The sequence below is a fragment of the Desulfovibrio sp. genome, assembly GCF_041907885.1.
Lineage (GTDB): Bacteria > Desulfobacterota > Desulfovibrionia > Desulfovibrionales > Desulfovibrionaceae > Desulfovibrio.
Genome location: NZ_JAYRGM010000006.1, coordinates 1 through 57,671 on the forward strand (window position 1 = coordinate 1; position 57,671 = coordinate 57,671).

Here is a 57,671-nt window from a genome sequence, read left to right on the forward strand (position 1 = left end):
CCCCTCATTCTCATGCACCAAGTGCCTGGGGCGCGGCAAAAAAGGCATGGATCCCGCCACCCTGCGTATGGTTATGGAAAGCGGCGAGCTGCCGCGCACTCCGGCGGGCGAATCCCTGACCGAAGTGGGCAGGCTGATACCCAAGCGGTTGTTCAATATCTGCGTTCCCGATGAAAAGGTCGAAGCTGTGGTTAAGGCCATCATAGAGGCCAACAGCACCGGCCACCCCGGCGATGGAAAGATCTTTGTGATGCCGGTGGAAGAATCCTATGTGGTTCGCACGGGCGAGCGCGCTGACGCATAAGGAAGGTATTGTATGAGTATTGACGCCAACGCAGTAGTGCTTGAGCGCTACAACGCCAAGGTCTTCAAGAACCGCAAGGAGCACATGCTCAAGGTCAATCCTGCGGAAGACCAGATTATTATCGCCAACACGCGTGCCATTCCCGGCATCATGACCAACCGGGGCTGCTGTTACGCTGGCTGCAAGGGCGTTGTGCTCGGTCCCATCAAGGACATGGTTACGATCACCCACGGCCCTGTTGGCTGCGGCTTTTACAGCTGGGGCACGCGCCGCAACAAGGCCAAGGCCGAAGGTGATGCCCCCAACTACATCCAGTACTGCTTTACCACAGACATGCAGGAGCCCGATATCGTCTTTGGCGGCACAAAAAAGCTCAAGAAGGCCATCGACGAAATCATGGAGCTCATGCATCCCAAGACCATCATGATCGCCGCCACCTGCCCTGTGGGCCTGATTGGTGACGACATCCAGGCCGTGGCCGCAGAAGCTGAAAAGGAATACGGCATCCGCTGCGTGGCATACAGCTGCGAAGGTTACAAGGGTGTAAGCCAGTCGGCTGGTCACCACATTGCCAACAACGGCCTTATGAAGCGCGTTATTGGCACGGGCGATTACGAACCCGCCACCAAGTATTCGATCAACATTCTTGGCGAATACAACATCGGCGGCGACGGCTGGGAACAGGAACGCATTCTCAAAAAGATCGGCTACGAAGTGGTTTCGGTTTTCACCGGCGACGGAGAAGTGGAACGCATAGCGAGCTCGCACAAGGCCAATCTCAACCTCGTGCAGTGCCACCGCTCCATCAACTACATCGCTGAAATGATGAAGACCAAGTACGGCGTGGACTGGCTGAAGGTCAACTTTATCGGCCTTGAAGGAACAGTTCAGAGCCTGCGCGACATGGCAGCCTACTTTGGCGACCCCGAGCTTGCGCAGCGCACCGAACAGGTTATCGCCGAAGAACTGGCCGAGGTGCAGGATCAGATGGCGGCCTACAAGGCCCGCCTCAACGGTAAAACCGCAGCCCTCTTTGTGGGCGGCAGCCGCTCGCACCACTACCAGGGCCTGCTGCAAGACCTGGGCATCAAGACTGTGCTGGCCGGTTACGAATTTGGCCACCGCGACGACTATGAAGGCCGGGATATCATTCCCAACATCAAGGACGACGCGGACAGCAAGAACATTGAACACATCACCGTGGAAAAGGACGAAAAGAAGTATCACGCCTACCTTACCCAGGAACAGTACGACAAGCTGGCCGCAGAGATTCCGCTTGAAAAGTACGATGGCATGATACGCGACATGGACGAGGGAACCTACGTGGTTGACGACCTCAACATGTACGAAGCTGAAAAATTTATGGAAATCCTCAAGCCCGACATGTTTTTCTCTGGCATCAAGGACAAGTACGCGTTGCAGAAGGCCGGAACCCTCTCCCGGCAGCTGCACAGCTACGATTACAGCGGGCCTTACGCGGGTTTCAAGGGTGCAACGCAGTTCGGTTACGACCTCTGCATGGGTTATTTTACCCCCGCGTGGCACATGGTAACCCCGCCCTGGAAGAACCGCGCCACCCTGCAAGGAACTGTGGGAGAATAGTATGCTTGACCTCACCCCAAAGACACATGTGAACAGATCGGGCGTTCTTATCAACCCGTGCAAGACCTGTCAGCCTGTGGGCGCCCTGTTTGCCGCCCTGGGTGTGCGCAACTGCATGCCTTACAGCCACGGATCGCAGGGTTGTGCTTCTTACCACCGCACCTACCTTACGCGCCACTTCAAGGAACCGGCCATCGGTGTCACCAGTTCCTTTACCGAAGGCGCATGCGTGTTCGGCGGCGGCCCCAACATCCGCCAGGGCGTCAAGACGGCCTTTGAAGTCTACAACCCGGACATCATTGCCGTACACACAACCTGTCTTTCCGAAACCATCGGCGATGACCTCAAGACCTACATCGACGACATGGAAATTCCGGACGACAAGATCGTAGTTCACTGCAACACGCCGAGCTACGTGGGCTCGCACGTGACGGGTTTTGCCAACATGATGGCCGGTTTCATCAGCTACCTTGCCGCCAAGGGCAAGGCCACAGAAACCGTGGCGGTGTTCCCCGGCTTTGTGAACCCCGGCGACATCCGCGAGTACAAGCATCTTGTGAACCTGATGAAGCTCAAGTCCATCATGTTCCCCGATTGCAGCAATGTCATGGATGCCCCCATGACCGGCGAATACAAGATGTACCCCGATGGCGGCACAACCATTGATGAAATCCGCGCACTCGGTACATGCCGCAAGGTTCTGGCGCTTGGCCGCCTTACCAGCGCAGAACCCGCCGCCCAGCTCAAGCGCAAGTGCGGTGTGGAATCTGACCTGTTGCCCCTGCCCATTGGCCTGGCCGATACCGATGCCTTTATCATGGCCATGGCAAACCTTAACGGCGGCGATGTTGACCCGCTTATCGACGAAGAACGTGGCCGTCTGCTCGACCTCATGCTCGATGCAAACCCGTACTTCTACGGCAAAAAAGTTGCCGTGTACGGCGACCCCGACACAGTGCTTGGCTTGACCCGCTTCTGCCTCGAACTGGGCATGATTCCCAAGTATGTGCTCACGGGTACGCCCGGCGAAACCTTCGTCAAGCTGGCCAAGGCCATGTTCAAGGAATACGGCAAGGAAGAAGAATGCAAGGCCTTTGCGGCCAAGGATCTCTTTGACCTGCACCAGTTCATCAAGGAAGAGCCCGTTGATCTGCTGCTCGGCAACTCGCACGGCAAGCAGATCGCCAAGGCCGAAAACATTCCGCTGGTGCGCGCTGGCTTCCCGATTCTTGACCGCTACGGACACGGCTCGCTGCCCATAGTTGGCTACCGTGGTGCATTCCAGCTGGCCACCAAGATCGCTGACACGCTGATGGAAGAGTTTGACCGCAACTGCGCCGACGAAGACATGGATCTGATCATGTAAGACGGCTCAAAGCCGCGACAGGGGCCGGGGGGAACACTCCCCCCGCCCTTCCAAGGGGGTTCCCATGGCTATGGAAATACTTGAAGAACGCCGTACGTCCATCAAGGAAAAGGGAAACAAGGGCGGGGGCTGCTGTAGCGGCGACGGCCTGCGTTGCGATACGGCCAGCGTGGCCGGTTCCGTGAGCCAGCGGGCCTGCGTGTACTGCGGTGCGCGCGTGGTGTTAAACCCCATTACCGATGCCTTTCATATCGTTCACGGGCCCATCGGCTGCGCCAGCTACACCTGGGACATCCGTGGCAGCCTCACCAGCGGCTCAGAAATGTTCCGCAACAGTTTTTCCACCGATTTGCAGGAAAAAGACATTGTCTTTGGCGGTGCAGAAAAGCTCACCCGCGCCATTGACGAGGCCGTGGCAAACTATTCGCCCAAGCTCATCTTTGTGTACGCCACCTGCATTGTGGGCGTGATCGGCGACGATGTGGAAGCCGTGTGCCGCAATGCCGAAAAGAAGCATGGCATCCGCGTTATCGCGGTCAAGGCTCCCGGTTTTTCCGGCACCAAGTCCACGGGCTACCGCATGGCCTGCAACGCCCTTGTGCAGCTTATGGAGCCGCACAAGGATCAGGCCAAGATCAAGGGCGTCAACATTCTGGGCGACTACAACCTTGCGGGCGAAATGTGGATTATCCGCAACTATCTGCGCGAAATGGGCATTCCCATTGTTGCCACCCTTACGGGCGACGCCGCCTACGAAACGCTCATCAAGGCCCCGGCAGCCCAGCTCAACATTGTGCAGTGCGCTGGTTCCATGATGTATCTGGCCCACCGCATGGAAGACGAAATGGGCGTTCCGTGGATGCGCGCCAGCTTCTTTGGGGTGGAGGACACCTCCACAGCCCTGCGCCAGGTGGCCGAACGCCTCAACGACGACTACGCCAAACGCAAGGCCGAGGCCCTTATTGCCGAGCGCGGCGCAAGAGCCAACGCGTTTCTTGAACAGTACAAGCCGCACTTTGTGGGCAAAAAGGCCGCCATCTTTGTGGGCGGCGGTTTCAAGGCCATATCGCTCATCCGTCAGTTTAACGAAATGGGCATAGAAACCGTGGTGGTGGGAACCCAGACCGGCAAGCCCGAAGATTATGAAATCATTTCAAGCCTCGTGAATCCCGGCACGGTCATTCTTGACGATGCCAACCCCGCAGAGCTTGAAACCTTCATGAAGCAGAAAGGCGCGGATATTCTGGTGGGCGGCGTCAAGGAACGCCCCCTGGCCTACAAGCTGGGCATTGCCTTTTGCGACCACAACCACGAGCGCAAGCACGCCCTGGGCGGTTTTGAAGGCGTGGAAAACTTCACCCGCGAGGTGAACCTTTCGATCAACAGCCCCGTATGGCAGTTTACGCGCAGCAACGCCTCATTTGCCGAGGCAACGCAGGCGCAGGCCAACCTGGTGCGCCAAGCACTGGCCGCAAGAGCAGCACATTTCTAGCACAGCGTAATCGGCTTGCACACAGTTTGCCCGCCGCTGCGGCCACAGGCCGCCTGGAACATAAGGAGAAGACAATGAGCGCCAATCTTGTCAACCTGAATACAAATCCCTGCAAGATGTGCATGCCCATGGGTTCAGTAAGCGCCTTTTACGGCATCAGCAAGAGCATGAGCATTCTGCACGGTTCGCAGGGATGCAGCACCTATATTCGGCGGCACATGGCAACCCACTACAATGAGCCGGTAGATATCGCCTCGTCTTCGCTTACGGAAGAAGGCACGGTATTCGGCGGAACAAAAAATCTGCTCAAGGGCTTGGAAAACCTCATCAAGCTGTACAACCCTGAGGTGATCGCCGTTTCCACCACCTGCCTTGCCGAAACAATCGGCGAGGATGTGCCCGCCATCATCAAGCAGTTCAAGGACGAACACCCGGAAGTGACGGCCACCATCATTCCCGTTTCTTCGCCCGGCTACGGCGGCTCGCAGTACGAAGGATTTTTCCGTGCGCTGCACGCCATTGTGCGCCACGTGCCCATGGATTCCGCGCCCAACAATGTGGTCAACATCATCACCGGCCACCTCTCGGCGGCGGATACCAGAGCGCTCAAGGCGCTGCTGGACGGCTGCGGCCTTGAATATGTGCTGCTGCCCGATCTTTCGCAAAACCTTGATGGCGGGCACGAAGACAACTACAATCGTTTGCCCCAGTACGGCACAACGCTGGCCCGCATCGGCCTTATGGCTGGCGCGCGCATGACACTTGAACTCGCGCCCTTCTGCCCCGAAGAATATTCGCCCGGTGCGTATCTGCGCGATACCTATGGCGTGCCCCTGTTGCGCATGAATCTGCCCGTGGGCCTGCGCGATACCGATGCCTTTGTGGCCACGCTTGAGGCCCTTGGCGGGCAGATACCCGCCACCGTGCGCGAAGAACGCGCCCGCTACCTCGATGCCATGATCGACGCGCACAAGTACAATGCCCAGTGCCGCGTTGCCGTCTACGGCGAACCCGACATGGTGTTGGCCCTTGTGCGCGCCTCGTGCGAAAACGGGGCAGTACCCGTTGTGGCCGCCACCGGCAGCCGCTGTGCCAGTTTTGAAAAAACCCTTGCGCCCGATATGGCCCAGGCTACGGAAACACAGTTCAGCGGCGATTTTGACATTCTGAATTTTGCCGACTTTGCCGCCATTGAAAACGCCCTGCTTGCGCGCAAGGCCAACCTCATGCTTGGCAATTCAGACGGTCGCCGCATTGAAGAACGCCACCATGTTCCGCTGCTGCGTTACGGCTTTCCCATCCACGACAGAGTTGGCGGCCAGCGCACGCGCCTGCTGTTCTATGACGGCTCGCTCAGCCTTATGGAAGCAACGGCCAATGCCATGTTGCAGTTTACCGAAGGCAGCTTCCGCGAGGAGCTTCTCAACAAATACTTCAAGGATGATGCCGCCATGGAAGCCAAAGCCTCCCGCATAGAAGTTGTCGCCCCGGCCAGCGAACCGCTTGTGCCTGTAACGGCCTCCACCGCCGCGCTTGCCGAACTGGCCGCTGGCAGCCCCGCCGCTGTCAATGCAGAGCGCACCAAGTCCCATCCCTGTTTCTCCTGTGGGGCCTGTGCCACCTCGGCCCGGTTGCATCTGCCCATTGCGCCCAAGTGCAACCTGAGCTGCAACTACTGCCTGCGCAAGTACGACTGCGTCAACGAAAGCCGCCCCGGTGTCACCACAGCCGTGCTCACGCCCGCCCAGGCTTTTGACCACTTTATGAAAGTTAAGCACGACATGCCCAATCTTACGGTTGTGGGCATTGCCGGCCCAGGCGACACGCTGGCCAATCCGGAGGAAACATTCCGCACGCTCGAAATGATCCGCAAGGAAGATCCCAACATCACCTTCTGCATGTCCACCAACGGCCTTGCCCTGCCGGAGCATGTGGAAGACATGAAGCGCGTGGGCGTAAGCCACGCCACCGTGACCATCAATGCCGTTGATCCCGCCATTGGTGCGCAGATCTACAAGTTTGCCATGTACAGGGGCAAGAAATACACGGGCGAAACCGCAGCCGCCCTGCTGCTTGCCAACCAGATGGCGGGCCTGCGCGCCCTCACCCAGGCGGGCATAGTGTGCAAGGTCAATACGGTGCTGCTCAAGGGCATCAACGACGGGCACATTCCGCAGGTGGTGGAAACAGCGCGCGAGCTTGGCGCGGTGATGACCAACATCATGCAGCTTATCCCGGTCAAGGGCAGCGTATTTGAAAACATGCCCCTGGTGAGCAACAAGGAGCTTATGGACATGCGCCGCAGCTGCGAGCCCACGCTCAAGCAGATGTACCACTGCAAGCAGTGCCGCGCCGATGCCGTGGGCCTGCTGGGCGACGACAAGTCCATTGATTACCGCCCTGCTGCCGCCAAGGCCCCCGCAGCGGAAGAAGCCAAGCCCCCTGTGGCCCGCAAGATACGCATTGCCGTGGCCTCCAAGACCGGCATGACCGTTGACCAGCACTTTGGCCAGGCAGAACAGTTCTATATCTACGAGAGCGACGGCGCTGCCGCCAGCTATGTAGAAACGCGCAGTGTTTCCAAATACTGCAACGGCATGGACGACTGCGGCGAAAAGGCCGGACGCATGGCGGGCATTCTGGCCGCTGTGGACGACTGCAAGGGCGTGCTTGCCCTGCGCATAGGCGAAAGCCCGCTCAAGAAGCTTGAGACCAAGGGAATACGCGTGTTTACCCTGTATGAAAATGTGGACAAGGCCGTGAATGACGCCGCCAAGGCGCTCTGCGGATAATTCCGGCCCATTCCACCGGCCTGACCGGAGGCAAACCGGTCAGGCCGGGGTACACGCCATTTTTGCCAAGAGGTTATCTCCATGCCTCAACTGGTGGACAGAACGCTCTGCCTGCTCTACCGGGTGCTGCCAGCCACGCACTCGCAAGAGCAAAGGCAGACCGCAGACGCTTTTGCGCTCTGGGCCGGGGAATGGATCGACCTCATGCACCACATGGGATTTGTGGTCGAAATTCCCCCAGACCTGCAATTTGCAGCAGCCAGCGCCAAGGCCCGCCGCACGGGCAAACGTTCGGCCCCTTACGGGCCGTGGTCGCGCCTGAGCGGCTGCTGTGACGCGCTTTATACCTTTGAAACCGAGCTCTGGCCCAGCTTTGCCGCCATAAAGGACACCGTGGAATTCAGCCCCGGCGACCACGCAGGCTGCGCCACGGCCCTGGCCGTATTGTGGCTGCTCAAGGGCGGCCCCCGTGTGGCGGGCTGCATTGGCGGCTCTGCCCTGCACGGCCCCGATGCCGGGCCCGCGCTGGAAGAAGTGGCCTTAAGCCTGTACGCCCAGGGGGTTGATACCGGCCTCGCCAACCTGGACAAAATGCCGCAAGTCACGGCCCTGCTTGCAGAGGCCGGTTTTGACATATCCCACCACAAGGCAGTGCTGGGCGCAGATATCTTTGCTGTGGAATCCGGCATCCATGTGGATGGTATTGTCAAAAAGCCTTTTCTTTACGAGCCTTACCCGCCAGCTACCGTGGGGCTTGAGCGCCAGATTGTGGTGGGTAAACACTCGGGGCGCGTTTCGCTGCGCATCAAGGCCCGCCAGCTTGGTTTGAACTTGCCGCGCGCGGCAGAAGAACATATGCTTGAAAGGGTTCAGCAGCTTGCCGAGCGGCAGCAGTGCAGCCTGACTGACGCCCAGTTTCTCGACCTGTGTCACACATGCCATCCCCCCGAATCCTTGTCTTCTGCCCGAACGGACTGTTGCGGTCTTTCGGGTGCAACGGTTTCTGCGGAGGTGGACCATGCCTGAGATCATTATTGTAGACACAACCCTGCGCGACGGCGAGCAGGCTCCCGGCTTTGCCTTTGCTCCTGCCCTTAAAATACGTCTGGCGTCCATGATGGACGAGGCTGGCGTAGACCAGATTGAAGCGGGCGTTCCCGCCATGGGCGAAAACGAAAAAGCCACCATCCGCTCCATCCGGGAGGCCTGCGCCAACGCCCGCGTATCCACCTGGAACCGCCTGCGCGAAAGCGACGTGCGCCACTCCTTTGACTGCTCTCCCCACATCATCCATCTGTGCTGCCCTGTTTCTGACCGCCAGATCAAGGACAAGCTCAAAACCACCCGCGCCGAGGTGCTTGCCTCGCTGGCAAAGTGCGCGGTGCTTGCCGCCAGCCGGGGTGCGGAAGTTACCGTGGGTTTTGAAGATGCCTCTCACGCCTCGCCAGACCAGCTGCGTGAAGCGGCAAAGGCGGCACGCCAGTGCGGCGTGGTGCGCGTGCGCCTCAGTGATACCGTGGGCTGCTACACGCCCGACAAGGTGTGGCGGGCCGTGCGCATGCTGCGCGAAACGGGCGTGGATGTGGAAATCCACGCGCACAACGACTTTGGCATGGCTGTGGCAAACTCGCTTATGGCCGTGAACGCCGGGGCACGCTACGTCAACACCACCCTTTGGGGCATTGGCGAAAGGGCGGGCAACTGCGGGCTGGCTACCTTTACAGCGGCAGCGGCGCGGCTTGGCAACACTTCGTGCGCGGTAGATTCCCGCAAGGCCCTTGAACTGGAACGCCTTGCTGCCACCCTGTTGCCGCAAAAATCCATGAACGGCTGGGGAAAACATCTGGGATACGGCTATGGCACGCGCCCGTTCGGGCTGTAGAGGCGCAATATTGTTCTGCCCTCTGCCACCGGCTAACACCATATAAGTACACTCCCTCAAACGGGCCTGTCTTTTTTGGCGGGGAACAAGATTCATCTTGTACCATGCGCCCGGACACCGCCCCCCGCTTTACGGAGATCGCCATGAAGTGTGACTGCATTGCAGTGCTGGAAAATACAGAAAATTCCATTACCACCATGGATAGCTGTACGCATCTTTCTGTCTGGCAGCGCGACTGGAGCACGGATAAAGCCTGGCGTGCCTGCGATGCTGTGCCCTTTTCGCTTGAGGGCTGTGATACCCTGCCCCAGATGCGCGAACGCCTGCGCCAGCTTGCCAATCTGCTGCCAGAGCAGGCAGCTATTGCTGGTGTCAGTATTTCTGGGCTCGCCTATAACGAACTGAGCCGTATGGGTTTTTGCCTGTGCGAACTGGACGCCTTTTCGCCCGACGTTCTCGATGCCCTTGCCAGCGAAATTCTGGCTTCGGCCCAGGGCGAAGTTCAGGTTTCCACCGCGCCCACGCCCACGGACACGCCCGGCGTATACACCATCAATCTCATGGAGGTGCAGGCCGCGCACCCGGATATCACATCAAAAAAAGCCCTGCGGCCCTTTTTGGCATCCACACCCTTTGTGGAGCTGGAACTCATTTGCGGGCACATGCCCCCCTGGCTTGAGGAGCACATACGCCAGCACCACCTGACCTGCGCCCGCACCCGGCAGGATGACGGAACCGTGCGCGCCCGCATTTCGCACGCACTCTGTGGCGAAACCGCGCCCAACGGACTTTAGGAGACATTATGAGTACCGCCCTGCAATTTGAAACCGTGCTGACCCCCTACGGCCCTGTAAGCGGAGCGCATGTGCTCACGCGCTGGCCAGACGGCGCCCCGCAGGATTGCCGCCTGCTGGAAGAAAACCGTGTTGCCACGCCGCAGGGCTTGCTGGTTCCGCTTTACGACCCGGAAGACGTGCGCCGCAGCAGCGGCAAAAGCTTTAGCCTGTACCCCAACGGCATGTGGCGCGCCCTTGAGCTGCAAAGCCAGACCACGGTGAGCACCCCCCTTGGCGACATGCCCGCCGAATGGCTGGCCTGGCACGAAAACGGTTCGATCAAGCGCATCTTGCTGCGCAAGGGCAAGCTTACCGGCTACTGGACAGAACAGGACGAGCGCAAGCTTGCCACAGAACACAGCCTTTCCCTGCACGGGCAGAACGTATGCGCCAAAATTCAGGGCTTGCGTTTCTATCCGTCTGGCGTGCTTGAAAGTGTCACCTTCTGGCCCGGCGAAACAATACGCCTCGTCACCCCCCTTGGCCCCATGCCGGTGCGCTACGGCTGCGCTTTTTACGAAAACGGCAGCCTGCGCAGCTGCGAACCTGCGCGCCCCGTGCATGTGCCCACACTGCTGGGCGAACTGGCGGCCTACGATTCCACGGCCTCGGCCATCTGCGGCGATATTAATTCACTGTGTTTTCATGAAAATGGCACGGTCGCTGGCCTGGTCACCGCCGCATGCACCCTGCGCTGGCAGGCAGACGGCCAACAAAAAAGTATTGCGCCGCGCATGGAAAAAGATCAGCTCACCATGCTGCGCACGGTGGTTGTGCCCCTGCGGCTGACATTCTTGCCCGACGGTGTGGTGCAGATGGACGACGGCCAGCAGGTGCTGCTGGTTCCGGCAGGCAAAATATCTGTTGGCCCCTTTGTGGCCCTGCCCGACATGCGCGCAGACAGCTGACAGGCACGCAGTTTAAACAAAAAAAATCATTGTACACAGTTACATGCAGACAGGGCAGGCCCGGAGCAAACATGCACCGGGCCTGCCCTGCACTGTGGCCCGCACACTACGCCTTGCGCTGCACTGGCCCGCAGTGCTAGATTGCCGCAGGAGGCTGCATGGAAGTTCCTTTGCTTTATGAAATAGTCATTATTTTTCTGCTTTCGATCTTTGTCACCATCGTCTGTAACAAGATCAAACTGCCCGCCACGGTGGGTTTTTTGCTCACAGGCGTTTTGTGTGGCCCATCTATGCTCGGTATTGTCAAAGACATGCGGGCCATTGACCACATTGCAGAGCTTGGCGTGGCCATGCTGCTGTTTACCATTGGCATGGAGCTTTCTGGCGAAGCCCTCAACCGGTTGAAAAGGCCGGTTTTTTTGGGCGGCAGCCTTCAGATAGGCCTTACGGTCATGGCTGTGGCGGGCATTGCCATGCTGCTGAGCCACGGCACGTTTCAGCAGGGTATTTTTTGGGGCTGCCTTGTGGCGCTCTCTTCCTCGGCCATTGTGCTGCGCATCTTGCAGGAGCGAGGAGCCACCAGCACGCCCACAGGCCGCCTTTCGCTGGCCATTCTGGTTTTTCAGGATATCATGGTTGCGCCCATGCTGCTGTGCGTGCCCCTGCTGGCAGGCACGCTTGAGCTTTCGCTTGAGGGCGCGGTGTTTTCCACCCTGCGCGTGGTGGCTGTGCTGGGCGCAGTGCTGCTGTTTGCCCGCTTTGGCCTCGACAGGCTCATGGAAGCCGTGGTGCGCACCCGCACCAGAGAAATTTTGCTGCTCTCCACCCTTGGCCTGTGCCTCGGCATGGCCATGCTCACCAACTATCTGGGGCTTTCCCTTTCGCTTGGGGCCTTTATGGCTGGCCTCATGCTGGCCCGCTCGCAGTACAGCATGAGCGTTATTTCGGGCATTCTGCCCTACCGCGACGTGTTCATGAGCCTGTTCTTCATTTCTGTGGGCATGCTGCTGAACCTGGAGTATTTTTCGCAACATGTCGTGAGCATTGTCGTCATAACGGCGCTGTTCATTGTCATCAAAACACTGCTCACCCTGCCTGCGGTGCTGGTGCAGGGCTACCCCCTGCGTGCGGCCATCATCACCTCGCTTTCGCTGGCCCAGGTAGGCGAATTTGCCTTTGTGCTGGCGGCATCCGGCCTGAGCGCCAAGCTTTTTGACATGAACGCCTACCAGACCTTTCTTGCTGTAAGCGTACTCACCATGATGCTGACGCCCTGCCTCATGGCCATTGCGCCCCGGCTTGCCGACATGGTTGCGGGTAAGCGCAACGAGCACAAGCTTGCCACCGCTGAAAACCACGAGGGCGCCTGCGCCATGGAAGACCACCTGATCATCGTGGGCTTTGGCATCAGCGGCAAACATCTGGCCCACGTGGCCCGCGAATCGGGGCTTTGCTACACCATTCTTGAAATGAACCCCGAAACAGTCACCCGCTACCGCCACAAGGAACCCATCTCGCACGGCGACGCCTCGCAGCCGGTTGTGCTTGAGCACCTGGGCGTCACCAAGGCACGCGTGATGGCCATTGTCATTTCAGACCCTTCCGCCGTGCGCGCCATTGTTATCGAGGCCCGCCGTTTCAACCCGCATCTGCACATCATTGCCCGCACCCGCTTTGTGAGCGAGGTTGCCCCCCTGCGTCAGCTTGGCGCAGATGAGGTGATCGCCGAGGAATTTGAAACCTCCATAGAGGTTTTCAGCCGCGTGCTCACGCGCTATCTGGTTCCCCGGCAGGATATAGATTCGTATGCGGCCCGCATCCGGCAAGAAAACTACCGCATGATCCGCCGCATGAGTGCTGCGGTGAACTCGCTCGATTCCATGGTCAGCCGTCTGCCCGACATGGGCGTGCAGGCCATGCGGCTTGCGGCGGCTTCGCCCCTGTGCGGCATAAGCCTGGCCCAAAGCCAGATGCGCCGCAAATACGGGGTGACGGTTATTGCCATCCTGCGCCATGGCGCAACCCAGGCATCGCCGGAACCCAACGACCTGTTTGAAGCCGACGACGTAGTGTATCTGTTTGGCAAAACAGACAAACTGCTGGCCATAGCGCCGCTTTTTTCCGGCCCCTTGCGTGAATCAGGCAAGGAGACGAGCCCCCCGCCCAAGGCCGCCTAGCTCAAGGGGGGGGCACCGGGCATCAGTTTCTAGCAAGAGGAACGGGGAAAAGATTTCGCCAAAGCAAGGCCGGGAACTTGCGCATTTTGCCATTGCCGTCTATTAGAAATGTTTACAGATATAACCACGGGAGCAACCCACTGGGCTGCCCGCTGACAAGCCGCCCCCCCTGGCGGCATGGATGTACTATGCTTGACGACAGACTGATGCGCGCCGTGCTGGGCGAATCACGCAGCATCGCCATTATCGGTGCCAAGGACAAACCCGGCCAGGCCGTAGACAGGGTTGGCCGCTATCTGCTTGAGCAGGGATACCGCGTTGTTCCTGTACACCCGGTGCGCAAGACCGTGTGGGGTTTGCCCGCATTTGCCACCATTGCAGAGCTGCCCGAACCCGTGGATATTATCAATCTGTTTCGCGCGCCAGAATACTGCCCCGGCCATGCGCAAGAAGTTCTGGACCTTGGCTGGAAGCCCAAGGTCTTCTGGATGCAGCTTGGCATCCGTTCGCCAGAAGCGCGCCAGGCCCTGGCAGAAACCGGCATAACCGTGGTTGAAGATTCCTGTATCATGGTGGAACACGCGCGTTTGCTGCGCCCTTCGCTCACTTCTCAAGGCCAAGGATTATAGCCCATGACCGCCGTTAACGGAGAATCAGTTTTCAACTGCCGCATGTGCGGCCACTGCTGCGAAGGCAGGGGCGGCATTGTTGTCAGCCCCACCGACCTGACAAGGCTGGCCGCCCACATGCAGCTGGCCCCCGAACTGGTGGCAGACCAGTACTGCGAACGCATTGGCGGCAAGCTTAAAATCCGCTGTGGCGAAGACGGTTACTGCGTATTTTTTCATCAGGGCAGCGGCTGTGGCGTGCATGAGGGCAAGCCCTCCATCTGCCGGGCGTGGCCTTTTTTTCGCGGCAATATCGAAGACGCTGCAAGCCTTGCCATGGCCAAGGAATTTTGCCCCGGCATCGAACCCGATGCCAAGCATGCGCAGTTTGCGCGTGAAGGAAGGGAATATCTGCAAGAAAATGGTCTTCTTGCTTCCGACCCTTCCTGCGAAGCAAACGCGCTTATCCTTAAATAAGCCATGAGACGCCGCCCCCGCCAAATCTCGCTCAAGGAATGTTACGACATTCTCAAGCTGAAAAAAAACGCCGACACGGCAGACCTAAAAAGGGCCTACCGGCGGCGGGCTTTTGAGCTGCACCCCGACCTCAACCCCGGCAATCCCGATGCCAGCAGCGAGTTTCAGCTGCTCAACGAGGCCTACGTGGCGCTTTCGGCCGTGCTTAAGCACGAGGATACCGTGCGCGCCTCAACCGAGAGCAGCAGGGCCGAGCAGGAAGAAGCCAGGGCGCGCGCGACACGGGCTGAAGCCGCCGAGGAACAAGAACGGCAAGCCTCTGCCCGGGCAGAAAAAGAAACCCGGCAAAACGCCGGTGCAGAATCTGAAAAATCAAGACAGCAGACAACCGCAGGCCCATCAGGCACACAGGGAGCGTCTGGCTCAGGCCCCGCTGGCCCCGCTGGCGCCTCTGCAACCGCTGGCAGCACCGGCACGGGACAAACCGCCGGAGCTTCAGCCTGGGCAAGCCAGGGCAGCAGGCAGGAACAGGAGCAGACCAAAGCAAAAGGGGCAAACGGGGCAAACGCCAGTCAGCAGAATACCCAGAGCGGCTATTCCGAGCACGATGTGCTGCGCGATCTGCTTACCGACCCCTTTGCCCGCCGCGTTTTCGAAGACATTTACAGTGAGCTGAATCGCCAGCACCAGGCAGAAACGCCCCCGCCCCGACAGGAAGAACCCGCGCCAGAGCAACCCAAGGCAAAGCCTGCCGCCGCTGAAAAACGCAACGTAAAACTGCACCAGAGCAACCTTGCCTGGGGTACGCCCAAGTGGAACAAAGACCACAGCAAGGGCGTTACCGGCATGGTCAAGGGCTGGCTGCGCCGACAGATTGATGAGGAACAGAGTCTCGTCCTGCCCTCGGCAAACCTTGCGCCGGGCAGGCGCATACGTCTGCAAATTCGGCAGGCGCTTTCTGGTGAGCTTAAAACGGTAGAGATAACCTTGCCCCCCGACTTTGCCGTGGGCAAACCCATTCGGCTGCGCGGTCTGGGCAAGCGTGTGGGCCCCTGGCAGGGCGACCTTTACCTCACCCTTACCAACGAATAGCCGCTTTGTTCTGCGCCCCTGGTTGCCGCCCAGCAATCGCAGGCAGTCATTTTCATCCCCCAGAAAATACAAAAGGAGGCCCCGACGGAGCCTCCTTTTTTCATTCAATATCTCGCTGCCTGCCAGCATTGCCCTGGTGCGCCAGGGCCACGCGCAAGCCATGGGCCGGGCTTATTCGCTTTCCACATGAAAGCCAAAATCCCCTTCTTCTTCGCCGTCCACAACATAGCGCAGGCGCTCCTGCACGCTGTTGTCATCGTTGAAGGTCAGCACCACGGGCTTGCGGCTGTACAGGTCTTGCGGGCCGTTCACGTATTCGAATGCGCTGATGATAACTTCGTCACCGCGCTGGCAGGCGCGTGCCGCCGCGCCGTTGAGTATGCAGCAGCGCGATCCCGGTTCACCATAAATCACATAGGTCGAAATGCGCTTACCGTTGCTTTTGTTCCAGATATAGACAAATTCCAGCGGGTAAATGCCAGCCTCACGGCATTGTTCGGGATCCAGGGTAACTGAACCGTGATAATTCAGTTCACACCCGGTAACACGTATGCAGTGCAGCTTGGCGCGCAGTATTTGCAGCATAAAGCTCTCTCTTGCGCGGTTGTCGCGCCGAAAAAAAAAGGTCGCCAAAGCGACCGGAAAATACGCCGAATCCAGATGTATCACAGCACTGGCTGTTCAGGAGACCTGTTTGGCGGCAGGCAAAAAACCCACACCAAACACAAACCCTGTGGCGTCCACCACCGGCCCTGGGGGCAGCAAATCCGGCGTGGTCGCAACACTCCGGGCTACCAAGGCGTTGTGAACCTAAATATATGACGAAATAAAATCAATAGGCCTTGATGTACTCATCCATATTTTCCGCAGAACAATTGCGGCTTACCCAAAAAGCAGATGCCCACACCATCAGTGCTGTAGCCTGCGTATCATCAAGGCTTTTGATCTTGGCTTCAAGGCTCGATTTGCTGGCTCCATGCCGCATATGCACGCCGTTAATATCGCACGCATCGGTAACACGCAGCAAAAGGTACGAAAGACGCGTGTGGTCGGGCATAAGCTTCATATCCTTGTGGGCTTCCACAATGGTTTTAAGCTCTGCCGCACTAAAGATGTGCTTGATACCCGTAATGGCCCGAAAAAACGTATCCACCGCCCAGGGGAGGATAAATTCCGCCCCGGCGCTTTTTGTGCGAAAATAGTCTTTGAGCCAGCGTTCCTGATCGTCGTTAATGCGTGCTGCAACCTGCGGCATGATGCCCCCGATGATGCGTGCGGCCTGGCACTGGTTAGCCAAACATCGTGTTACGCCATCTTTTCTTTTTGCGCTACACTACCTGACTGCGAATTTCAAGATAAAATCTAGACTTTTTTGCAGAAATATTATCTACGGTTATGAGGCACTGCATAAATGGCATGCCAGTAGTTCAGCCTTATTTGCCCTGCCAGCAAAGCGGGACATCCCCAGCGCTTGCAGAATACTGGCATTCCAAGTATCAATAGCACGCTACCATAAGGAGTTTACATGCCTCTAGCCAACCAGGCGGAGCAATCTTGCCAACACAATACCAGCATTTGCAAAAAAAATGAAATGCCGGGCGGGGCCATTCGCTCTGCCCTGCTACGCATGCACGCTGCAACCGTGCTGTTTGGTATTTCTGGCATTTTCGGCAAGCTGTGCCAATGCTCTGCCATTGACCTTGTGTGCGGCCGAGCCCTGATTGCCGTGGCGGCTCTGGGTTGCATTTGCCTTGTGCAGCACAACCCGCCGTGGAAAAACGTTACAACCCGCGACCTTGCAGGCCTGGCTGTCAGCGGTGTGCTGCTGACAGCGCACTTTGTAACATTTTTTATGGGCATAAAACTTGGCGGCGTGGCTGTGGGCACGCTTGGGTTTGCATGCTTTCCCGCTTTTACCGCAATTTTTGAAGCCATCGCCTACCGCGAGCGGCCAAGTTCGCGTGAATTGCAGTGCATCGCAATGGTCAGCATTGGGCTTGTATGCCTTACACCGTCATTTTCACTCACCAATACTGCAACGCACGGTCTTTTGTGGGGCATATGCTCTGCCGGTGTATACGGGCTTGTGGCCATAGCCAACAGGCATTTTGCCGGCGGCATGTCGGGCATGCACACCTGCTGGTGGCAAAATCTGGTTATCATTTTTTGCCTCTTGCCCTTTGCGGCCTTTGACCTTGTTGACCTTGCACCGCTCGACTGGTTGTGGATCGCCTGCCTTGGCCTTTTATGCACGGCCCTGGCCTACAGCCTGTATGTGAGCAGCCTCACTGTGCTTAAGGCCCGGCAGGCCGCCATTATCATCACCCTTGAGCCCGTTTACGCAATACTTGTTGCGTGGCTGCTGTTTGCCGACACCCCAGGCATGGGCGTTGTACTGGGCGGGGCGCTTATTCTTGGGGCCGTTGGCAGGTTGAGCGGCAGATAACCCCGTTGGCAGACTGCACTACAGAGATTTAAAAGTAATCATTTGAATATTTGATGTGAAATTTGATTTTTAATAATTTTTTACTTCAAATAATATAACGTACCTATTGGATTTGACGATTATATACTTTATGGAAACGATATAATTTGTTTTTCTTTCATGTTTATCTGCCGGTATGTTAATTTTTTTAACATAGATTAACAAACCCGAAACCAGCCTGGCAGCCCACGTTCACTGGAGGAAATTATGCCACGCCTATCTTTTAAAAGCGTAAACTCAGCACTTGCTGCAATTATAAGCATAGTTCTGCTTACGGGCGTCTCTATTCTTGTCATTTACGTTGGTAAATCTTCGTACAATATTGTCAACGAAACATCTGTTGACGGTATGAAGATCATTAACAGAGGTCTTATTGCCAACGTAAATGACCTTATTGATGCCAATATGAGCATGGTCAAGGTTCCCGCCCAGAGCGGCCAGGCAAGAAAAGCTGTTGAGGGCGACAGCGCAGAAATGGACGCCCTCATCAAAGCCCTTGTTAAAGAATACAAGGGCATCAACTCCATATTTGTTTTAAACAGCCAGGGGATTGCCGTATCGGGCGCATCCAGCCAGGGTGAGTCATTTATTGGCAACAATTATGGAGACCGGGCCTATTTTAAGCCAATCATGCAGGGCAATGATGTTATTGATCCCAATATCATTGTTGCAAAAACAACCAAAAAAGAAATCCTCGTCATTGGTACCCCTGTTTTGGGAGAAAATGGCAAGCCAGTGGGTGCGCTGTGCGTTACCATCAACTGGCTTGAGTATATTAAAAGCCATGTTCTCAACATCAGTTTTGCAGAACACGGCTATGCCTTTATCATTGATGCAAAGGGGCGCTTTATTGCCCATCCCAACCCAGATTTGCATATGAGTGACGCAAGCACGACAGAATTTGTGCCCAAAGCGCTCAAAATGAAGCACGGTTCTTTTGATTACGAATTTCAGGGCAGAAAAAAGGTACTTGTGTTCAATACCGTTGAAAGAACCGGCTGGCTTGTCTGCACATCTGCCTTTGAGGACGACCTTGCGCGCGATGCCGTCGTACAACGCAACATTCTTATTGCCGTTGCCTGCGGTATTTTGATTGTACTGCTTGGCAGCATCATATTTATGGTGCGCCGGGTTATTACCAATCCTCTCAAAAATATCATGGATTACAGCGCACAGATTGCCCATGGCAATTTTCAGGCCGCGCTTACAGGCAATTTCAGCTTTGAGCTGGCAGAGCTTGCGGGCAACTTTAAAGAAACCACCGCAGTGCTAAAAAACCGCCTGGGCTTTGCCGACGGAGTATTGCAGGGCATTACATTCCCGTCTTTGGTAGTTGATACTGATGTGCGCATTACCTATGTGAATGAGGCTATGCTCAAACTGGTTGGCTGCACTCGGCTGGCCAAAAATTGCATCGGCATGTCAGCCGCAGAATTTTTCTACGGCGACCCTGACAGACGCACTATCTGCCACAAGTGCCTTGCCGAGGGAACCAATGCGCACGGAATTGAAACACAACTGGCTTTTTCTGATGGCGTTCAAAGGTTCTTGCGCATCGATGCCTCGCTCATTCGTGATCTGGACGGAAACATTGTTGGTGCCATGACCCTGGTGTTTGACCTCACAGAGATCAAAAAGCAGCAGGTTACCATTGAGCAACAGCGCGACTCTGTTGCCAAAATCGCGCAGAACGCCAACGAAATCGCCGACCGCCTTTCCACCGCCACTGAGGAACTTTCCACCCAGGTGGAGCAGGCCAGCCGTGGGGCCGACCAGCAGACGCAACGCGTTTCTGAAACTGCCACAGCCATGGAACAGATGAACGTGTCTGTGCTTGAGGTGGCGCGCAACGCTGGCGGCGCTTCAGACACCACAACCAATGCCAAGAGCAAGGCCGAGCACGGCGCAGATGTGGTCAACAAGGTTGTGCAGGGCATCAACCAGTTGCACACCCAGGCACTGGCGCTCAAAAGCGGCATGGCATCACTGGGCGATCAGGCCCAGAGCATTGGCCAGATCATGACCGTTATTTCAGACATTGCAGACCAGACCAATCTGCTGGCCCTGAACGCCGCCATTGAAGCGGCCCGCGCTGGCGAAGCCGGGCGTGGCTTTGCCGTTGTGGCCGACGAAGTACGCAAGCTGGCAGAAAAAACCATGCAGGCAACCCGCGAAGTGGGCTCTGCCATTCAGGGCATTCAGAACGGCACGGCGCAGAATATTGATCAGGTCAACAATACGGTGAGCACCATCGAGCAGACCACCGAACTTGCAGGCACGTCTGGGGCGGCGCTTTCCGAAATTGTGGTTCTGGTGGATCAGGCTGCGGATCAGGCGCATTCCATCGCCGCCGCAGCCGAAGAACAGTCGGCCACCAGTGACGAGATCAACCGCTCCATCGAGCAGATCAACACCATCAGTTCAGAAACATCATCTGCCATGTCGCAATCTGCGGCAGCTGTTACAGAACTGGCAAAACAGGCGCAGGAGCTCAAAAAACTCATCGCCCAGATGGTTTCGTAGTTTTACCCGGCGCATGGCGCGGGTGTGGCTGCCAGCCCGCCCTGCCTGCGTAATCAGAATAGCAAAGCCCCGGTGCGGTTGCCGCTCCGGGGCTTTTATGTGCAATGTACGCAGGGTGCAGAGCTGCAAAGCCTGCGGTTCAGCCGCTAAATGTCCTTGATCACGTCCTGCATGCTGTAGAGCTTGCCGGGCTTCTGCCCTGCCATCCAGCCCGCCGCGCGGATGGCGCCGCGCGCAAAATTTTCGCGCGAATGGGCCTGGTGGGTCACTTCGATACGTTCCCCTGGCCCCATAAAGTACACGGTATGCACGCCCACCACATCGCCGCCGCGAATTGCCTGAATGCCAATTTCTTTCTTGGGACGCGCGCCAATGATGCCATCGCGGGCAGAGCAGCGCACATCGTTGAGCTTCCAGTCGCGGGCTTCTGCAAGGCATTCGCCAAGGGTCAGGGCCGTGCCGCTGGGGCTGTCCTTTTTGCGGTTGTGGTGCAGCTCGACCATTTCAATATCATAATCCTCGCCAAGTGCCCTGGTGAGCTGGGGCAGAATGTTGAGCAGCACGTTTACGCCAATGCTCATGTTCGAGGCCCAGAAAATGGGGGCCTTGGCGGCAAGGGTGCGCAGTTCGTCCTTTTCCTCATCGGTAAAACCAGTGGTTCCGATCACAAGGGCGTTGCCGGTCTGGGCCACGGCCCTGGCCGATTGCAGGCTGACCGACGGGGCCGTAAAATCAATGACCACCGCGCCAGGAACCTTGGGCAGCAGGGCCGCAAGACTGTCGGAAACCGGGCAGGCTGCACCCGCAAGAGCGGCAATGCGCTCCGGGCTGTCCACCAGCCCCGCGAGGGTGAACTGCGGGTCGGCTTCCACAAGCCCGCTGATGGTCTTGCCCATGCGCCCGCTGGCCCCAACCACGATAATTGAAGTGCTCATAGCTTCTCCGTTTCCGTCATTCCGGCTTGATGCCGGATTCACGCAACAGGTTTGTAAATTCCGTTTCGTCCAGCACAGTTACGCCAAGGTCGCGTGCCTTATCAAGCTTGCTGCCCGCCTTTTCACCCGCCACCAGGTAGTTGAGCTTTTTGCTCACCGACCCCAGCGGAATGGCCCCGGCGGCCTCTGCCCACTTTTGCGCCGTGCCGCGCGGCACGCTGAGCGTGCCCGTAAAAAGAATGGTTTTACCCGCCAGCGGCCCCTCGGCAAGAGGTTGCGCCCCTTGCCCGGCATCTACTCCTGTGGGCCACGGGCCATTTTCCTTGAGCCGCGCCAGCTGCTCGCGGTTGGCAGGGCTGTCAAAAAAATTACGAATGGATGAGGCCACCTCCGGCCCCACATCGGGCAGGGTCAGCAGGCTCTCCACCGTGGCGTTTTCTAGCTCGTCCAGATCGGCAAACCGCGCGGCCAGGGTGCGGGCCGTCTGCTCGCCCACATGGCGGATGCCAAGGGCGCTGATGAGCCTTTGCAGCGTTGCGGTATGGCGGGCGTTTTCCAGCGCGTCCACAAACTTTTGGGCCAGCACCTCGCCCATGCGTTCAAAGCCCAGCAGTTCCTGCACGCTGAGGCTGAACAGGTCGGCTGGCGACTGCACGCGCCCGCTGGTCACAAGCTGCTCTATCCACTTTTGCCCCACGCCCTGAATATCAAGACCGGCCTTTGAAACAAAGTGGGTAATGGAGCGCAGCCGAATGGCCGGACAAGCCAGATTTTCGCAGCGCCAGGCGGCCTCGCCTTCCTCACGGTACACGGGCTGCCCACAGGCCGGACAGGTGCGGGGAAACTGGTACGGCTCCGCACCCGCAGGACGTTTGTCCAGCACCGGGCCGACCACCTCGGGTATGACGTCGCCCGCGCGCTGCACAATCACGGTATCGCCCACACGCACGTCGCGCGCGCGGATTTCGTCCTCGTTGTGCAGGGTTGCGCGTGATACCATCACCCCGCCCACGGCCACCGGAGCAAGCATGGCCACGGGCGTGAGCGCACCCGTGCGCCCCACCTGAATTTCTATGCCTTCAAGCAGGGTTTGCGCCTGCATGGCCGGAAACTTGAAAGCCACGGCAAAGCGCGGCGCACGCGCCGTAAAGCCCAGCGCTTCCTGCGCTTCAAGGTTGTCCTGCTTGGCCACAGCGCCGTCAATTTCCATGGCAAAATCTGGCCTGCTCTCGCGCACCCAGTTTACGTATTCTTCCACATCCTGGGGTGTTGCGCACAGCGTGCCGTTTGGCGGCGTGAGAAAGCCGTAGTCCTTCAGCTGGGCCATGAGCTCGGAATGCAGGCGGCAGGGCTGGGCCGGGGCCCACTGCGCATCACCCAGGCTGTAGGCCAGAAAACGCAGCGGGCGCGATTCCGTAACCGAAATATCGAGCTGACGCAGGGTCCCGGCGGCGGCATTGCGCGGATTGGCAAAAGTTTTTTGCCCCAGCGATTCCTGCCGCGCGTTGAGAGCGTCAAAATCCTTTTTGTACATCACCACTTCGCCGCGCACCTCAAGCCGCGCGGGAAAAGGCCCCTCGCCTCTGAGCCGCAGCGGTACGGTGCGGATGGTGCGCACGGCCTCGGTGACAACTTCGCCCACCTCGCCGTCGCCACGGGTGAGAGCTTCCTGCAACACGCCATTTATATAGATGATTTCCAGCGCCAGCCCGTCCATTTTGGGATCACACCAAAAGGCCTGCGGCAGGGGGCCGTTGAGCTCCACATCCCACGCACGGCGCATGCGATCCACAAAATCGCGCCACTCTTCGACAGAAAACACGTTGTCCAGACCGTACATCTGGCGGGTGTGGGCTTTTTTGGCAAGGCCGTCCAGCAGCTTGCCGCCCACACGCAAGGTGGGCGAATGGGCAGAACGCAGCTCTGGCCAGCGGTCTTCCAGCGCGGCCAGTTCGTGAAACAGCGCGTCGAACTGGTCGTCCGAAATTTCCGGCGCGTCCAGCGAATGGTACAGATAGTTGTGTCGCTCCAGCTCGGCGGCCAGCCAGCGGGCGCGGGTGCGCTCCTCACTGCTGGGGCCGCCAGTGGGCGCGGTGGCAAAGAGGCTGTTCTGCTCCTGCCTGCCGTGACGAGAATTCTGTGACATGAAAAAACCTTTTTGATGGTCAGCCGCCTTGCGCTCTGCCGGGCGCTCAGACTTGCCCCTGGCAGTAAAAGACGGCTCTGATCACCGGGGCACGTGCCCCGGTCTATTCGGGCATGGCAATAAGCCTGGCCCGTAAAACGCGGATACGGTCGCGCAGCTCGGCGGCCTGTTCAAATTCCAGATCGCGCGCAGCCTGCCGCATCTCTTTTTCAAGCTTGGCAACGAGCACGGCGGTATCCTCGGCTGTGAGCGGCACGGCATCGGCCTCGCGCTGTTTGCCCTTGCCCTTGCCGCGCCCGCGTCCGCCGCCATCCTCCACATACAGGCTATCAAGTGGGGATTCAAGCGATTTGCGGGTACTGGTGGGCGTGATGCCGTGCTCTGTGTTGTAGGCCGACTGTTTGGCGCGGCGGCGCTCGGTTTCGCCCATGGCGGCACGCATGGAGTCGGTAATCTTGTCGGCATACAGAATCACCTTGCCCTGCGCATTACGGGCGGCGCGCCCAAATGTCTGAATAAGCGAGCCTGTGGAGCGCAAAAAGCCCTCCTTGTCGGCATCCAGAATACAGACCAGCGACACTTCGGGAATATCCAGCCCCTCACGCAGCAGGTTGATGCCCACCAGCACGTCAAATTCTCCCAGCCGCAGGGCGCGGATAATCTGCATGCGCTCAAGTGTGTCGATGTCCGAATGCAGATAGCGCGCCCGCACACCCATGTTGCAGCAGTATTCGGTGAGGTCTTCGGCCATGCGCTTGGTAAGGGTGGTGACAAGCACCCTCTCGCCCAGCGTCACCTTGCCCCGGCACTCGCCGAGCAGATTTTCCATCTGCCCCTTGGTGGGCCGCACCTCCACCACCGGATCCACAAGGCCCGTGGGCCGGATAATCTGCTCTGCCACAATGCCCTGGGCCTGGTCCAGCTCGTACTTGCCGGGCGTGGCCGACACGTAAACCACCTGATTGAGCAGATTTGTGAACTCGTTGAACTGGAGGGGGCGGTTATCCAGCGCCGAGGGCAGACGAAAACCATAATCCACAAGAGTCTGCTTGCGCGAACGGTCGCCTTTGTACATGCCGCCCACCTGCGGAATGGTAATGTGCGATTCGTCCACAAAAAGCAGAAAATCTTCGGGAAAGTAGTTGAGCAGGCACGAGGGCGGCTCGCCCGGTTTGCGGCCATCGAGATGCCGGGTGTAGTTTTCGATACCGTTGCAGTAGCCCAGTTCTTCAATCATTTCAAGGTCAAGCTGTGTACGCTGCTCCAGGCGCTGGGCCTCCACAAGCTGGCCGTGCTCCTTGAAATACACAAGCCGCGCCGTCAGTTCATCGCGAATATCACTGGCCGCGCGCTTGAGGTTATCCTGCGCCGAAACAAAGTGGCTTGCGGGGTACAGCACGGTTTTGCTCACATCGGCCAGCACCTCGCCAGTGAGGGGGTCGATCTCGCGCATGAGGTCGATATCATCGCCAAAAAATTCCAGCCGCAGTGCCCGCTCGTGGTGGTAGGCGGGAATAATTTCAAGCGCATCGCCCCGCACGCGAAACGTGCCACGGTGAAAGTCGTAGTCATTGCGCTCGTAGTGTACTTCCACCAGCCGGGTGATGAGCTTGTCCATGGGAAAATGCTGCCCCACCTCAACGGGAATAACCATCTTGGCGTAGTATTCTGGCGAGCCAAGGCCGTAGATGCACGAAACCGAGGCCACAATGATAACGTCGCGCCGGGTCAGCAGGGCGTGGGTGGCGGCATGGCGCAGCTTGTCGATGTTGTCGTTGATGGACGAATCTTTTTCAATATAGGTGTCAGAGGCGGGAACATAGGCCTCTGGCTGATAATAATCGTAATAGCTGACAAAATATTCTACAGCATTGCGCGGAAACAGCGCGCGAAACTCGCCGTACAGCTGGGCGGCAAGGGTTTTATTGGGCGCAAGCACCAATGCCGGGCGATTACAGCGGGCAATGACATTGGCCATGCTGAATGTTTTGCCAGAACCGGTAACGCCCAGCAAAACCTGCGAGGGAACCCCGGCCTGAATATTGTCCACAAGGGCGTTAATGGCCGTGGGCTGGTCGCCCGTGGGGGTGTACGCCGTTTCAAGGCTGAAAGGGATGACCTGATTATCTTCCATAATATTGCGTTTTGGAGTAAGAGGACAGGATTACATCAATAACGAACGGGAATTGCCATGGAAAAAATCTTCGTACCTTCTCAGATAGATCTGCCCATCGACCGCGTTTTCATTGTGGCCGCCACCCTCAGCACCTTCAAGGGCTGCCGCCACGTGGACGTGCAGATTTTCCGCCCCGGTGCCACCGATGACGAGCTGGATGCCATAAAGGGTCTTGGCCTTGTGGCTCCTGTTGATCCTTCTGTTCCGGCAGAAGTGTTGCAGGGCGCTACCGAAGAAGCCGCTCTGCGCTGCGTGCTTGAATCCTTTACCGCCGAAGAAAGCCACGAGCTGGTTGAATACCTTGAAAAACGCTATGCCGACCAGATTGAAAAAATCACGGTCTGCCCGCTCGATCTGCCCGTGCCCTTTGGCGTTGCGCCGCTGGCCGGTATTGGCGAAGGCAAAACAACGGGCTTTATCCGCTTTGATGCGGTGCGCGACTACCCGCTGTCATTCGCGGCCCACGGTTTTTACGATCTGGCCAGCCAAAAGCCTTCTGACGGGGAATAGCTGTACACAAGCCCCCAGGGCAACCACGGAAACAGCCCCCCGGCCCCATCCATTTCAGGCGTTGCGCTCCCAGGCGCAGCGCCTGTTTGCGTTTGCGGGGCAAGGGCCCGCGCAAGCTCGGCCTGAAACTCGGCGCGCGGCAGCATAAGCCCGCCCATGCGCATAATGTGCGGCGTTTCCTGCTGACAATCAAGCAGGGTTGCCCCGCGCTGGCGCAACAGTGCCACCAGCCCGGCCAGCGCCGCACGCGAAGCCTCTGCCATGGTGTGGAACATGGACTCGCCAAAAAAAGCCCGCCCAAGCGCCACGCCATACAGCCCGCCCACAAGCTCGCCATCGTGCCAGGCCTCGATGGAATGGGCGTACCCCAGGGCGTGCAAATCTTCGTAGGCGCGCATCATATCGTCGATAATCCAGGTTCCGCCCTCCTTGTCGCGCGGAGCGGCGCAAGCGCGGATAACACGGCCGAAAGCGGCGTTGTGAGTCAGCTCAAAGGGGTGAAGACGCAGCTTGCGGGCACTGCGCGCAGGCAGGCGAAAGCCCTCAAGCGGCATGACGCACCGGGGATCGGGCGACCACCAGAGTATGGGCACACCCTGCGAATACCAGGGAAAAATTCCACGGCTGTAGGCTGCGATCAGGCGTTCTGGCCGCAGATCGCCGCCCATGCACAGCAAACCGTCGTCACGGGCTGATTCTGGCGGCGGAAATTGAGAGGCAAGTGCCGTAAATGCCCCGATCATGGCTCCCTTTGCCGACAGAGCAGCATTTGGAGATGTGCTGAAAGCAGTGGATAACAACAGAAACAACCGCAACGCAAACGGGCCGGAACCGCCGCACAGGGCTACGGTTCCGGCCCGCCTTGCAGCGGTTTATCAGGCGTCTACTGGCACGGGCTTGCGGCTTTTGGGCGCGCTGGCCGCGTGCTCCAGAACCAGCTGTTCGTCCTTGAGGCCCAGCCTCGCTGTGCCGCCCTTTTTGAGCGCGCCAAACAGCAGCTCATGGGCCAGCCGGTCTTCCAGCTCGGTGCGCAGCAGGCGGCGCAGGGGGCGCGCGCCCATGGCGGGGTCAAAGCCCTTGCGGGCCAGCCACTTGCGGGCGCTATCTGCCAGCGAGAGCGTGACACCACGGTGTTCAAGGCTGGTGCGGATTTCGGCCACAAACTTGTCCACAATGCGCAGCATCATGGGCTCGGTAAGGCTGCCAAAGGGAACCAGGGCATCGAGCCGGTTGCGGAATTCGGGACTGAAGGTATTTTCTACCGCCTTAAGGCCCTTGTGTGCCGCATCCTGCGGGGCCGTGCCGCCAAAACCCATGGCGGGCCGCGACATTTCAAATGCCCCGGCATTGGAGGTCATGATAAGGATAACGTGCGAAAAGTCCGTTTTGCGGCCCGTGTTGTCCGTCAGCGTGGCGTAATCCATCACCTGAAGCAGCACGTTGAAAACATCCGGGTGGGCCTTTTCCACTTCGTCGAGCAGCACCACAGAATACGGGGCCTTGCGCACCGCCTCGGTCATGAGCCCGCCCTGATCAAAGCCCACATAGCCAGGAGGCGCACCGATAAGCCGCGAAACAGAGTGCTTTTCCATGTATTCGCTCATGTCGTAGCGCAAAAATTCCACGCCCATGAGCTTGGCCAGGCTGCGGGCCACCTCTGTCTTGCCCACGCCCGTGGGCCCGTAGAACAGGAAGGCCCCTGCCGGGCGCTGCTCCTGCCCAAGACCGGCGCGGGCGCGCAAAATGGCGCGCACGGTCAGTTCTATGGCTTTATCCTGCCCAAACACAAGGCTCTTGAGGTCTTTCTCAAGTGTTGCCAGCTTGTTGCGTTCCTTGCCCGAAACAGTGCGCACAGGTATGCCCGCCATGCGGGCCACAATGCGTTCCACATCGGGCACGCCCACAAGGGGGGCGTCCTTGGCGCTCTTTTTGCCCGTTTTTGCAGCGGGCGTTACACCACGGCCCAGCCGCACGGCAGCGCCGGTTTCGTCCAGCACGTCAATGGCCTTGTCGGGCAGCAGGCGGTCGCGCACGTGGCGCGAAGTGAGGTCAACCATGGCCTTGAGAGCCGCAGGGCTGTAGCGCACGCGGTGGTATTCCGCATAGCGCGGCTCAAGCCCTTCAAGAATGCCCAGGCATTCCTCTGCCGTGGGTTCGGTGAGGTCGATGCGCTGAAACCGGCGGGCCAGCGCCCGGTCTTTTTCAAAATGGTTGCGGTATTCCTCGTAGGTGGTGGAACCGATGCAGCGGATTTCGCCATTGGCAAGCACGGGCTTGAGCAGATTTGAGGCGTCAAGCGAGCCGCCAGAGGTGGAACCAGCGCCCACGATGGTGTGGATTTCGTCAATAAACAGGATGCAGTCGGGCTGTTCCTTGAGCTTTTGCACCACGGCCTTGAGGCGGCCCTCAAAGTCGCCCCGGTAACGCGTGCCTGCCAGCAAAAGGCCCATATCAAGCGCATAAAGTTTTGTTTTGGCAAACATGTCGGGGATGTTGCCTTCCACAATGCGCAGTGCAAGGCCCTCGGCCAACGCGGTTTTGCCAACGCCGGGGTCGCCCACAAACAGCGGGTTGTTTTTGCGGCGGCGGCACAGCACCTCTACGGCGCGGTCAAGTTCAGCCACGCGCCCCACCAGGGGATCAATCTTGCCCTCGCGGGCGCGGGCCGTAAGCTCTACCGTGTACTGGGCCAGCGGGTCGGCCTTGGCCTCGCCGTTTTCTCCAGCCTCTGCCCCGGCTTCCACCCCGCGCGAGCCTGCGCCTTCATCAAAACCGTGCGAAATGAAGGTGAGCACATCAAGGCGTTCAATGCCCTGCTTGCGCAGATAAAAATGCGCGTAGCTTTCTTCCTCATCCATAATGGAAATGAGCAGATCGCCAAGCTCTACGGCATCTCGCCCGGCAGAACGGATATGCGCAAGGGCGCGTTCAAGCACGCGCTGCACGCTGTCTGTCTGCGCGACCTCGTGTTTTTCTGCCAGCGAGACAGGTTCCAGTTCCTTGTTGAAAAATTCCTCAAGCTGCTCGCGCAGCACAGGCACGCTTGCCCCGCTGCCCTCAAGAATGATGCGCCCCTTCATGCTGTTGGTCAGCGCAAAGAGCACATGCTCCACAGTCAACAGATCATGCCGTCGCCGGTGGGCTTCCATGAGGGCGTCCCGAATGACCAACTGAACATTTTTACTCAACATAGGCTTATCTCAATGGATTTTTTCCATGGTGCATTTAAGGGGATACCCAGCCGCCCGGGCCGTATTGTGAACGCGCCGAACCTTGGCTTCGGCTATTTCAAGGGTATACTCGCCGCACTGGCCAACTCCGCGCTGGTGTACCGCCAGCATGATGGCCGTGGCTTCTTCGGCTGTTTTGTGGAAGATTCCGCACAATATCGAAACCACAAACTCCATGCTTGTGTAGTCGTCGTTGTGCAGCAGAACCCGGTAGCGATCCGGCTCTTTAAGTTTCTTTTCCACAATTACGCGGCTTTCGCCGCCAGTTTGATTGTCAGGAATAAAAGACATTTATGGCTCCCAAGACGTTTCAGCTCTGCCGCGTTGAAGCCGGATTGGCGGCGGGCCGATCCGTCAGGCCAAGCTCCCTGCGCCAGCGCTCACTTTGCGCTTCGCCAAACACAAAGGAAAGCTGCGCGGGCTTGTGATTTTGCCGCAGCCATTCCTGGTGCAGCTCATGATAACTTTTGGTGCTTATTTCGGCATTGTCAAGGTTCAGACGCCGTTCGACCGATTCTATATCCTGCGCGCGGCCTTCAAGTTCCACCACTTCGGCAAAGGGCAGTATGTCCAGCTCCACTTCCACGGTATCCATATGCCAGGGCTCGCGAATTTTTTCGTACCGTGCCGCCACACGATAGCCCAGGCCCTCAAGAATACTGTGCATAACAGCGCCGTCGGCCACTTCTGTTTCGCGCTCTTCGCGCATCTTGAAGCCACCATTGTGTGTGGCGGGCAGCTTGAGCGTGAGCAGATGGCGGGTTTTGTCGCGCCATTGCTGGGTGCGCAGGCGCAACAGCTGGCCGCCGCCTACCAGCCCGCCTTCTGCCGTGTCGTACACCCAGTTGCTTTCAAAATGCGCGCCAAGGCAATGTGCCCCGCAATCGACAAGCTTCTGACGCAGGCTTTGCAAATCTATATGCAGATATTTGCGCTCAATTTCAAGGCCCATACCCGCCACCTTTATTTACGATGAAAAAGTCGCTGCTGTAACGCGGCAATGGTACTGATACCGCCCTGCTCCACCGCAGGATGCACAATGGGGTCAAAGCCAAGCCGCCGCGCCTGGGTGAGGCGCAGTTCCTGGGCAGACACGGGCCGTACCTGCCCGTTGAGATCCACCTCGCCCCAAAGCACGCTTTTTTCCGGCATGGGAACATCATAGTACGACGAAAGCACGGCGGCCACCAGCGCGAGATCAAGTCCCGGCTCGCTCAGCTTCATGCCGCCGCCCACCTTGGCGTAAATATCCACCTGGGCAAAATTGAGCTTGAGTCTTTTTTCCAGCACGGCCAGCAGCAGATGCAGCCGCCCCACATCAAAGCCCAGGGCGGCGCGGCGCGGAATACTCAAAAATGTGCGCGAAACAAGAGCCTGCACCTCTACGGCCAACGGGCGCTGGCCGTCCACGGCCATAACCACCGCAGTGCCCGAAAGCGAGGGGTCGCGCTGGCCCAGAAAAAACGTGGAAGGGTCGTCCACAATCTGCATGCCGGTTTCTTCCATGCGAAAAACCAGCAGCTCTTCGTTGGGGCCAAAGCGGTTTTTGAACACGCGCAGCAGGCGGAACATCTGACGGCGGTCGCCCTCAAGCGAAATAACCGTGTCCACCATGTGCTCAAGCAGCCGTGGGCCAGCCAGCACGCCGTCCTTGGTAACGTGCCCCACAAGAATGAGGGTACACGAAAGGCGGCGGCAGGCCTCCAGCAGGGCCGTGGCCACAGCCCGCACCTGGCTTACGTTGCCGGGCAGACCATCGGCCTCGATACTCGTAAGGGTCTGCACCGAATCCACCACCAGCAGGGCAGGCGGTGCGGCATTGGCTGCTTCAAGCACATCCTCCACGCGCGAGGTGGCAATGGCCAGCAAGTTGGGCTCTAGCATGCCAAGGCGCTCGGCGCGGCCCTTGATCTGCGGCAGCGATTCCTCGCCGCTGGCGTAGAGCACGCGCTTGCCCTGTGCTGCCACCAGCCCCGCCACCTGAAGCAGCAGGGTTGATTTGCCTATACCCGGCTCGCCGCCCACAAGAATGGCCGCTCCCGGTACAAGGCCCTTGCCCAGCACGCGGTCGAGGGCCTTGAGCCCGCTGCCATACGGTTCATGCCCCGCATCCTGCACATCACGCAGGGGGATGGGCCGGCTGGAGGGATCCATTACCTGGCGGGGCCGGTTGCCGCCGGGGGCAGATTTGGGCTGCACCGCCGCTTGCAGGGTATTCCATTCGTGGCAGTTTGGGCATTGCCCGCGCCATTGCATGGTTTGTGAACCACAGGAAGAGCAGATATAAATCTCGCGTGTTTTCGTCATGAATAAAGCCTACGAAAAAAGTACACACGGCGCAAGGTTATGACGCGCTCAAAAATCCTTGCAGCAACGCAGCAGTGACGCAGGGGCAAAACAGATGGAAAACCGCCCGCAGCAGATCCGACAGCCAGATGATGGCAGACGGTAGTGCTACGGGCGGTGTGCGTGGCCCCATACGTGGCGGGCAGGGCCACAACGGTGCTGATAAATACGGGCTTGCCTACCCCTTGGCTCCGCGCTTGGAGGCCTTGAGCGGATTGACCTTTTTTGCGGATACCGTTTCAACCTGAATGCGGTGCTGATTGGCCGCCAGCAAGCCCGGCGCATCAAGCCCAAGGGCCGCAATCCGCTGCTCTGCCCCCTGGCGGGCTGCACTGTAGCGGTTGCGGTCGGCAATGGGGCGGCCCACAAACTGCGCCGTGGTGAGGTACAGCCCCCTGCTGTCTATGGCCAGCACAACTTCGGTTCCATTTTCCTGAACTGTCTGGATCATCATATCTTGCGTGGTTCCAAAACGGTTGAACATATGTGCCTGTGCTCCTTACGCCATTGAGGCCGTATAAGATTCAGCCCAAATGCGGGCAACAGGCATATTGTATGAAAATGAAATTCAAAGTCAATAGCAAACAAAAAACACCCCTCTTGCTGCTGCTCGCCGCGCACCAGGCTGGCAATCGGGCAGTCGCGGATAATCGCGCAGTCGCGGATAATCGCGCAGTAGCGGATAATCGCGCAGTCGCGGATAATCGCGCAGTCGCGGATAATCGCGCAGTAGCGGGTAATCGCGGCAATCGGGCAGTCGCGGCAATCGGGCAGTCGTGGGCAGTCGCGGCAATCGGGCAGACAGGAAAGCGGAAAAGCGGCAGGCTTACCGCCACCGCAGTTTCTAAAAAATACCCCGGCCAACGCCGTGCTTTCGCCCGATCATGCAGGCCTGCTCTTTGCCGGGGCCGCAGGTTGGCAGCAGTCGTCAGACAGCACCCAGCAGTTACGCCCACGGGCCTTGGCGTTGTACAGGGCTTCGTCCGATTTTCTAAAGGCCTCTGTAAATGTCATGTCACAGCAGCCGCGCACAAGCAGCCCCCCCAGCGAGACCGTAACCACGGCCCCCGCGCTGTCGGGGTGCTGAAGACGCCTTTCTTCCACCGTTTTACGGATCAGTTCCATAACAAGGCGCAACTGGGTCTCATTGGCGGCGCTGGCCAGAACAGCAAACTCTTCGCCCCCGATGCGGAATACCCTGTCGCCCTGCCGGGAAAGCACATTTTGCACACAGGCCGCGATTTCGCGCAGCACATTGTCGCCAGCCTGATGCCCAAAGGCATCGTTGAGCCTCTTGAAATGGTCGATGTCAAAGAGCACCAGCGAAAAAGGCACGCCCAGCCTGAGGGTTTGGGCAAACCACGCTTCGGCCATTTCATCAAACATTCTGCGGTTGAGCAGCCCTGTCAACGAATCGTGCTGGGCCTGAACCCGCAACGTATCGTTAAGTTTTTCTAGCGCTCCTCGCAGGTATCTATCGCGCAGCAGGTTTACGGCAGTACCAATCATAACTGCAAAACCCATAATCAGAAACACAAATGCAGTGAACAGATGCACCATAAAGGATTCAGCCGTCTCGCTCAGCAGCGGGGCAAGGCTTTCAAAGCCGTATACGCTAAGCCCCTCCTTGCCAATGCTTGTACTCTTGCAGAGGTGAGGCTTGCCATCGGGGCGGAGCAGCCAGGCCTTGTGCCTGTCCATGGGCACTTCGCTCAGATAAACAGAATCAAGCCGTTCGCGCTGATAGCGCAATCTGCACTGTAAAGGATCAAGCAGCGCGGCAGAGCCACCAGGAACAACGCGCAGCATGTTTTCTGGCGTGTCTGAAACCACCACCACACCCGCGCTGTCGGTAACAAAGCCGGTGGGCAAATAGAGCTGCTGGGCAAGGGTGTCTGTGTCGAGCTTGAGAACCACTACGCCCAGATAACCATCTGGCCCCTTGACCGGCGCAGAAAAATGGAAACCGGGTATGGTAGAAACACGCCCCACCACAAACTGTGCGGCACTTTCGCCACGCATGGCGCGAATAAAGTATTCGCGGTCAGACAGATTGACGCCAAGCAGATTGTTGGCAAGGTTGGCATCGTTGGAGGCAACGCAGATGCCCTTTGTATCAAGCAGAAATGCGCGGTGCAGCCGCAGGGTGTCGCCAACACTTTGCAGATAGCGGGTGCATTCTGCAAGGTCGCCCTCGCCTTTTAGAGCCGCAACAATGCGCGAATCTGTTGCCAGCAGGGCGGTGAGCTTGCGGATTGTGTCAAACTTAAATTCTGTCATCTCCGCCACACGCTGTACGCGCTGCGAGAGCGAAAACTCTGCCTCATCTAGCCCTTCATCCAGGTGTGCCGCACGCCAATGCAGTGCAACAAGCAAAGAAATACAAACCGCAAAAGGAATAGACAATGCCCACAGAACAAATATGGTTCGCGTTGGACGTTCTTCTATATGATTTTTCAGCTTGCTGAACAACGATTTTGCTTTGCGTACAACTGCACTCATGTGTGTTGATTACCTTGAAAACAGGCACTGTTAAAAATTTTATTCGGGCGAGTTTCGTCAATTTATACATACTTTGCAACAAAAAAAGACTGTTTTTTTCAGTAAAACATAATATCGACTTTTGTATTGCCCGTTATTTGAGTCGAACCCTGTTTATTACATGCTGAAATTGTGAATTCATGAACACAGCTACAGCACATTATAAATATAAATATCAAAAAAATGATATATCAAAGCCCAATGTTGTAAATTTGCAACATACACACAAAAATACAGTGTGCAGCCCGTACAAACGGGTATCGGGCAGTCGCCCGCCCGATACCACCACACAACACGTTTGGATTGCAGTTTATTCTTCAATCATATCTTCAGAATACTGCTGTTCGGCCCACTGCTGCACGCGCCGCTGCACATCACCAGCCTGCGAATCATCAAGCGCAAGCCCTGCGGCCTGGGCAAAGTTGACCGTGTACGCATACGGATCAGCCTCAAACCGGTGCCGGTCGCGGTTGTTCCTGATATTGTCAGTCATGGCTTTTTCAAGCCAGCTCAGCATGTCTTGAGCGGTTGCAAATTCATGCCCACCGGCCAGTTCGTTGGTTTTCTGATACATATGCTCTCCCGTGGTAAATGGCTTGCGGCAACCAGTTGCATCTCAAATCCATCTATACCGTTACCGGCAGACGGGCTATTTTTCAATACGCAAATCCCCTGCCCCTGTGGCAACATGAGGCTGGACATTCGCGCACATGCGCTGCATCATAACAGAAAATCAGTTCTTTTGCGGGCGGGTTGCGCCCTGCAAACATTTTTAAGCACTTTTGCCAACTTTTCTCCATGCCTACACCTTCATATCCCCCCCAAAAGACTTCGCCTGCCCCTCGGCCCAAATTTTCTTCGCTGCTTTTTGACAGGCAAGACCACAAGCTCATCCAGATGGTGAATGCCTTTGCCGAGGCACGCGCGCACAATGATTCCCTGCGTCAGCCAGAGCCGGGCCTGCACCCGCATGGCATTATCGAAATGACCTCGGCCCACGGCCTGCGCCTGGCCAGCGCCGTTATCGTTCTGCTTGAAAGCCTGGCCGCAGGCGGCCCCAACGAGCGTTTGCAGGCCCTGCGCCGCCTGCACGACGAAGTGCTGTATTCCTCGCATTCTTCGCTGCAAAACAATACGGCCCGCGTACTTGTGCAGATCATGAAAGACCTTGTGCGCTCGCACGGCGACATGAGCTGCCAGCTGCCGCTGGCCCACGAATTTCATCAGGCCGTGCGGGGAACGCCGCGCATTGTGCGGGCCCTGCTGCGCAAGTACCATCTGCTTGAAATGCCAGAAGAATGGAACCAGCACGCCTTTGACCACCATGTACACGATGCCAACACAAAGGGGCGCAAAAACCCCACGCATCTGGTTATGGACGCCTGGATCAAGGGCATCCGCTTTTTAACGGTGATCTACTATAATACCGTTGATCCCGAAGCAGCGCAGGAACTGCTGCGCGCGGCCCGCATAATGGGCATAACGGTGCGCATTGGCATTGAATTCAAGGCTACCTTCCGTGGCAAGCTGGTAGAATTTACATGGTCGCCGCTCAATACGGAAACATCCAAGGCCTTTAACGCACTGCTGCACCGCCGCGACATTGTTGACGTGCTGCGCAAGTACGCGCCTGTCAATGACTGGATGCGTGCCTATGTGCTCAAGCTTTTGCACGCCTGGAACGAACGGCACGCCGCCTCGCTGGCCGCCCGCTGGGAGATGCCCGCCCCCGCACCGATCAGTGAAGAAGAATTTCTCGCCTATGTGGGGCAGCGCCAGCCTTCGTCGTTGCACCTTGCCGAATTCATTTATCAGCAGCTTGAGCCCTTGCGCCAGATGCGCGATGAACGCCTGCGCGCGGCCCTTGCCGCAGAAACAAACCCCACGCGGGTAGCAAAACTGCGCGAGAGCCTTGCGGAGCTGACCGACATGGTTCCCGACATGCTGCGCGAAGACTGGCTTGGGCCAGAGGCCAACCCGGAAATCGTCTTTCCTTATGCTCCGCACAAGGATCTGCCCGCCATAATGCAGCAGCCCCCGGAATTTCTGCTCGAAAACATCTATCCCCTGCACCCCTGCCAGATAGTGCTCAACCTGGCAGGCCTGACTGAGCAGGATGTGCTGGAACTGCTGTGGCTTGGGCGCGGGCGCATCACACATCTAGAGCTTTTTAACCTGCGCGAGTGGACAAGCGGCCAGCTCTCTCATGTGGAAGAGATCAACAGGCTGCAAAAAGCCGTCAACGAGGGCAACACGCCCCGGCTCAAGCAGGTTATCCGCCGCATTATCAGTGGAGAACCCAAGAATTCCGAGCGCATGCCGCTGTTTCAGGACATTCTGGCGCATATTCCGCAGTTGCAGGAATTTTATGCGCTCATGCCTCTGGGTTCACGCATCGGCACTGATTCCACCAGCCGCTCGCACCACACCCACGGCATGGGGCTGGTTTTTGTGGACACCCTGCCCCCAAAGGCCCGCGCTGTGCTGCGCAGCGAAGACAACGCCCTGCGCCTCACCCTGCCGGTGCATACAGATATTTACCGCTTTACGCATTACCACGAACCAGCTCAGCCCCTGCCCCTGTGGCAGCGCCTGCTGCGGCGTATTCCCGGTTTTGGCAATCTTGGCTGCCACAAGGTGCGCGGCTGGGGGCTTGAAAAAAACACCACCAGAGTGAGCCAGGCTGGCAATCTTGTCACTCTGGGAGGCGTTGACGCCAAGGGTGTGAACCGCGATCTGCAAGAGTCGCACGACCCGGCGCAAAAAGGCATACCCTGCTGGTCGCCCGACTACATGAACAGCGATATCATGAACGCACTCAAAATTCTGGCGGGCTTTTTGCCTGCGCAGTGGGCATTCAGCTATGTGGACGGCTGGTGGGTGCTGACATGGTTTGGGGCGCTTATATGGTTTGCCATTACTGCTGTGCGCAACGTGGGGCAGGCCGTGGTGGGCGGCGGGGCCTTTACCCGCTCCATGCTTGTGCCCTGGAAACGCTATGTGAGCTGGAGCCGCATGGCCGATTCGCTGCTGTACACCGGCATTTCCGTTCCGCTGCTTGAGGTTGTGGTGCGGCTGTGGCTGTTGCAGGACATGCTGGGCCTTACGGTGCAGGATAATGCCCTTGCCGTGTACACGGTCATAGCCATGATCAACAGCGCCTATATTTCGGGGCACAACATTTACCGGGGGCTGCCCAAGGAGGCCATAATCGGCAACCTCTTCCGCAGTGCCCTCTCCATTCCGCTTTCCATGCTCATGGGTCAGGGCCTGGGCATGTTTTTTACGGCCATGCACATGGCAGACCCTGCCAGCCTTATGCAAAACTGCGCGGCCATTGTCTCTAAATGTTCTTCAGACATGGTGGCCTCCATCATCGAGGGTTTTGCCGACCGCAACATGTATCTGCGCATGCGCCAGTGCGATTATGACAGCAAGTTTGCGCAGATGTACAAGAATCTTACGCGGCAGGAGCTGCTGTTTCCCAGCAAGGATCTTGAGGGCATGCTGCTGAACCCTGCGGAATACTGGCGCATGCTGCACGGCAAGGACAGGGCCGCAGCACGGCAGACCATAACACATCTGCTCGACATGATGTACATGTGGTACTACCAGCCAAGGGCAAGAGAAATATTCTGGCGCAAAATGTGCGCCCTGCCCCCAGTGGAACAACGCATACTTATCGGCATGCACGCCCTGCTCTCGCTTGAACGCGAGATAAGCTCGCTGATTCTGGAAGGTCTGCTCAAAAAAGACTTTTCACGCGCCCTGGCCTTTTACCTTAAAAATAATGCGTCCTACGTCAAAGAACTGCGGCGCGAGGCGCAGAGCAGGCTTAAAGACTGCACGTGCCAGTGCTGATTGCGGTCAGCCAGCCTTCAGAGGTGGCGCAAACCGCACTATATGCTTGACGGCGCACCGCTGCTCCGATAGAGCTGCTTGCCCAGTGTATTGTGCGCTATGGGCGCAACCGCATAAAAACCTAGACCGACTTGATCGGCAACGTGGCTGATTTATTTGATTTTTTTATTTTTTCAAAAAAAAGTAAAAAAAATCAGCCCCAACCCCTTTTCAAGCTGCAAGCGCGTCTTATTTCTATGCCGGTGCGGAACCGAGGCGAAGTAATCTGGCTTCGGTTCGTTACGCGCAATATTTCCAGCGCGGCCACAGAGATGCGGCCGCTGCTGCGTCCTAAAAGGACAATAAAAAAATCATTTCCGGGAGGATTTGACATCATGAAGCTGAAGCCCCTTAACGACCGTGTGCTGGTCAAACGCCTTGAATCCGAAGAAAAGACCGCCGGTGGCCTGTACATCCCCGATACGGCGAAGGAAAAGCCTTCCAAGGGTCAGGTTGTTGCTGCTGGTCCCGGCAAGGCTGGGGAAAATGGCGAACGCGTCGCTCTGGCTGTGAAAGCGGGCGACATGGTGCTGTTCAACAAGTATGCCGGCACCGAAGTCAAGCTGGACGGCGTTGATCACCTTGTGATGCGCGAAGAAGACATTCTCGCCATTATCGACTAACTCCCACTTCTGCCGAATTATATTTCAGGAGGAAATTTTCCCATGTCCGCTAAAGAAATTCTTTTTGACGTTAAAGCCCGTGAAAAACTTGCCCGTGGCGTAGACAAGCTTGCCAACGCCGTTAAAGTGACCCTGGGACCCAAGGGCCGCAATGTCGCCATTGAAAAGTCCTTTGGCGCTCCTGTCATCACCAAGGACGGCGTGACCGTTGCCAAGGAAATCGAACTGACCGACAAGTTCGAAAACATGGGCGCCCAGCTGGTGAAAGAAGTGGCCTCCAAGACCTCTGACGCCGCTGGCGACGGTACCACCACCGCCACCATTCTGGCCCAGGCCATTTACCGCGAAGGCACCAAGCTTGTGGCCGCTGGCCGTAACCCCATGGCAATCAAGCGTGGCGTGGACAAGGCCGTTGAAGCCCTTATCGCCGAGCTGGCAAACCTTGCCAAGCCCACCCGCGACCAGAAGGAAATTGCCCAGATCGGTACCATTTCCGCCAACTCTGATGCCACCATCGGCAACATCATTGCCGAAGCCATGTCCAAGGTGGGCAAGGAAGGCGTGATCACCGTTGAAGAAGCCAAGGGTCTGGAAACCACCATGGACGTGGTGGAAGGCATGCGCTTTGACCGTGGCTACCTCTCCCCCTACTTCGTGACCAACACCGAAAAGATGGTCTGCGAAATGGACAACCCTTACATTCTGTGCACGGAAAAGAAAATCTCCAGCATGAAAGACATGCTGCCCGTGCTCGAACAGGTTGCCAAGGTGAACCGTCCCCTCATGATCATTGCTGAAGACGTGGAAGGCGAAGCCCTGGCCACCCTCGTGGTCAACAAGCTGCGCGGCGCCCTTCAGATTGTTGCCGTCAAGGCCCCCGGCTTTGGCGACCGCCGCAAGGCCATGCTTCAGGATATCGCCGTGCTGACCGGCGGCCAGGTCGCTTCTGACGACACCGGCTCCAAGCTTGAAAGCATGACCCTTGCCGAACTTGGCACCGCCAAGCGCATCGTGATCGACAAGGAAAACACCACCATCGTTGACGGCGACGGCAAGGGCGACGACATCAAGGCCCGCGTGAAGCAGATCCGCGCCCAGATCGAAGACAGCACCTCTGACTACGACCGCGAAAAGCTCCAGGAACGCCTGGCCAAGCTCGTGGGCGGCGTGGCCGTTGTGCATGTGGGCGCTGCCACCGAAGTGGAAATGAAGGAAAAGAAAGACCGCGTTGAAGACGCCCTGAACGCCACCCGCGCTGCCGTTGAAGAAGGCATCGTGCCTGGCGGCGGTACGGCCCTGATCCGCGTTTCCAAGGTGCTCAACGACATCAAGCCCGCCGACGACGACGAACTTGCTGGCGTGAACATCATCCGCCGCTCCATCGAAGAACCCCTGCGCCAGATCGCCCACAATGCCGGCTTTGAAGGCTCCATCGTGGTTGAAAAGGTTCGCCAGGGCAAGGACGGCTTCGGCTTCAACGCCGCCACCGGCGAATACGAAGACCTGATCAAGGCTGGCGTTATCGACCCCAAAAAGGTTACCCGCACGGCCCTGCAGAACGCCGCTTCCGTGGCCTCTCTGCTGCTGACCACCGAATGCGCCATTGCTGAAAAGCCCGAACCCAAGGGTGCGGCTCCTGCCATGCCCGACATGGGCGGCATGGGCGGCATGGGTGGCATGGGCGGCATGTACTAAGCCAGCCTATCAGCTCATACGTTTGAATGATGAAAAAGGCTCCCGCAAAGCGGGAGCCTTTTTTTGCGCCAACGCCAGTAGGCGCAAACAGAAAACAGGAGCAGGCTGCGGCTTGCCCGCGCCGCCTGCAAAAAAACAATATCAACCGGCGTTAGGCCCGTCGCGCTTCGGGGTTCAGACAGTTGGCGGGCAGTTTGCCGTCCAGGGCGTCAAATATCTTTTCCGCACTGCTGCGGCCCAGAGTTTTGAAACAATCCATGGTTGAAACGCCCTTGTGGGGCGCAAGCAGCACATTGGGCAAGGCGCACAAGCCAGGATGAACCTGCGGCTCGTTTTCAAACACGTCCAGCCCGGCCCCGGCAATAATGCCAGCCTGCAAGGCCTCCACCAGCGCGTGCTCGTCCACCACCTTGCCGCGAGCCGTATTGATCAGCACGGCGTGGGGCTGCATGAGGGCAAGCTCCTCGCGGCCAATATATTTTTCTGTTTCCGGGGTCAGGGGTACGTGCAGGCTCACAAAGTCTGACTGCCGCAAGATTTCCTGCTTGCTCACGTAGCGCGCGCCCGTGCGCGCTTCAAATTCTTCATTGCGGTGGCGCGCCGTGTACAGAATGTTCATGCCAAAGCCTGACGCACGGGTGGCCACGGCCAGGGCAATACGCCCGCTGCCCACAAGCCCAAGGGTTTTGCCCGTAACGCGCAGACCGATAAAGCTGTTCAAAGGCCAGGGAGTTCCGCCATTGCGCACAAAGCTGTCGCATTCTCGCAGCCTGCGGGCTACGCCAAGCAGTAGGGCAAAGGCCATGTCGGCGGTATCGTCGGTAACAAAACCGGGGTTGTGGGTCACCCATATACCGTTGCGCGTGGCAGCGGCAATATCCACATGGTCAAAGCCAACGCCAAAGCACGAAATAACCTTGCATGTGGGGGCCATGGCATCAATAACATCTGCGGTCAGGGCAATCACCGGCGTAAAAATGCCGTCATACCCGCGCACAGCTTTCACCAGTTCTTCGTGCGTCAAGCCGCCCTCCGACCCCACTTCCACATCACAGCGGGTGCGCAGCAATTCCATGGCTTCAGGCACAACCGCCCTGGGTACAAATATTCTTGGTTTGCTCATTGCCAGTTCTCCCAACTGCTGAAAAAAGAAAAGCATTTCGGCTGCGCGTACCTTCAGCGCGCCGGATATGCCTTGTAGTAAACAGGTGAGGGACCGAAGGCAAGAAGTAAGAAAAGACAAAAAGCGCTGCCCTGTACAGATACCGAACAGGACAACGCTTACAGAAGTTGTTTAACCAGCGCCGCAGCCAGTGTCAGAAACGCGAATTTTCTACTGCGTAGTCAGGGGCCGCTCAAGCAACGAGGCCATGTCACTGCCCAGTTTGTTTTTCATGGCCGTGGCCCGCTCTTGCTCCAGCATTATCATATCAACCTGCCGGGTGTGGATGAGCAGATACCCAAGCATGCGTGTTTTTTGCAAAATATCGGCAGCAGGAAAGTTCTCTGCAACTGCAAAGAGCGAATCGTCTTTAACATCGGCGCGAAAGCCGTGCTGTTCCAGCAGATCGGCCACCATGCGCGCGCGCAGCCTGCGGCGCTGTCGGTCTGCGGCCCCGCCCTTGAACTGAAAGCTCACGAAGTTTTCGTGGTTGTTTGCCCCTGCCAGACTCTCTACCGTGCAAAAATGATACCCGTACCTGGCCTGCAAAATCATGTAATTATCTGAAATAATAAAAAAGTTTTTATTTGCCATGGCATTGGGCGCGGTGCTCTCCAAATCCGGATTCATGGTGCTTTCGATCATCACTGTCATGAAACCAGAGGCGCTGGCCGCTGGCGGCCCAGCCCAAGGTATGGCCACCATACCGTCCCACAGGGCCAGCATGGGGGTACTGGCAATATCGGCAATGTCCACCACCGTGCCGCCCACATGTCGCCTAAATCCGCCGCCCATGTCCACAATCCAGTATTGCAGCTTTACCCCGGCCTTGAGCTGTTTGCCCATGCGCTGGTTAACGTCCGAGCCGTCATCAAACATGAGCTGCACAGATTTTTCATGGCAGAACCGGGTGATATCGTGCAGGGTCTGGCAATGTTCTGGCGCAAACTGCGGTGATTCCGGGTCCAGCAGATGCAGGGGAACCATCAGCCGGGCCAGGGCATCGAGCCGCTGGTGAACGGGGCTGCCTTCCATAAGATTGGGCGGCTCGGGAATCTGCGCCGCAAGCTGGGGATTAAGCCCGGCAAATACGGCGCAACGACCGGCATCAAGCGTGGCATCACCGGCATTTTCCAGCAGATTGCAGGCATCGGGCAGGCTGAAAAGCGCGGGCAAACGGTACTCGCGGGCCACAGAAGCCAAATGCCCGGCCATGCCGCCGGTTTCGCTTACCATACCCGCCGCGCGCGACAGCAAGGGGGCCCAGCGGGGCAAGGCCCGCTCAACCACAAGAATACCCCCCTTGGGGAAGGAGAGCATGTCTGCCTCTTTGCGGGCAACAAACACAGGCCCCATACCCACGCCGGGGCTCACGGCCACGCCGCCACAGGCCAGCACTGCCGGGCCGCCAGTAACATCTGCCTGAAGGTGCGCACAGCCAGCGGGCGCTGCAACCGCATTGTCAGAATCCGCACCGGCGGTATTTTCTGTGGTGGCGTCGGCCTCGCGCAGGGGACGGCTTTGCAGCACCACAATACGCCCCGTGCGTGAATCAAGCGCCCACTCCACATCCTGCGCCTCGGCGTAATATTCCTCAAGCGCCAGTGCCACTTGTGCAAGCTCTGCGGCCTGGGTATCCGTAAGGCTGGCTGGCACGCCAGCAAGACCGGCAAGTGTTTTACTTATGGGCTTTGGCGGGTTGGTGCGGGTAAAGATAAAAACATCGGGCGTGACCGCGCCGTCCACCACGCCCTGCGGCAAACCGGGCACGGCGTTGAGCAGCACCTGTTCCTGCCCGCGCGCGGCAGCAACGGGGTCGCGGCTGTAGGCCACACCGCCTGCGGCAGCGGGAACCATGGCAAGCACACCCACGCACATGGGCGCGGTATCGTCAGGAATACCGTGCTGATACCGATAGCTCATGGCTGTAACGGCGTACTTGCTGGCCACAATTTCTTTCCAGACTTCACAGGCCTCTTCAGGCGGCACGTTGAGCTCTGAGCGGTACTGCCCCGCAAAAGAAACGCCCAGAGAATCTTCGCCAACAGCGCTGCTGCGCAGGGCAAGCAGCAGCCCCGGCCCGGCCCGGCGCTGCATTTCGGCCACAGACTGGGTGATTTCGCGCTCAAGATCGGGGGGCAGAGGCGCGCCGAGCACTGCCTGCTGCAATGCGGCAGAAAGATTAAAAACTTCGTCCAGACTGTGCATGTCTGTGGCCTGAATACGGCGGTTCAGCTCGCTGCGCAGGCCGCTGTAGTCCATAAAACGGTAATAGGCGCTTACGGTCACGGCAAAGCCATCAGGCACATCCAGCCCGGCATGGGCTGCAACTTCGCCCAGATTGGCCATTTTGCCGCCCACAAGCGTGATGTGGCGCAGGCGAATATCGCCCAGAGGCATGATATTGGGGCCATCCTGATGGGGCTGTTCTTCAAGCAAACCCTGCATCTGCCCGCGAATACGGTCAAATGCCTCCTGCAATGATTCGTAACCGTCGTCAGACAGCGCGTTGAGGTCACGCACCATCTGAAAAACTGCCGTTACGGCGCGGGTGCTGGCGGCATGCACGTAATCCATGCCAAAGGGACGCGAGCCGGAAAGGTGCTCTTCCACATCGCTCATGGCCTCAAGGGCCGTTTTGTTGGACGACAGCAGGCGTCGAAAACGCGCGCACCGCTCCCGCAGGCGGGCCTTAAAGGCCTCCTCTCGCGCAAGCTGTTCCGCATCGGGCTCTTGCGAGTCCTCGCGCCCCAGCAGTTTTCGCAGGCGGTCGAGCAGCTCCATGTTACATAGCGGACCGAGCCGCTTCCTCCATCTTGATGATCAGCTCACTGATGGCCACGGGCTTGAGCATGTAGTCGTACGCGCCCAGGTCAAGCCCCTGAACCGCCACACCCATACAGGCATGCCCAGTCAGCAGGATCACGGGAATTTTGGGGGCTTTTTCCTTCATGTGGCGCAGGGTTTCAAGGCCGTCCATGCCGGGCATGCGCACGTCCATAACCACAATTTCAAATGTCTGCCCCGCCTGCATGGCCTGATCGAGCAGATTGAGGGCCGTTTGCCCGTCCGGCGCGGTAACAACGTCCATACCCCGCCGGGAAAGACGTTTGTGCATCAATTCCAAGAATTCCACTTCGTCGTCCACAAACAGTGCGCGCATGGAGGCCTCCTTTATATGGCAGCATGCCCCGTTGGGGCCGCCCAGTGGTTTTGCTTATGCTTCTGCGCTTTCTTCGGGCGCGAGCTGCGGCGGTTCCGCAGGCAAAAAGATATTGAATGTGGTTCCGTGGCCGGGCTCGCTCTGCACATCTATGCGGCCACCCAGCTTTTCAAGAATTGTGTAACAGATGGCCAGGCCAAGCCCCGTACCCTCGCCCACCTTTTTGGTGGTAAAGAAGGGGTCAAAAACCTGCCGCAGGGTTTCCTGATCCATGCCGGGCCCGGTATCGGCAAACGACACGCGCACGCCAGTTTTCCATGGCTGGGCGCTGACCGTAAGGGTTCCATCCTTGCCCATGGCGTCGATGGCATTGTCGATGACATTGATAAATATCTGCTCAAGCTGGGCCGGATCAGACAAAATAACCGGGATCTGCGCGTCATACTGCCGCACAATGGCAATGTTGCGGCTGCCCGCCTCAGACTTGAGCATTTCAAGAGCCTGATCGGCAAGCGAACTGATGAGAATTTCGGTGCGGCCAGGATTCATGCGCCGGCCAAAGCCCAGCATGCGCTGGGTAATGCCCTTGGCACGCTTGACGTGCTGCTCGATCTTTTCCGTACTTTCAAGAATTTCTTTGTAATTATTGATTTTTGCCGGGTCTTCATCGTCAAGCAGATCGCGTATCCAGCCAGCGTTTTCCTGAATAAGCATGAGGGGATTGTTGACCTCGTGGGCAACGCCCGCAGCCATCTTGCCTAGAGCCGCCATCTTGCTTGATTGCAGCATGCGTGCGTCGATGTGGGCCTGCTTCTGGTCCGAGGCTTCAAGCGAGGCCACCAGCCGCCGTGTACACAGCTCGGCTCCCATGCAGGTAAGCGCCCCGCCCAGCAGCGTAAAGAACAGAATGAGGGCCTTGAGTTGCCGCAGGGGTTTGAGGCTGTCGCGTACATCATCCATAACCACCAGTACCCAGGGCATGGAATCGAGCCGCATGAGGGCTATGACCATTTCTTCGCCGCTGGGAATGGCTTTGTGCATGGTCACCACATTGTTGCGGGTCAGATTTTCCTGCGGCAGATCGTACTGCCCCATGATGGAACCGTAATAGCGCGAACTGGTCTGTAATACTCCGCTGTTGCTTACAATAAAGGCATCACTGTGCGGGCCGGAGTATATGCGGCGCAACAGAGCGTCAATGGCATCCATATCAATGGTGGCCCGCATTATAAAGCTGCGCCCACCCTCATGCCGCAGCACGGCAATGATAAAATGCGGCACATGGCGATAGCCCATGAACACATCGCTGACATACACGCCCTTGCGCACCACCTCTGTGAACCAGGGGGCCTCGGAATAGTTGGCATCGCGCAGATCAAACGGCCCCACATACGAAATATGGCGGCCATCCATGCCAATGATGCCCAAATCCACAAACGAACGGCTGTTGCTTTGCAACACGCTGAAAATTTCGCTCAGGCGCGCAGGATTGCTGAGGTCAGAATAAGGATGGGTAAAGGCCAGGTTTTTGACCTGGGCAATACGCTCCACCATAAAGGTATCAAGGGCGCGGTGCTTGCTGCTGATGACCGCCTCAATACCCGCAGTGATTTTTTCATCATAGATCACGCTGAGCCTGTCGAGGCAAAACAGCCCAAGTGCGGCCAGAGGCGTAAGCGCCATCAGCAGCAGCGTGATCAGCAACCGGCGGTAAATGGCCCTGTAGCCTCTATGGGGTGCAGGCACTGAGGACGACATCAACGGGCCTCCTGGGATGGTGAATCAACGGCGGGGGTCAGGGGTTCGCCCCGAAACAGCGCCCGGCAGTGGGCCAGCATTTCCGCGCGGCGGGCTGTAACCTGGCCTGGGTCCTGCATGATCATGTCGAGCTGGCGGGTATGGATGGTCATGTACCCTGCCACAGCCAGCAGACGTTCGCCTTCTTCCTTGTCCAGATCCTTGAGCGTGGCGCTTACGGCATCGTTGCGCACCACGGGAGAAAAACCAAATTCCCACAGGATATCGGCCACAAAGCGCACACGCAAGATACGGCGTTCGATGTTGGCAGCGCCGCCGCGCAGCTGAAAATTCAGATAGTTTTCGCTGGTACGGTCTGAAAGGCGCGCCTCTACCGAAACAAAGTGAAAACCAAAACGCGAGTGCAGGCTGCAATAATCGCTGGAGATAAGAAAATAGTTTTTTTCAGAAAAATAGGCTGTCTGCGCCGCTGGATCAAGATTGGGGTTGGCGGTTGCCTCAAACAGCACAGAAAGAAAACCCTTGCCGTCCACCGGGGGCGGCCCCTGCCAGGGATGGGCATTCATGCCCTGCCACAAGGCCTGCATGGGCAGCGAGGCGATGTCTTCCACATCAATGACCGGCCCGTTGGGGGTGCGCACAAAACCATCGCTGAGGTTGACCACCCAAAACTGCTTGACCACCTTGTCGCGCAACTGTTTGATGCGCTGCGGTGCGTATTTTTTGTCCGAGCCCAGGCTGAACATGGCGCTCACGGCCTTTTCGTGGCAATAGCGCACAATATCGTGGTACGTTGCACAGTTGGCGGCCTTGAAATCGACGCTGTCCACCTCAAGCGTGAGCGGCAAGATGCGCCGCGAGGCGGTTTGCAGTATCTGGTACACGGGGCTGCCGGGCATGTAGTCCTTGCCCGGAAGCACCTTGGGCAGCAGCGAATCCTGCCGGTTTTCGTAAACCGTGCGCAGATCGGCGCACAGGGTTATGCGCTGACCGCTTTCCACAACTTCTGTGGACCATTTGAGGCCAAAAACAGCAGGCTTGCCAAATTCGCGCGCCAGCGATGCCAGCCGCGACCCCTGAAAACCGCGTTCTGCCACAATGCCTGCGGCCCGGTCGATAAGCGAACCCCAGATATAATTATCGTCTGGAACCACAAGAATGCCGCCAGTGGGAAAACGGCGCGCGTCTTCCCAGCGTCGGGCCACCCAGGCAGGGCCGGAAACCCGGCCAGGGTTGACCGTAAAGCCCCCCTCAAGCAGCAGATCCTTGTCCAGCGAGGGGCTGGGCATGGGCAGATCGGGGCTGGATTCTTCCGGCAGCGACATGGGCCGGGCCATAAGCATGAAAACCTGGCCTTCGGGATTGCATACCCAGGTGAGCACCTCGGGCCTGCCGGCAGCTTCTTCCACCGCAAGGGCCAGCTCTGCCGCGCGTATGGCTGTGGCATCGTCCAGCACAGGCCGCTTGGGTTTGTAAGGGCGGCGGTTTGTCACCGTATGCGGTGCCGCGCGCGAAACGCTGATGGCGTCCACCGGCATGGTGGAATACTCCACCTCTTGCGGCAGGCCCGCGCAGCCGTAAACATGCACGTTTTCGCTGTGCGGGCTCAAGGGGGCAGACGACTGGGCAATGCCGCCAAAGCAGCCAGCGTCCACCGCCATGCAGGTAAGGCAGACGCCAGCCCCTCCTTCCGTAAGCCCACGCGCGCGGCGGTACACCAGGGCTTGCGCACGCTGCTTGCTGGCAAGCGTGGCACGCACGGCGCGCAAAATATCTTCGTCTGGCGCGTTGAGGGGCACGGGCGGCCCCCACAGCACAACACCGCAGCCCTCGCCCTCGCCCTCAGCGGGTGGCCATACGCGCCCGCGCAACAATAGCTGCATGGGCTTGTTGCCGCTCATGTCCCGCAACCGCTGCACCTGTTCGAGTATCTCGTGGGCGAGGTCTTCCGGCAGAGGGGTTGCCTCTACCAAGGCCCCAAGTTTTTTTGAAAGCCGCGCAAGGTGGTTGGGCGCAAGGCCGCCAGCCGCCTGAATGCAGCGGTTGATCTCGCTTTGCAGGTCGCCGCTCTGAAAATAATGCTGACACCCCGCCGCCGTAACCACAAAACCCTGCGGCACAGCACCGGGAAAAAAGGGACGCAGCCTTTCAAGCCGGGCGGTTGCCGGGTCTACCAGCACGCGGCCCTCGCTGTGCAGATTGGCAAGGCAGCCCGCATCGTCCTGACACAGTGGAACAACCAGCGGCCCCAGCAGGCAGGCCTCCGGCTCGTACACTTCTTCGGCCACAAGCTTTTGCAGCTCGCCAAAACGGGCATACAGGGCCGCGCAGGGTGCGGGATCAAGCCGCTCAAGCTGCTTGATGCACTGAAAAACCTGGGTGGCCATGGAAGTGCAGAAGGCACGCACGCGGTAAAGACCAAAGGGATGGTCGCAGCAAAGCGTGTATTCGAGGTCGGTCATGGTTTCCTGAAAGGCGTTCCATGACGTAAGAAACAGACGGAATGAATGATGCCGCAGGGCAAAAAAACGCTGGGCCTCTTCCGCAGAACTGACAGAAGAAGCAGATACGGCTTCGTCACCGCGCCGGGCGGCTCGCGTTAAAAAGCCCAACAGGCGGCTCAGGGACATGGTGGCTCCACAAAATAGAGCATTTTCAATGTTAATCTGCTCTGGCGCTACAAGCCCGCACCAGCACGAAAACCGCGCTACGCCAACAGTTGCACATTGAACCTAGCACAGCACTACGCCACCTTCAAGCCGCATGTGACAGAATTCCCATTCTCGGGATAAATAAAAAAAGGAATAAATCAGGGCAAAAACAGACTACAGCTGTGCAACGCCGTTGGGTTGGGCAGGCACGGGCATACCCTGGGGGGCGTCGTTCATGTCGGCCAGATCACGCATCTGGGCCATGCACTGCTCCACAAACTGTGGTTCGCCCACATCTTGCCGCAAAAAGGCATTGATATCGGGCATTTTTGCAATGGCGGCGTCAATCTCGGGGTTGGAACCCCTGGCGTATGCGCCAATGTTGATCATGTCTTCTACACGGCGAAAGGTGCTCATGCAGCGGGTGACGACACGCCCGGCCAGCACATCCTGCCGTTCGCAGATGTCGGAGCGCAAACGGCTGATGGAACGCAGCACGTCAATGGCGGGGAAATGCCCCTGGTCGGCCAGATCGCGGGTCAGCACGATATGCCCGTCGAGGATGGAGCGCACGGCGTCGGCAATGGGTTCGTTAAAGTCGTCGCCGTCTACAAGCACTGTATAAATACCTGTAATGGTTCCCTTTGACGACCTGCCAGCGCGTTCAAGCAGCTTGGGCAACTGGGCGAATACCGAGGGCGTGTAGCCCTTGGTGGTGGGCGGTTCGCCAACTGCCAGCCCAACTTCGCGGGCGGCCATGGCAAAACGGGTTACCGAGTCCATCATCAGCAACACGTCCATGCCCTTGTCACGGAAGTATTCCGAAACCGCCGTGGCCGCGTAGGCAGCGCGCATGCGCACAAGCGGCGACTGGTCCGAGGTGGCGATAACAAGCACAGAGCGGGCCATGCCCTCGGGGCCAAGGTCGCGCTCCATAAATTCCACCACTTCGCGCCCACGTTCGCCGATCAGGGCGATCACGTTGACATCGGCGCGGGTATAGCGCGCCATCATGCCCATAAGTGTGGATTTGCCCACGCCCGAACCGGCCATGATACCCACGCGCTGGCCCTTGCCCAGGGTAAGCAGGCTGTTGACCGAGCGCACGCCCACATCGAGAATATCTGTGATGCGGGGCCGTTGCAGGGGGCTTGGCGGGTCGGCATAGATGGGCACAAGCTCTGGATGCCACAGCTTGCGGGCTTCATCCAGCCACTGGGGCACAAAGGGGCGCTGTTCTTCCTGCTGGCGGATAAAATCTTCCTTCGAGCTCTCCCCCGCTGGCAGGGGTGAAACATAGAGCTCGGCGCTGATGGGCGCGCCCGCATCGAGCGGCGTGCCAAAGGCGTCAAAAGCGCGACCCAGCAGATCTGGCCCCACGGGAAACACCGGGGGCAGGCTGGTATTGCGAATGCGGCTGCCGGGGCGGATGCCGCGCATGTCGCCGTAGGGCATGAACAGCAGGTTTCCCTCGCGAAAGCCCACCACCTCTGCGGCAATGCCCTCATCCCCTTCGTCTGGCAGCATATGGCACACGGCCCCAAGGGGAGCGCGCAGGCCGCTGCCCTCGGCCACAAGGCCCACCACCTTGTTGACCTTGCCAAAAAGCCGCACGGGAGTGCTGGTTTTGAGCAGTTTTATGCAGGAATCTGGATCAAGCTTCATGACTGGCTACTCCGGCTATCCGTTGCCGGAGCCGGGCAAAAAGCCCCCGCTCACAAATACGCTGGAATCGGGCTGTGCATCGTGGTCTTTTTCCTCTGCTGGCAGGGGAAAAAGCTCGTCTTCAAGCTCGGCGAGGCTGGGATTGGCAGTTTGGGCATCGTGAGGCTGCTGCTGTGCGGCAGGGGCCGTGTGCGGCTCGAAATCGGCAGCCGGGGCTGATTCAAAAGCCGGAGCAGCCGCAAAGACATCGTCCGGCTCGGAAGCGCTGACGTGGGGCGGCACTGTGCCGCCGTCACCAAACTGTTCGCCCTGCCCGTCCTGCGCGTCCAGCGCATCCAGAACATCGGGCTGGGCAGCGGGATCAGCCAGCTCATTCTGCGGCACGGCTTCAGCAGGCGGCAAGGTTTCATCTGGCGCAAACATTTCCTGGGATTGCTGGCCGGGGTCGGCAGCGGCATGGTGCTCATCCGGATTCATGCCCACGGCAATGGGTGCTTCCGTATCCTGGGCATCTGCCATACCGGCAGACACGTCCGGCTCCAAATCCGGCTCTGCATCCGGCACCAAATCCGGCTCCAAATCTGCTTCAGGCGGCAACGTGGCGGGCACTTCTGCCGCCGGGGCCTGCTCCTGCGGCATTATTTCGGCCAGATGCGCAAGCCCCTGCGCGGCCACAGCGCCCGACTCCTGCTCCGCCTGCCCGTCTTGCGGGCGCTGGGGCAGCGTAAGGTGCTCAAGAATGCCGTTGACCATTTCGCGGTAGTGGGCGCGCAGATTCTCCACAGAACCGCTGACGCTCTCTGCCACAAGGCCGCCGGATTCAATGGAAGCATCGCCGTTGACAATCCACTGGCTCAGTTCCGGCACACGCTCGCGCGCAGCGCGGAACAGATCGCTGACGGTTTCCTCGTCATCGGGGTGTACGCGCACGGTGACCGTGGCGCGGTCTTCAAGCAGTTGCAGCGAGCTGAAAACCAGGTGCTGCAAAATGCGCTGATGCTCGGCCTGCAAAATCCAGCCGGTTCCGGCCTCCACAGCCACGCGGGCCAGCTCGGCCAGCTCGTCGCGCCAGGCCTCGCCAAGCCCATGCCGCTGGGCCTCAAGGGCTTGCAGCATGTTGCCAAGCATCTGCCCCACATCGGCGCGGAATTCCTTAAGCTCTGCCCCGGCCTGGGCCATGCCCGCCTGAAAGCCGTCATTATGCGCATGATCGCGAATAATTTCGGCCTCTTCACGCAGGTCACGGGCCTTGCCGTGCTCGGCCTCTGCCTGCTCCAGCTCTTGCTGGGCCTGCGCCCGTAGCGCCTGCGCCTCACGCGTGAGCTGCTGGATGCGGGTTTGGGATTCTGCCGACGCTTCTTCCAGCACCTTTTGCCGCTCGGCATAGGCTGCGCCAAGAATTTCGCGCGCGCGTTCCTCGGCCCTGGCCCGCACCCTGGCGAGGTAATCCTCCTGGTGCTGCTGCTGCGCACGTTCGCGGAGCAAAGGCTCTTGCATGGCATCGAGCTGCTGCGGTGAAGCCTCGCGCTCGCCCATGAAGATGGTGCCCCATTTTTTGCGCAACTGGTCTGACGCCATGGCCGATTCCGATGGTTACAGTTTTTGCCCGGGGCCGTTAAACAAACACATCGCCAGCGCCACGGCTGATGACCAGTTTGTTTTCGCCCTCAAGCCGCCGCACGATCTTGACCACATTCTGCTGTGCCGATTCCACATCCGAAAGTTTGGCCGGGCCCATGAATTCCAGTTCTTCGCGAATCATGTTGCCCGCACGTTCAGACATGTTCTTGAAGAATTTTTCTCTCAGGTCGTCGCTGGCCCCGCGCAGGGCCAGGGTGAGATCTTCGTTGGAAATTTCCTTGAGCATTTCGCGCACGCCACGGTCGTCGATATTCTTGCAGTCTTCAAACACAAACATGAGGTTGCGGATATCTTCGGCCATCTGGGCAGAGTCTTCTTCGATTTCGGAGAGAACTTCTTCTTCCGTGGCGCGGTCCACCGCGTTGAGGATTTCTGCCACAGACTGCACGCCGCCCACTTTTTTGCCTTCCTTGCCGCCCATGGCGATAAGCTGGCTTGTGAGCACCTTGTCCACTTCCATAAGCATTTCTTCCGGCACGGCCTCAAGGCGCGCAAGGCGCATGAGCACCTCGGCACGCACGCCAGCGGGAAGATTTGTCAATAAATTGGCGGCCTGATCGGGGTGCAGATGACCGATGATGAGGGCCAGGGTTTGCGGATGTTCGTTGCGCAGAATCTGCGAAAGCAGCTTGGGGCTGACCGATTCCAGCTCGCGGAAGGGCGCTGGGCCGGTATCAAGACTCAGGGAATCCATCACGTACTTGGCGGTTTCGGGATCAAGATTCTTGACCAGCAGGCGTTTCAGCGTATCGCTGCCGCCCGTGATCATGTCCACACCTTCAACCAGCGATTCGTGGAACTCGCGCAGAACCTCTTCAACAACTTCGCGCGGCACTGGCTCCAATTCCACAATGGCTCTGGAGATGTCGGCTATTTCCTGCCGGTCCATGCGTTTGAACACGTCAGCCGTAAATTTGTCGCCCATGGCGAGCAGCAGCACGGCAGTACGCTGTTTGCCGGTCAACTCCATCTCCCTAACTCCTTCACCGCGACCGCACAGGCCAGCGGGGTTGCTTATTCCTTGTCTGCAAGCCAGCGCTTGATAAGCCGCACGGCCTGATCCATATGCTGCTCGGTAATATGAAAGAGCCGCATTTTCAATTCTTCAACACGCTGGTTGCTTTCTTTTTGCGCAAGGCGCAAGGCCTTGAGCTGCGAAAGAGTCGCGCTGCTTTCTGCCGGAACACGGCTTGCTTGATTAGGCTTTAGCTGTTTCATCATTTTTCATCCAGCCGCGCACAAGCATAACCACCTGTTCCATATGATTGTCGGACAGGTTGAAAATATGCGCTTTCAGTGCTTCAACATCCTTAAATGTCATATCTTCGTCATCTTCAGCCTCAATATCGTCGTCCGTCTTGGCGGCTTCTTCAAGTGCCTCGTACAGGGCCAGCTGCTCTTCGGCGGCGGGCAGCCCCTCAAGGCCTTCGATCATTTCGCCAGCTTCAACCTTGGGACGGATAAGGGCCAGAACAACGGGCCGCACCACAAGCATAAGGAACAGAAAGGCCAGCAGCGCGTTGAGCAGGGGCTTGCCCAGGCGTTCGGCATAGTCGGCCAGCATTTCGGCAACGTTGGGGTCCTTGGGCGGCTCAGAATCGGTAAAGGGCGCAGAACTCACCTCAAGGGCATCGCCACGGCCCTTGTCCAGACCCACGGCATTGGTGACGAGCTGACGCACGCGCTCAAGGTCATCTGCCTTGCGCGGCACAAAGGTCCATGCCCCGTTGGTCTTTTCATACGTCCCATCGATAAGGACTGCAACCGTCATACGCTTCAAATCGCCCACATTGGTTACGATTTGCTGCTCTTCCTTGTTGATTTCGTAGTTTGTGGTGCGTGTTTCGCGGCTGCCGTTCTGCGTAGAGGCCGATCCGGCGATGCCGTCGCCCCTGAAATTGGCGTCGGGCGAGCCGCCCTCGAGGCTTGAGCGCCCCTGCTGGGTTTCTTCACTGCGCTGCTCGCTGCGCACTGCGGTTTTTTCCGGGTCAAAAATTTCGCGGCGAATGGTGCGCTGGCTAAAGTCCATATCCACGTTGACCTTGGCAATAACGCGGCCAGGGCCAAACATGGGCTGCAACATTTCTTCTATGCGGCGCTCAAGGTTGCGCTGCACCTGCTGGCGGTGCTCCATCTGGGTGGTGCTGGCCCCGGCAAGACTGTCTGATTCCGGCTGATACAGCACCTTGCCGCCGTTGTCTGATATGGAAACGTGCGTTTTGTCGAGCCCTTCAACCGCCATAAGCATCATGTTGAGAATGGCGTTGATTTCCTTCTGGTCGGGCTTCATGTTTGGGCGCCTGAGCTTGAGCACCACAGAGGCCGAGGGCGACTGACGTTCTTCTACAAAAAGGCTGCGGTGCGGAATAACCAGGTGTACGCGCGCGCTTTCCACATTGGGAAACTCGCTGATAGTACGCGAGAGCTCGCCTTGCAGGGCGCGGGTATAGTTGATCTTTTGCACAAAGTCGGTTTGCCCGACCTTGACCTTGTCAAAAATTTCAAAACCTATGCCCTGCCCCACCAGGCCGCCTTCGCCCGCAATCTTGATGCGTTCGTCGTACACCACTTCCTTGGGCACAAGAATGGTCTTGCCGTTGTCGGTAAGCTGGTACATGACCTTGTCGGCCTGAAGCGACTTGATGACAACGCTGGCGTCTTCTGCGCTGAGGTTGGAATACAGCACCTTGAAATCGGGGCGCGAGGCCCAGATGGAAAGGCCAATGGCAGCAGAGCCGATAAGCACCAAACCGCCCATGAGCGCCACGCGCTGCACAACGCTCATTTTGGCCCAGACAGCCTTGATGGAATTGACAAGCTGTAAAAGAAAAGCCGGCATATGTTAGCTCCTGCGAAGACGTGGCGTAATTCCGGCGCGCTGGCCGGGCATATGCCAAGCAAAAGCAATTGCCATGCCATTTTTCAACATACTGTATTTACAACGATTATTTATATCCCATAAAAAGAATTCAAATTTGTGACACCCCAAAAACGCCAGCCCCCCTCCAGGCATGGCCTAAAGGGGAGCTGACGTTCAGGAGTAAACCGCGCGGGAAAAAATATCAGAACTGCATCTTGGAAATTTCTTTGTAGGCCTCAAGCACCTTGCCGCGCACTGCCGAGGTCAGCTTCATGGCCAGGCTGGATTTTTGCATGGTTATCATCAGCTCGTGTACGTTCTGCGAGCGGCCAGAGGCAAAATCATCGATGGCCAGGTTCTTGGCCGCATCCAGCTCGTTAACCTTGTTGAGCGAGCTTTTGATGGTGCCCGAAAAGCTGTTTTGCGGCGTTACCGGCGTGTGGGCCTGGGTGGGGTATTTGATAAAATCGGCTTGCGCGCCAAAGCCTTCGCCACGGTCAACGCTGTCGCGCAGCAGGCTTTGATCAAGGGTTTTGGCAAACTGGGTGGTGCTGCCAACAGAGTTTCCCTGCTGCAAGCTGCCCTGAACCTTGCTGAAATTCTGTACGGCCTCACTGTACGCCCGCATGCCCACTGCCTGAATGCTCATAACTGCCTCCCGCGCTCCTGAATAAATGCTTTAAAATGCCGCCACCGTGGGCAAAGCCTATCTGCCTATTTCCAGTGCCTTGACGAACATGCCCTTTACGGCGTCCACCGTGGTGACGTTGGCCTCGTAGTTGCGCTGGGCGGTCATGAGGTTGGCCATTTCCTCAACCACGTTGATATCGGGGTACATCACATAGCCTTCAGCATTGGCATCGGGGTTGCCGGGCTCGTACACGCGCTTGAATGGCCGGTTGTCCATTGTTACAGCAGATACACGCACGCCCTGCACTGCCCTGTCGAGAGCCGAACGCATGTGGATGGAAAATGGATCGTCCACATCTGTGGCCTGCTGCACCACGCTGCGGCGGCGGTATGGCCCGCCCTGAACCGTGCGCGTGGTTTTGGCGTTGGCCAGGTTCATCGAAATGGTGTTGATGCGGGTGCGGTCGGCTGCAAGGCCAGACGCGCTGATGTCAAATGCTGTCATGAAGTCCATGGCTTCCTCCTGCGCTGCCCGCTGCCCCGATTGCTATGCCGCGCATGACGCGGTGGGCGGCGGGCCAAAAATCAGGCCTGCTTGCCTTCCTGAATGATGGTGTTCAGCCCTTCAAAAGACTTGGTCATCACCTGGGTAAGCGCGGTGTACTGCAACTGGTTTTTGGCGTGTCTGGCCATTTCTTTATCAATATTAACACGGTCTTCACCGTGTACCACGCGGGGTTTCACTGCCATATCCCACTCTGGCCCAAAGGAATCAGGGCGAAATGCCGTGGGCATGTGCGCGCCTTCGGTGCGGGTCATTTCGCCTCTGGCATCAAGGCCCAGAGCTGATTGCAGCTCTTTTTCAAAAGTCAGCTCACGCGGCTTGTAGTTGGGCGTCTCCACGTTGGCGATGTTACCCGCGATAACGTTTTGCCGCTGTAACTGCATATCCATGACCTTGCCCACAAGGCCCACTTCCATATTGAACATGGATTTCATACTACCTACCCCCGTAAAGTACGGAAAACTGCTTGCCAGGGTGTTAGCAACAAGTGTTCCATTCTAAATATGTCATTAAATTTATTATAGTTATCAACAAAAAAAATCAGCAGCGAGCAGTGCCAGACAGTATTTTGACAAGCCATAAACAAAAAACCCGCCAGGAAAACCGGGCGGGTCAGGACAAACAGAATTTATAACGAGAGCTACAGGCGCATCTGGGCGTCGGTAACGCCAAGCGAACGCAACTGCAAATAGATGCGGGCGCAGGCCTCGGCATCGGAGCCCGCGTGGTGGTGGTTGAGATCTATGCCAAAGTACGCGCACACGCTGCTGAGTTTTTTGGAGGCAAGGGGCAGGCTGCGTCGCGACCCCTTGAGCGTACACAAAAATGGCGTGCGCGGTTCGCGCGCTCCTGTGGCCTGGCAGCTGGCTGCCAGCACACGCTTGTCAAACGAGGCATTGTGGGCCAGCAGATGTGTTGCCCCTTCAAAAA

Annotated in this window: 46 protein-coding genes (1 of these 46 running past the window's edge); 19 read left to right on the forward strand and 27 right to left on the reverse strand. The window is 58.1% G+C overall.

Annotation, left to right across the window (positions count from 1 at the left end; translation table 11 throughout):
• The 13 genes from ACE3NW_RS05240 to ACE3NW_RS05300 all read left to right on the forward strand — a co-directional run.
• The coding region (locus tag ACE3NW_RS05240; protein ID WP_374281105.1) for a P-II family nitrogen regulator at positions 1-304 on the forward strand (304 nt) is incomplete at its 5' end.
• Between the two features lie 12 nt (positions 305-316).
• Positions 317-1,906 (forward strand): nitrogenase molybdenum-iron protein alpha chain, encoded by a 1,590-nt coding sequence (gene nifD / locus ACE3NW_RS05245; RefSeq protein ID WP_374281107.1) that lies wholly within the window; start codon positions 317-319, stop codon positions 1,904-1,906.
• Position 1,907: 1 nt separating this feature from the next.
• Positions 1,908-3,272 (forward strand): nitrogenase component 1, encoded by a 1,365-nt coding sequence (locus tag ACE3NW_RS05250; RefSeq protein WP_374281109.1) that lies wholly within the window; start codon positions 1,908-1,910, stop codon positions 3,270-3,272.
• Between the two features lie 64 nt (positions 3,273-3,336).
• Positions 3,337-4,764, forward strand: coding sequence for a nitrogenase iron-molybdenum cofactor biosynthesis protein NifE (gene nifE / locus ACE3NW_RS05255; RefSeq protein WP_374281111.1), 1,428 nt, complete (start codon positions 3,337-3,339; stop codon positions 4,762-4,764).
• A gap of 74 nt (positions 4,765-4,838) precedes the next feature.
• Complete coding sequence (gene nifB, locus ACE3NW_RS05260) at positions 4,839-7,556, forward strand: nitrogenase cofactor biosynthesis protein NifB (RefSeq protein WP_374281114.1); 2,718 nt, start codon at positions 4,839-4,841, stop codon at positions 7,554-7,556.
• An 81-nt stretch (positions 7,557-7,637) separates the two neighbouring features.
• Positions 7,638-8,582: a hypothetical protein gene (locus ACE3NW_RS05265; RefSeq protein WP_374281116.1), complete on the forward strand. Its 945-nt coding sequence runs from the start codon at positions 7,638-7,640 to the stop codon at positions 8,580-8,582.
• Complete coding sequence (locus tag ACE3NW_RS05270) at positions 8,575-9,438, forward strand: hypothetical protein (RefSeq protein WP_374281118.1); 864 nt, start codon at positions 8,575-8,577, stop codon at positions 9,436-9,438. Before ACE3NW_RS05265 ends, ACE3NW_RS05270 begins: the two co-directional genes overlap by 8 nt.
• A gap of 143 nt (positions 9,439-9,581) precedes the next feature.
• The gene (locus tag ACE3NW_RS05275) at positions 9,582-10,232 is read left to right on the forward strand and encodes a Fe-only nitrogenase accessory AnfO family protein (RefSeq protein WP_374281120.1); all 651 of its coding nucleotides are present in this window, start codon (positions 9,582-9,584) and stop codon (positions 10,230-10,232) included.
• 8 nt (positions 10,233-10,240) lie between these two features.
• Positions 10,241-11,182 (forward strand): hypothetical protein, encoded by a 942-nt coding sequence (locus ACE3NW_RS05280; protein WP_374281122.1) that lies wholly within the window; start codon positions 10,241-10,243, stop codon positions 11,180-11,182.
• Between the two features lie 158 nt (positions 11,183-11,340).
• Positions 11,341-13,359, forward strand: coding sequence for a cation:proton antiporter (locus ACE3NW_RS05285; protein WP_374281124.1), 2,019 nt, complete (start codon positions 11,341-11,343; stop codon positions 13,357-13,359).
• Positions 13,360-13,547: 188 nt separating this feature from the next.
• Positions 13,548-13,988: a CoA-binding protein gene (locus tag ACE3NW_RS05290; protein ID WP_374281126.1), complete on the forward strand. Its 441-nt coding sequence runs from the start codon at positions 13,548-13,550 to the stop codon at positions 13,986-13,988.
• Positions 13,989-13,991: 3 nt separating this feature from the next.
• On the forward strand, positions 13,992-14,444 hold the full coding sequence (locus tag ACE3NW_RS05295; protein ID WP_374281128.1) for a YkgJ family cysteine cluster protein: 453 nt from the start codon (positions 13,992-13,994) through the stop codon (positions 14,442-14,444).
• A gap of 3 nt (positions 14,445-14,447) precedes the next feature.
• On the forward strand, positions 14,448-15,536 hold the full coding sequence (locus tag ACE3NW_RS05300) for a J domain-containing protein (protein WP_374281130.1): 1,089 nt from the start codon (positions 14,448-14,450) through the stop codon (positions 15,534-15,536).
• Between the two features lie 171 nt (positions 15,537-15,707).
• On the opposite strand, the gene panD is transcribed toward ACE3NW_RS05300, so the two are convergent.
• Positions 15,708-16,121: an aspartate 1-decarboxylase gene (panD, locus tag ACE3NW_RS05305; protein ID WP_374281132.1), complete on the reverse strand. Its 414-nt coding sequence runs from the start codon at positions 16,119-16,121 to the stop codon at positions 15,708-15,710.
• Between the two features lie 247 nt (positions 16,122-16,368).
• Positions 16,369-16,791 (reverse strand): hypothetical protein, encoded by a 423-nt coding sequence (locus tag ACE3NW_RS05310; protein ID WP_291331905.1) that lies wholly within the window; start codon positions 16,789-16,791, stop codon positions 16,369-16,371.
• A 270-nt stretch (positions 16,792-17,061) separates the two neighbouring features.
• Between ACE3NW_RS05310 and ACE3NW_RS05315 the strand changes: the two genes are divergently transcribed.
• Together ACE3NW_RS05315 and ACE3NW_RS05320 are read left to right on the forward strand one after the other, a co-directional pair.
• Positions 17,062-17,982 (forward strand): DMT family transporter, encoded by a 921-nt coding sequence (locus tag ACE3NW_RS05315; RefSeq protein ID WP_374281134.1) that lies wholly within the window; start codon positions 17,062-17,064, stop codon positions 17,980-17,982.
• Positions 17,983-18,228: 246 nt separating this feature from the next.
• Positions 18,229-20,544, forward strand: a complete 2,316-nt coding sequence (locus ACE3NW_RS05320; RefSeq protein WP_374281136.1) for a methyl-accepting chemotaxis protein — start codon at positions 18,229-18,231, stop codon at positions 20,542-20,544.
• 146 nt (positions 20,545-20,690) lie between these two features.
• Here ACE3NW_RS05320 and dapB read toward each other — a convergent pair whose 3' ends face one another.
• The 3 genes from dapB to uvrB all read right to left on the reverse strand — a co-directional run bounded on the left by dapB (position 20,691) and on the right by uvrB (position 25,759).
• A complete protein-coding gene (gene dapB, locus ACE3NW_RS05325) occupies positions 20,691-21,479 on the reverse strand; it encodes a 4-hydroxy-tetrahydrodipicolinate reductase (protein ID WP_374281138.1) in 789 nt (262 codons plus the stop codon).
• A 16-nt stretch (positions 21,480-21,495) separates the two neighbouring features.
• Positions 21,496-23,625 carry an NAD-dependent DNA ligase LigA gene (gene ligA, locus ACE3NW_RS05330; protein ID WP_374281140.1) on the reverse strand — a complete coding sequence of 710 codons (2,130 nt, stop codon included), beginning with the start codon at positions 23,623-23,625 and terminating at the stop codon, positions 21,496-21,498.
• A gap of 103 nt (positions 23,626-23,728) precedes the next feature.
• Positions 23,729-25,759, reverse strand: a complete 2,031-nt coding sequence (gene uvrB, locus ACE3NW_RS05335; protein WP_374281142.1) for an excinuclease ABC subunit UvrB — start codon at positions 25,757-25,759, stop codon at positions 23,729-23,731.
• Between the two features lie 57 nt (positions 25,760-25,816).
• Here uvrB and ACE3NW_RS05340 point away from each other — a divergent pair, with 57 nt between their 5' ends.
• Positions 25,817-26,311, forward strand: coding sequence for a hypothetical protein (locus tag ACE3NW_RS05340; RefSeq protein ID WP_374281144.1), 495 nt, complete (start codon positions 25,817-25,819; stop codon positions 26,309-26,311).
• Here ACE3NW_RS05340 and aat read toward each other — a convergent pair.
• The 8 genes from aat to ACE3NW_RS05380 all read right to left on the reverse strand — a co-directional run bounded on the left by aat (position 26,272) and on the right by ACE3NW_RS05380 (position 35,002).
• Entirely contained in the window at positions 26,272-27,054 is a 783-nt protein-coding gene (gene aat, locus ACE3NW_RS05345) for a leucyl/phenylalanyl-tRNA--protein transferase (protein WP_374281146.1), read from the reverse strand. The genes ACE3NW_RS05340 and aat overlap by 40 nt on opposite strands.
• A 132-nt stretch (positions 27,055-27,186) precedes the next feature.
• The gene (gene clpA, locus ACE3NW_RS05350) at positions 27,187-29,502 is read right to left on the reverse strand and encodes an ATP-dependent Clp protease ATP-binding subunit ClpA (protein ID WP_374281149.1); all 2,316 of its coding nucleotides are present in this window, start codon (positions 29,500-29,502) and stop codon (positions 27,187-27,189) included.
• 9 nt (positions 29,503-29,511) lie between these two features.
• Positions 29,512-29,832 carry an ATP-dependent Clp protease adaptor ClpS gene (locus ACE3NW_RS05355; protein WP_374281151.1) on the reverse strand — a complete coding sequence of 107 codons (321 nt, stop codon included), beginning with the start codon at positions 29,830-29,832 and terminating at the stop codon, positions 29,512-29,514.
• 19 nt (positions 29,833-29,851) lie between these two features.
• Positions 29,852-30,493 carry a class IV adenylate cyclase gene (locus ACE3NW_RS05360; protein ID WP_374281153.1) on the reverse strand — a complete coding sequence of 214 codons (642 nt, stop codon included), beginning with the start codon at positions 30,491-30,493 and terminating at the stop codon, positions 29,852-29,854.
• 11 nt (positions 30,494-30,504) lie between these two features.
• Positions 30,505-31,848, reverse strand: coding sequence for a DNA repair protein RadA (gene radA, locus ACE3NW_RS05365; RefSeq protein ID WP_374281155.1), 1,344 nt, complete (start codon positions 31,846-31,848; stop codon positions 30,505-30,507).
• A 217-nt stretch (positions 31,849-32,065) separates the two neighbouring features.
• Positions 32,066-32,371, reverse strand: a complete 306-nt coding sequence (locus ACE3NW_RS05370) for a hypothetical protein (protein ID WP_374281157.1) — start codon at positions 32,369-32,371, stop codon at positions 32,066-32,068.
• Between the two features lie 398 nt (positions 32,372-32,769).
• Positions 32,770-34,167 carry a diguanylate cyclase gene (locus ACE3NW_RS05375; RefSeq protein ID WP_374281159.1) on the reverse strand — a complete coding sequence of 466 codons (1,398 nt, stop codon included), beginning with the start codon at positions 34,165-34,167 and terminating at the stop codon, positions 32,770-32,772.
• Between the two features lie 571 nt (positions 34,168-34,738).
• Positions 34,739-35,002 (reverse strand): hypothetical protein, encoded by a 264-nt coding sequence (locus ACE3NW_RS05380; RefSeq protein WP_374281161.1) that lies wholly within the window; start codon positions 35,000-35,002, stop codon positions 34,739-34,741.
• Positions 35,003-35,226: 224 nt separating this feature from the next.
• Between ACE3NW_RS05380 and ACE3NW_RS05385 the strand changes: the two genes are divergently transcribed.
• The 3 genes from ACE3NW_RS05385 (at position 35,227) to groL (ending at position 40,646) form a co-directional block, all read left to right on the forward strand.
• Positions 35,227-38,289 (forward strand): hypothetical protein, encoded by a 3,063-nt coding sequence (locus ACE3NW_RS05385; RefSeq protein WP_374281163.1) that lies wholly within the window; start codon positions 35,227-35,229, stop codon positions 38,287-38,289.
• Positions 38,290-38,663: 374 nt separating this feature from the next.
• Positions 38,664-38,951 (forward strand): co-chaperone GroES, encoded by a 288-nt coding sequence (gene groES, locus ACE3NW_RS05390; RefSeq protein WP_291331888.1) that lies wholly within the window; start codon positions 38,664-38,666, stop codon positions 38,949-38,951.
• A gap of 42 nt (positions 38,952-38,993) precedes the next feature.
• Complete coding sequence (gene groL / locus ACE3NW_RS05395) at positions 38,994-40,646, forward strand: chaperonin GroEL (RefSeq protein ID WP_374281166.1); 1,653 nt, start codon at positions 38,994-38,996, stop codon at positions 40,644-40,646.
• A gap of 151 nt (positions 40,647-40,797) precedes the next feature.
• On the opposite strand, the gene ACE3NW_RS05400 is transcribed toward groL, so the two are convergent.
• The 14 genes from ACE3NW_RS05400 to ACE3NW_RS05465 all read right to left on the reverse strand — a co-directional run.
• The gene (locus tag ACE3NW_RS05400; protein WP_374281168.1) at positions 40,798-41,769 is read right to left on the reverse strand and encodes a 2-hydroxyacid dehydrogenase; all 972 of its coding nucleotides are present in this window, start codon (positions 41,767-41,769) and stop codon (positions 40,798-40,800) included.
• Between the two features lie 210 nt (positions 41,770-41,979).
• Complete coding sequence (locus ACE3NW_RS05405; RefSeq protein WP_374281170.1) at positions 41,980-44,592, reverse strand: PEP/pyruvate-binding domain-containing protein; 2,613 nt, start codon at positions 44,590-44,592, stop codon at positions 41,980-41,982.
• A 1-nt stretch (position 44,593) separates the two neighbouring features.
• Positions 44,594-44,971, reverse strand: coding sequence for a response regulator (locus tag ACE3NW_RS05410; RefSeq protein ID WP_374281172.1), 378 nt, complete (start codon positions 44,969-44,971; stop codon positions 44,594-44,596).
• 54 nt (positions 44,972-45,025) lie between these two features.
• Positions 45,026-46,729, reverse strand: coding sequence for an ATP-binding protein (locus tag ACE3NW_RS05415; RefSeq protein WP_374281174.1), 1,704 nt, complete (start codon positions 46,727-46,729; stop codon positions 45,026-45,028).
• A complete protein-coding gene (locus ACE3NW_RS05420) occupies positions 46,729-49,359 on the reverse strand; it encodes a PEP/pyruvate-binding domain-containing protein (protein WP_374281177.1) in 2,631 nt (876 codons plus the stop codon). The genes ACE3NW_RS05415 and ACE3NW_RS05420 overlap by 1 nt, the downstream gene beginning before the upstream one ends.
• Positions 49,360-49,554: 195 nt before the next feature.
• The gene (locus ACE3NW_RS05425; protein WP_374281179.1) at positions 49,555-51,045 is read right to left on the reverse strand and encodes a FliI/YscN family ATPase; all 1,491 of its coding nucleotides are present in this window, start codon (positions 51,043-51,045) and stop codon (positions 49,555-49,557) included.
• Between the two features lie 15 nt (positions 51,046-51,060).
• Positions 51,061-52,623: a FliH/SctL family protein gene (locus tag ACE3NW_RS05430; protein WP_374281181.1), complete on the reverse strand. Its 1,563-nt coding sequence runs from the start codon at positions 52,621-52,623 to the stop codon at positions 51,061-51,063.
• 37 nt (positions 52,624-52,660) lie between these two features.
• Positions 52,661-53,656 (reverse strand): flagellar motor switch protein FliG, encoded by a 996-nt coding sequence (gene fliG / locus ACE3NW_RS05435; RefSeq protein ID WP_374281183.1) that lies wholly within the window; start codon positions 53,654-53,656, stop codon positions 52,661-52,663.
• Between the two features lie 44 nt (positions 53,657-53,700).
• The gene (locus tag ACE3NW_RS05440; RefSeq protein WP_374281185.1) at positions 53,701-53,907 is read right to left on the reverse strand and encodes a flagellar M-ring protein FliF; all 207 of its coding nucleotides are present in this window, start codon (positions 53,905-53,907) and stop codon (positions 53,701-53,703) included.
• A complete protein-coding gene (fliF, locus tag ACE3NW_RS05445) occupies positions 53,885-55,525 on the reverse strand; it encodes a flagellar basal-body MS-ring/collar protein FliF (protein ID WP_374281187.1) in 1,641 nt (546 codons plus the stop codon). The genes ACE3NW_RS05440 and fliF overlap by 23 nt, the downstream gene beginning before the upstream one ends.
• Positions 55,526-55,748: 223 nt before the next feature.
• Positions 55,749-56,195 carry a flagellar hook-basal body complex protein FliE gene (gene fliE / locus ACE3NW_RS05450; RefSeq protein WP_374281189.1) on the reverse strand — a complete coding sequence of 149 codons (447 nt, stop codon included), beginning with the start codon at positions 56,193-56,195 and terminating at the stop codon, positions 55,749-55,751.
• A 57-nt stretch (positions 56,196-56,252) separates the two neighbouring features.
• Entirely contained in the window at positions 56,253-56,690 is a 438-nt protein-coding gene (gene flgC, locus ACE3NW_RS05455) for a flagellar basal body rod protein FlgC (protein WP_374281191.1), read from the reverse strand.
• Positions 56,691-56,761: 71 nt separating this feature from the next.
• The gene (gene flgB / locus ACE3NW_RS05460) at positions 56,762-57,175 is read right to left on the reverse strand and encodes a flagellar basal body rod protein FlgB (protein WP_374281193.1); all 414 of its coding nucleotides are present in this window, start codon (positions 57,173-57,175) and stop codon (positions 56,762-56,764) included.
• Positions 57,176-57,381: 206 nt separating this feature from the next.
• Positions 57,382-57,671 carry the 3' portion of a 3'-5' exonuclease gene (locus ACE3NW_RS05465; protein ID WP_374281195.1) on the reverse strand. The gene runs 241 nt beyond the window's last position, so the window shows 290 of its 531 coding nt (coding positions 242-531); its start codon lies off the right edge, out of view — the gene reads right to left on this strand; the stop codon is at positions 57,382-57,384.

Excerpts from the sequence above, each read along its gene's own strand:
- nifD (WP_374281107.1), top strand. The coding sequence starts at position 317 with ATGAGTATTGACGCCAACGCAGTAGTGCTTGAGCGCTACAACGCCAAG.
- ACE3NW_RS05250 (WP_374281109.1), top strand. The coding sequence starts at position 1,908 with ATGCTTGACCTCACCCCAAAGACACATGTGAACAGATCGGGCGTTCTT.
- nifE (WP_374281111.1), top strand. The coding sequence starts at position 3,337 with ATGGCTATGGAAATACTTGAAGAACGCCGTACGTCCATCAAGGAAAAG.
- nifB (WP_374281114.1), top strand. The coding sequence starts at position 4,839 with ATGAGCGCCAATCTTGTCAACCTGAATACAAATCCCTGCAAGATGTGC.
- ACE3NW_RS05265 (WP_374281116.1), top strand. The coding sequence starts at position 7,638 with ATGCCTCAACTGGTGGACAGAACGCTCTGCCTGCTCTACCGGGTGCTG.
- ACE3NW_RS05270 (WP_374281118.1), top strand. The coding sequence starts at position 8,575 with ATGCCTGAGATCATTATTGTAGACACAACCCTGCGCGACGGCGAGCAG.
- ACE3NW_RS05275 (WP_374281120.1), top strand. The coding sequence starts at position 9,582 with ATGAAGTGTGACTGCATTGCAGTGCTGGAAAATACAGAAAATTCCATT.
- ACE3NW_RS05280 (WP_374281122.1), top strand. The coding sequence starts at position 10,241 with ATGAGTACCGCCCTGCAATTTGAAACCGTGCTGACCCCCTACGGCCCT.
- ACE3NW_RS05285 (WP_374281124.1), top strand. The coding sequence starts at position 11,341 with ATGGAAGTTCCTTTGCTTTATGAAATAGTCATTATTTTTCTGCTTTCG.
- ACE3NW_RS05290 (WP_374281126.1), top strand. The coding sequence starts at position 13,548 with ATGCTTGACGACAGACTGATGCGCGCCGTGCTGGGCGAATCACGCAGC.
- ACE3NW_RS05295 (WP_374281128.1), top strand. The coding sequence starts at position 13,992 with ATGACCGCCGTTAACGGAGAATCAGTTTTCAACTGCCGCATGTGCGGC.
- ACE3NW_RS05300 (WP_374281130.1), top strand. The coding sequence starts at position 14,448 with ATGAGACGCCGCCCCCGCCAAATCTCGCTCAAGGAATGTTACGACATT.
- panD (WP_374281132.1), bottom strand. The coding sequence starts at position 16,121 with ATGCTGCAAATACTGCGCGCCAAGCTGCACTGCATACGTGTTACCGGG.
- ACE3NW_RS05310 (WP_291331905.1), bottom strand. The coding sequence starts at position 16,791 with ATGCCGCAGGTTGCAGCACGCATTAACGACGATCAGGAACGCTGGCTC.
- ACE3NW_RS05315 (WP_374281134.1), top strand. The coding sequence starts at position 17,062 with ATGCCTCTAGCCAACCAGGCGGAGCAATCTTGCCAACACAATACCAGC.
- ACE3NW_RS05320 (WP_374281136.1), top strand. The coding sequence starts at position 18,229 with ATGCCACGCCTATCTTTTAAAAGCGTAAACTCAGCACTTGCTGCAATT.
- dapB (WP_374281138.1), bottom strand. The coding sequence starts at position 21,479 with ATGAGCACTTCAATTATCGTGGTTGGGGCCAGCGGGCGCATGGGCAAG.
- ligA (WP_374281140.1), bottom strand. The coding sequence starts at position 23,625 with ATGTCACAGAATTCTCGTCACGGCAGGCAGGAGCAGAACAGCCTCTTT.
- uvrB (WP_374281142.1), bottom strand. The coding sequence starts at position 25,759 with ATGGAAGATAATCAGGTCATCCCTTTCAGCCTTGAAACGGCGTACACC.
- ACE3NW_RS05340 (WP_374281144.1), top strand. The coding sequence starts at position 25,817 with ATGGAAAAAATCTTCGTACCTTCTCAGATAGATCTGCCCATCGACCGC.
- aat (WP_374281146.1), bottom strand. The coding sequence starts at position 27,054 with ATGATCGGGGCATTTACGGCACTTGCCTCTCAATTTCCGCCGCCAGAA.
- clpA (WP_374281149.1), bottom strand. The coding sequence starts at position 29,502 with ATGTTGAGTAAAAATGTTCAGTTGGTCATTCGGGACGCCCTCATGGAA.
- ACE3NW_RS05355 (WP_374281151.1), bottom strand. The coding sequence starts at position 29,832 with ATGTCTTTTATTCCTGACAATCAAACTGGCGGCGAAAGCCGCGTAATT.
- ACE3NW_RS05360 (WP_374281153.1), bottom strand. The coding sequence starts at position 30,493 with ATGGGCCTTGAAATTGAGCGCAAATATCTGCATATAGATTTGCAAAGC.
- radA (WP_374281155.1), bottom strand. The coding sequence starts at position 31,848 with ATGACGAAAACACGCGAGATTTATATCTGCTCTTCCTGTGGTTCACAA.
- ACE3NW_RS05370 (WP_374281157.1), bottom strand. The coding sequence starts at position 32,371 with ATGTTCAACCGTTTTGGAACCACGCAAGATATGATGATCCAGACAGTT.
- ACE3NW_RS05375 (WP_374281159.1), bottom strand. The coding sequence starts at position 34,167 with ATGACAGAATTTAAGTTTGACACAATCCGCAAGCTCACCGCCCTGCTG.
- ACE3NW_RS05380 (WP_374281161.1), bottom strand. The coding sequence starts at position 35,002 with ATGTATCAGAAAACCAACGAACTGGCCGGTGGGCATGAATTTGCAACC.
- ACE3NW_RS05385 (WP_374281163.1), top strand. The coding sequence starts at position 35,227 with ATGCCTACACCTTCATATCCCCCCCAAAAGACTTCGCCTGCCCCTCGG.
- groES (WP_291331888.1), top strand. The coding sequence starts at position 38,664 with ATGAAGCTGAAGCCCCTTAACGACCGTGTGCTGGTCAAACGCCTTGAA.
- groL (WP_374281166.1), top strand. The coding sequence starts at position 38,994 with ATGTCCGCTAAAGAAATTCTTTTTGACGTTAAAGCCCGTGAAAAACTT.
- ACE3NW_RS05400 (WP_374281168.1), bottom strand. The coding sequence starts at position 41,769 with ATGAGCAAACCAAGAATATTTGTACCCAGGGCGGTTGTGCCTGAAGCC.
- ACE3NW_RS05405 (WP_374281170.1), bottom strand. The coding sequence starts at position 44,592 with ATGGAGCTGCTCGACCGCCTGCGAAAACTGCTGGGGCGCGAGGACTCG.
- ACE3NW_RS05410 (WP_374281172.1), bottom strand. The coding sequence starts at position 44,971 with ATGCGCGCACTGTTTGTGGACGACGAAGTGGAATTCTTGGAATTGATG.
- ACE3NW_RS05415 (WP_374281174.1), bottom strand. The coding sequence starts at position 46,729 with ATGTCGTCCTCAGTGCCTGCACCCCATAGAGGCTACAGGGCCATTTAC.
- ACE3NW_RS05420 (WP_374281177.1), bottom strand. The coding sequence starts at position 49,359 with ATGTCCCTGAGCCGCCTGTTGGGCTTTTTAACGCGAGCCGCCCGGCGC.
- ACE3NW_RS05425 (WP_374281179.1), bottom strand. The coding sequence starts at position 51,045 with ATGAAGCTTGATCCAGATTCCTGCATAAAACTGCTCAAAACCAGCACT.
- ACE3NW_RS05430 (WP_374281181.1), bottom strand. The coding sequence starts at position 52,623 with ATGGCGTCAGACCAGTTGCGCAAAAAATGGGGCACCATCTTCATGGGC.
- fliG (WP_374281183.1), bottom strand. The coding sequence starts at position 53,656 with ATGGAGTTGACCGGCAAACAGCGTACTGCCGTGCTGCTGCTCGCCATG.
- ACE3NW_RS05440 (WP_374281185.1), bottom strand. The coding sequence starts at position 53,907 with ATGATGAAACAGCTAAAGCCTAATCAAGCAAGCCGTGTTCCGGCAGAA.
- fliF (WP_374281187.1), bottom strand. The coding sequence starts at position 55,525 with ATGCCGGCTTTTCTTTTACAGCTTGTCAATTCCATCAAGGCTGTCTGG.
- fliE (WP_374281189.1), bottom strand. The coding sequence starts at position 56,195 with ATGAGCATTCAGGCAGTGGGCATGCGGGCGTACAGTGAGGCCGTACAG.
- flgC (WP_374281191.1), bottom strand. The coding sequence starts at position 56,690 with ATGGACTTCATGACAGCATTTGACATCAGCGCGTCTGGCCTTGCAGCC.
- flgB (WP_374281193.1), bottom strand. The coding sequence starts at position 57,175 with ATGAAATCCATGTTCAATATGGAAGTGGGCCTTGTGGGCAAGGTCATG.